The organism is Pseudoalteromonas carrageenovora IAM 12662 (assembly GCF_900239935.1).
Taxonomy (GTDB): domain Bacteria; phylum Pseudomonadota; class Gammaproteobacteria; order Enterobacterales; family Alteromonadaceae; genus Pseudoalteromonas; species Pseudoalteromonas carrageenovora.
Genome location: NZ_LT965928.1, coordinates 1,039,211 through 1,096,881 on the forward strand (window position 1 = coordinate 1,039,211; position 57,671 = coordinate 1,096,881).

Genomic DNA, 57,671 nt, shown 5'->3' on the forward strand with positions numbered 1-57,671 from the left:
TATTGGTTTAATTATTGATACAATAATGGTATTGAATAGGCAAAAGCAGGGTTTTGTTATGAAAGTGTCGTTTGAGCAACTTAAAAGTATGGTGGTGTTTGCACAAATAGTAGAGCAGGGTAGCTTAACAGCCGCAGCTAAACAGTTAGGCTTAACACGTGCTGTGGCAAGTTATCATTTAAAAAAACTCGAAACACAGTTAGAAGTAACATTGCTTAACCGCTCAACCCGCACAATGGCGCTAACCGAAGCCGGCATCGCTTATTACGAGCGCTGTAGAGTGATCACAGAGCAAGCCAATGCGGCTAATCAGCAAATAGAAAATATTAAAAGTGAACCGCAGGGCTTATTAAAAATTAGCTGCCCGGTTAATGTTGGTATGCAATTAATAGTGCCCGCGATTAATACGTTTAAACGCCAATACCCTAAAATTGACATAGACTTACAGCTAAGCGATGACGTGGTCGATATTATTAAAAATGGCTTTGATTTTGCCATACGTGGTGTTGCGTTAAGTGACTCTAACTTACAAGCGACTAAATTAACCACAATGAGCACTTGCATATGTGGCTCCCCAGATTATTTTGAATATTTTGGTAAGCCTAATACCCCACAGGCGTTAGTTGCTCATAAATGGGTGGTTTATCAATTGGGCAGTAAAACATTAACCCTTCAAAAAGAGGGCAAAAAACACGAGATTACAATGCAAGGCGGCTTAAGCACTAACAATGCGGCGGCTCGTACTGCATTTGTAGAGGCAGGGCACGGGCTTGGCCGTATTCCGCTTTATGACGCGTGGCCTAAAGTACAAGCTGGGCTGCTAGAAATAATACTTGATGACTATAAAAGTAAAGATATAGAGCTTTATGGTGTGTTTCCGCCAGGGGCAGCAGGCTCTAAAAAACTTAGGCTGTTTATTGATTACTTAAAAGCGTATTTTGTAAAACAGCACACCGCGTTGGGCATGCTGAAAAGCGTTTAAAAAGCTTTGTGTTAAAGCGTGCGGCTAAATAACGCAACAGCTTGCTGATACATAGTGATTGCAAGTGCTGCATCGTAGCGCTCGCCCTCATCACGCATAAACGCATGCTGCGCGTTTACTTCTTGCCATTGGTAGTTAATATCCGTAGCTACACATTGTTGATAAATTTTGCTACGGCCTTCCTTGGGTACATGTGGGTCTTGTTTACCCCAAATAAAGTGTATTTCGCCTTGAATATCGGCCATGCGTTCAAATGAGTTATTTCCCGCTTGAGCAGGCAAGGTATCACTATGAATATCGGTTGCGTATAAGCAAAATGCGGCTTTTATATGTGGGTTTAACGCGGCTCTGTAAGCTAAATGCCCACCAATACATACACCCATAGCCCCAAGCGTACCTGTACAGTAATCTTGCTGTTTTACAAAGTCGATAAGCGCTTGTGTGTCGCTATCGTGGTGTTCAAGTGGCTTTTCCCACTTATCGGCATTGCCTTTATCTTTACCTGCATCGTCGTACGCAAGTACAGTGCCGATAGGGTTTAGCTCATGAAATACCTCAGGAACTAACACCACAAAACCATGGCTTGCTAAAATAGCGGCGCTGCGAGCAATTGGTGCTGTTTGCTGAAAAATTTCTGAGTAAAAAATAATAGCGGGGTATTGGCCCTGTGCTTGCGGGCGGTAAACGGTGGTTCGCATTAAACCAGTGGGTGTGTTTAGGTCGGTATTATGGTGTTGGACTATCATAAAGCGCTCAGTTAAATAATTAATAAGGTTATGGTAACTGAGCGCAAAAAAATAAACGACTACTGATACTGGTTTTTTAAATGCTTGCTGGCATTTTATTACAACTAGCGTAATAACTTACCGTTGCTGGCCAATCAGAAAATATAGCCATAACGCCGACATCTTGTGCCAGTACATCAACAACTGTCATCATATCGCCATCGTTATCTATTACATCCGCTATTGATTGATAGTAATAACCACCGCCTTCGTTAAGTGGTCCTGAGCGCTCAAGGCTCCATGCTATAAGTTCAAGGCCTGCGGCTTTTGCATTAATAGCATATTGAGAAGGCACAATATCATTATTGTTATTGATACTTAACATCATCCAAATAGGGGGCGCTAAAATTTTAACGCCATCGGTAACCAGTTCTTCCATACTTGGCTGCCACGTATCTGGGTTACTTGGATCAAATCCCGCTTCGCTGTCGCGCCCATCTAAATAAACACTTTGATTAGCAAAGTCGGGGTTGTTATTTATCCAGTATTTAACATCATCAAGATTAAATGATTGCGGATAAACACGATTACTCGGTACATCTAATTGGGTGTATTCATCAAGCATTTTTTGAGCATATTGCTGCTGCGTCATGCCATCAAAAGGCATACTTACTTGCGGCGATTTAAGCTCCGGGGTCATTTTTACATCAAGCGCTTTAAACAATTCAATACTTTGCTTATGAGTCATTAAAGTACCGCTTGTGGCGTATAAATCTGTGCGCCAGCTGGGCGTGCCTTGCATGTATTCATCGACTGAAGTGGCTTGTGGATTAGCCCCATCCATTTTGCCTTCAAGCGTTAAAAACTCCGCTAAACTTATATCACTGGTACAACATTTAGCTGAAGCCGGCGTGCCACTTGCTGAGTCTGCGGGTGTAAAAGGGGCGCTACATTTAGCAGCAAGTTCAGGAATGGCTAAAATATTAGTAGTGGTGTGTAAATCACATTGTGAATGGCGACACACTAGCTCTTTGTCGCTTGTAAATGTAACATCGCACTCAATAACACCCGCGCCCATTCGCGCGGCGGCAGTATAAGATTCTTTAGTGTGCTCTGGGTATTGCATAGGGGCGCCGCGATGCCCAATAGAAAAGTCGGTTTTATAAAAGGGGCCGTCTTTACACGATTCTAATTTAGTTTTTAAATCGCTCTGTGCCATATCATTAATAAGGTAATCGGCGCGAGTCCCTAATTGAATGTCTGGCGTATCGCCTTTTGCCACTTCAACAATAACAGGGGTAGGCACTTCGACAACTTCGACGATAGTGTTGGTAAAAACAACGTCTTTTTCGACTACTTTTACATCGTCGTCGCAACCGCTTAGAAGCGTAAGTGCTAAAGAGCTCATTATTAGGGTGAGATGTTTCATGTTTGTTCCTTAACGTTATTTTCCTCAACCCTAACCAGATTTAATGACAAATTAGCTACATTGATGTGACGTTCTGTTTATTTGTACCTATTTGATTAATTATTAGTGCTGCCAACATAATAGCCCCACCAATAGATAACCTTATAATGTCTGCATCTTTATTCCAAATGAGTACGTTAACTATAATTCCGGCTGGGATCAGCAAGTTATTCATTACCGCTAATGCACCAACGTTTACTTTGGTTGCCCCTTTATTCCATAAAAAGTAACCAAGGCCCGATGCAATAACGCCTAAGTAAATAAGTATGCCCCATTGAGTAGAAGTGCTTGGTAATTTGTTGGAATTACCAAATAACGCATAACATATTGTAGCCACAATAAGTGCGCCTATAAAAAACCAGCCAAACACGGTTTTATCATCAAGTTTATTATTTGCCATTAAACGCTTGTAAGTAACTTGCCCGGTCGCAAAGCTAAGGTTAGCGCCTTGAACGAGTAACAACCCCATAATGAAGTTACTATTTAGGTTTTCCCAGCGAATAGCCACAGCACCTAGCACGGCTATTAAGGCGACTATAAAAAAGCGGGGGTTAAAGTGTTTGTTTAAGCCATCGTTTAAAAGTGTAATGTAAAGTGGCGTCATTACTGTAAATAGCAGTACTTCTGGCACGGTTAAATATAAAAACGAATGGTAGTAAAAGCTGTACATTACGCCTAGCTGCACCGCGCCTATTAGCATAAGTTTAAGTGCAACGGGTTTTGGGGTATTTTTGAGTTTTAAAAAAGGTAAAAAAATCAGTGTTGCCAACGCTATACGTATTAAAACGCTAAACCATGCGTCAACTTGGCCTGCTAAATACACACCAATTAAACTAAACGAAAACGCCCAAAGCAAAGTGACTGCAAATAAGTACTGCATAACCATCATCTGTTAAAAAATATTGAGTTAAGTTTATCTGTTATGCAGAGGGGTATAAACAATAAAAGCCCGCAAGCGGGCTTTTATAAAAAGTGAGCTTAATAAACTAAGTTATTTACTCAACTAAACCACGGCGCTTAAGTAGTGCGTCTGTAGTTGGTTTTTGGCCTCTAAACTCAATGTAGCTTTGCATTAAGTCGCGGCTATTACCTTTAGATAGGATTTCTTTACGGAAGTTGTCACCGTTTTCACGCGTTAAACCACCATTGTTTTCCATATGCGCAAATGCATCGGCTGCAAATACTTCAGTCCAAAGGTAGGCGTAGTAACCCGCAGAGTAACCACCGGCAAAAGTATGGCTAAAGTAGTTTGACTTATAACGCGGTGGTACAGGGTAGTAATCAATACCGTGTGCTTTTAGCGCATCGCTTTCAAACTTTTGTACATCGCTGATTTTTTTATCTGAACCAAACGAGTGCCATTCCATATCAAGTAAAGCAGCGGCTAAATATTCAGTGGTACCAAAACCTTGGTTGAATTTTTGCGAAGCGAGTACTTTATCAAGTAATGCTTTAGGAATTGGCTCACCTGTTTTGTAGTGCTTAGCGTAGTTAGCAAGTACTGTAGGCTCAATCATCCAATCTTCGTGTGCTTGTGATGGAAACTCAACAAAGTCACGGGCTGTAGCTGTACCCGCTAGGCTTGGGTATTTAACGTCTGAGAATAAACCGTGCGCCGCATGACCAAACTCATGGAACATAGTAGACACTTCATCGAAGGTCATTAGCGTTGGCTCGCCTGCCGCCGGTTTAGGAATGTTTTGTGCGTTGTAAATTACAGGTTTAGTGCCTTTTAAGCCACTTTGGCTAACGTATGCACTCATCCATGCACCGCCACGCTTACCTTCACGTGCATATGGGTCCATATAAAATAAACCAATTGCACTGCCGTCAGCGTTAAATACTTCGTAGGCTGTTACATCTTCGTGATAAACCGGCAAGTCTTTGCGCTCTTTAAATGTAATACCGTAAAGTTTATTCATCGCAAAGAATAAACCATCGTGAATTACAGAGTTCATTTCAAAGTATGGCTTAACTAGCGCAGGATCTAGGTCGTATTTTTCAGCACGTACTTTTTCTGCATAAAAAGCCCAATCCCATGGTTTAAGCTCAAAGCTTTCGCCCGAATCGTTAATCACTTTTTGAATTGAAGCGGCTTCAATTTTAGCTTTTTCAACTGCTTTTGGTGCTAGGTCATCTAAAATGCCGTACACGTTATCCGTTGTTTGAGCCATACGCGAAGTCATTACATACGATGCCCAATCTTTAAAGCCTAGTAGTTCTGCTTTTTGAGCACGTAAGTTTGTTTCTTCAATAATAATTGGACCGTTGGTCTCGGCTGCACGGTTAGCTGATGCAGTAAAAATTTGCTCACGCAAGTCACGGTTTTCAAGGCTTGATAAAATTGGCTGCTGTGTTGTGTTCACTAAAGTGATCATGTAGCCGTCTTTGCCTGCTTTTTTAGCTGCGGCTGCAAGGCCTGCAATTTCACCTTCAGAAAGGCCTGCAAGTTTTGATTTATCTGTAACTACAATTACATCTTCTTTAAACGATTTTAAAATGTTTTGAGAAAACGCAGTAGAAAGCTCTGCAAGTTGCGAGTTGATTTCACGCATTTTTGCTTTTTCAGCGTCATTTAACTTTGCGCCGGCTTTTACAAATTGCTTGTAGTAAAAATCTACAAGGCGTTGATCTTCAGCGTTAAGCGAGTCTTTGTTGTCGTAAATAGTTTGTACGCGCTTAAATAATGCACCATTTAAGTAAATGTCATCAGAGTGAGCAGATAAAACCGGCGCCATTTTTTTACTTATACGCTGGTATTCATCATCTGAAATTAAACCAGAAAGGTTATAAAATGCAGCCGATACACGGTTTAGTAGCTCGCCAGACATTTCCATTTCAACTAATGTATTTTTAAAAGTTGCAGGAGCTGGGTTGTTGGCAATAGCTTGTACTTGTGCAGTATGCTGAGCAATACCAGCGTCAAAGCCGGCTTCGTAGTCTTTTGTACCAAACTTATCAAATTCTGGTGCCATGTACTGCAATGGGCTTGGTTTGAATAAAACATTGTTTGCGTTCATGTCTTGCACTTGTGCTGCGCTCTCTTTTGCCATGTCTTGAGGTTCGTTAGAAGAACAAGCCGATAGGATTAGGGCACTAGCAATAGTAGTGGCGATCAGGGTTTTACGCATAATAACTCCATAAAAAGATTAGCCGAAATAGGCTTTGCGAGTCGAAAAACCTAGTTAACTTATCAAATTTGGGGGTTTATACAATAAAGTTTATCGGTATTAAGCGGGATTTGAACGCAAATTAGCTAATAATTAGTATTAAGGTAGGTAAAAGTAGCTCTAAAATTAAACGTAAGAGCTACTTAATTATACGATTATGTGTTTTGAATGCGGTTAATTATAACCAAGAACAAATTTTCTTTCTGAGCCAAAGCTATTAGATTGCTGTCCAAACTCTTTATTAATAGTTGCTAGAGTTTGCTCTTGTTCGGCTAGCAAGCACAAAACTTTATTTCGGTAATCTAGGCTGCTTTCAAACAATTTTAAATCTACCTGCGGCTGCAAAGTAGCGAGTCTTTGATTTAAGGTAAGTTGTGTCATATGTGATCTCCAGTGCTTGTACACTATTTATATAGCACTCGGTGCAATAAAGAGTTAATAAATTGTTCATAAAATTCATATTGAACTTATTAACTTGGCGTTTTAGCTATATTATGCCTTGCTAAGCTTAGCGAAAACTGAACCACACTTATTTTTAGTGAACAAATAACAAACAAAAAAGATATTGGGAACACTTATGACCCTCGAACAAATTAATCAATACTTAGCCTTTGTAATATTTACTTACAACGATGTGAATATTACGGTAGCAAAAGTAATTCAAGTGCCACTTATATTGTTTGCTATGTGGTTTGTAGTCACACGTATTGGCAAGCTTATTAAAAAAACATTACTCGCTAAAAAAATAAGCCAAGACGCAGTGCATTTGTTTACTCGTATTTACTTTATTTTAAGTATCGCTATTTTAATTTTTACATCGCTTGAAGTGCTCAGCATCCCGCTTACGGCATTTGCTTTTGTATCCGGTGCAATTGCTATTGGTGTAGGTTTTGGTGCACAAAACATTATTAATAACTTTATCAGCGGTTGGATACTAATGTGGGAGCGCCCAATTCGCATTGGTGACTTTTTAGAAGTGGGAAACGCAAAAGGCGTAGTTGAAACTATTAATACGCGCTCTACACGTATTCGCCGAAACGATGGTGTACATATGCTTATACCTAACTCTCAGCTTTTAGAAAACACAGTAACTAATTGGACACTAATAGATGGTAATGCACGCTCGTCGGTAAGCGTAGGTGTTGCCTATGGCTCAGATGTAGTGCTTGTTAAAAAACTCATTCAACAAGTGCTTGATGATCATGACGCTATTTTAGCTAATCCAAAGTCGTCGGTAATGTTTGATGACTTTGCCGATAGCTCTTTAGTGTTTAACGCCATTTTTTGGGTTTGTGCTGAGTCTGAAACCATGCTTAGAAAGGTACGCAGCGATATCCGCTTTAGCCTTTATGACGTATTTGAAAAGCACGATGTTGTAATTGCGTTTCCACAGCGTGATATTCATATAGACGGCGAAATTGCTTTTAAAAAGTCGTAGTTTTGATAAAAAAGTCGCCTGCGGGTGGCTTTTTTTATGAGTAATTATGATGTTTCTATTTTGGGTTAATATGTAAAGTAATCCATTTTTCCTACTTTACTTCGCGATCTTCAATAAAGGACATATGTCCTCATTATTAGGTTTTTACATCTAAAAACAGATAAAAACGCATGTTTTTGTAGTTAAATGTTGCAAAAAAGTTTCTAATTTTACACATATTTATGCAGTAATATTATTACACAATGGTATAATATTAACCGTTCGTTCAGCCTTATTACTCCGTTTTTGTACTCTCGGTGATGAGGTCCGCGCGCCATATAGCAAGACGCGAAAAATTGTACGAGCCCGCAATGAATACATTGCGCAACACAAAAAACCGTTGAACAAGAGTGCATACAAAAGGTTAATACCCGACATGAAATCATTAAAAAAAACTGCAATAGCGACCATTATTAATGCTGCTCTATTATCTGCTGCTGGCACATCCGTTTCGGCTTTCGCTGCTGAAGAAGATACCGCTAAAAAAAGCAATCAACTAGAAGTTATCCAAGTTACCGCTCGTAAACGTGTAGAAAATGCTCAAGAAGTACCTGTAGCAGTATCTGCATTACAAGGTGATAACTTAGATGCATACAGCTCAGCAGGTATGGATATTCGCTTTATGAGTGCGAAAATTCCAAGTCTTTCAATCGAATCTTCGTTTGGACGTTCTTTCCCTCGTTTTTATGTTCGTGGTCTGGGTAATACCGATTTCGATTTGAATGCTTCACAACCAGTTTCATTAGTTGTTGATGAAGTAGTTCAAGAAAATGCTATTTTAAAAGGTTTCCCGGTATTTGATGTAGAACGCGTAGAAGTATTACGTGGTCCTCAAGGTACATTGTTTGGCCGTAACACGCCGGCTGGCCTAGTTAAATTTGATACTGCTAAACCTAGTCAAGAATTTGAAGGTTACGGTGCTGTCTCTTACGGTAGTCGTGGCGCTGTAGATACAGAAGGTGCTGTAGGTGGCGCATTAACAGATCGTTTATCTGCACGTGTTTCATTACTGTGGCAAGACAAAGACGATTACATCGATAACCAAGCGCCTGGTTTTGAAGCTAAAGATGAACAGGGCGGCTACACAGAAAAAGCAGCGCGTATTCAGTTTTTATACGAAGGCGATGACTTTACTGCACTACTAAACTATCACACACGTGATTTAGACGGCTCACCAATTGCGTTTCGTGCAAACGTTATTGAAGCCGGTTCAAATGACTTAGTAGACAACTACGAACACGATGTTGTTTATCAAGATGCTGCTTCACGTTCAACACAACAAGTAGAATCTGAAGGCGCAAGCTTAAAGCTTGAGTGGGATATTAGCGATGAGTACACGCTAACTTCTATTTCAGGTTGGGAAAGTGCAGAAATTTACTCTCGTGCAGATATTGACGGTGGTTACGGCGGCTATACAATAGATGATGTTGCAGTTGATATGGGGCCTGGTGTTATTCCTTTTTCTTCAGAAAGTGCTGATGGGATCCCAGATCACGATCAGTTAACTCAAGAGTTACGCCTTGCAAGTAACTTTAGTGGTGATTTTAACTACCAAGTTGGTCTTTTTTACTTTGATGAAGAGCTAACAATTGAAAACTTTAGTTATGACACGGCGAACAATGGTGCTTTAAATGGCTACGTTCAGCAGCAGCAAGATACAACTGCATGGGCTATTTTCGGCTCTGTAGATTATGTTTTTTCAGATAAGCTAAAAGTAACTGCGGGTCTGCGTTACTCTGATGATGAAAAAGATTTCTCGGCAGACCGTACACTCAGTCCACTTAGCGTATTTGGCGTTGGTCCTTTATTCATAGAAAAAGAAGTTAGCGACAGCCATGTAAGCTGGGACTTATCTGCAAACTACAAAGTAAACGAAGATGTAAACTGGTATAGCCGTGTTGCAAATACATTCCGTGCACCTAGCTTACAGGGTCGTATTTTGTTTGGTGATGACGTAACAACTGCTGATTCAGAAACAGTGACTTCATTTGAAACAGGTATTAAGTCAGATGTACTTGACGGTCAAGGCCGTGTAAATGCAACTGTATTTTACTACACAATGGATGACCAACAGCTTACAGCTGTAGGTGGTGGTGCTAACTTTAACCGCTTAGTTAATGCTGATAAAACTACAGGTTATGGTTTTGAGCTAGATACTGAGTGGGTATTAAGCGATGAGTTTAATGCAACATTCAACTTAAGCTACAACAAAACTGAAATTAAAGATAATGATTTAGCTGTGGCTGTTTGTGCACAATGTACAGTTAATGACCCTATTAACAGTGCAGGCTTAGCGGTACTTGATGGTAACAGCTTACCGCATGCTCCAGAGTGGATTTCTAACTTTACGCTTCGTTACAACAAAGAGCTTGCTGAAGGTAATTTCTTTGCATTAGGTGATATTTCTTACCGTAGCGAAATTAACATGTTCTTATATGAGTCTGTTGAGTTTGAAGGTAAAGCATTAACCGAAGTAGGTTTACGCGCAGGTTATGAGTGGGCTGAAGGTGACTACGAGTACCAAGTATCTGCTTTTGTTCGTAACTTATTTGATGAGCAGCAAGTAATCGGCGCAGTAGATTTCAATAACAATACGGGTATTGTTAATGAAGAGCGTTACATTGGTGCAGAATTTAAAGTTAACTTTTTCTAAAATTAACTTAAATTAATTTTAAAAGCCTGCCTTGTGCAGGCTTTTATGTTTTTATAAAGCTGGTAAAGTAGCGTTAATTAATTTAAAGAGATAAAAAAATGGCTGGATTTTGGAATTATCGTGTAATTTTTTGTGAAGCAACGAAAGACGAAGCAGCACAATATCAAATACACGAAGTAGAATATAACCTAAACGGTAAAGTGACCAACTGGTCTGAGACAGGTGCGGCTCCTTTTGGTACAACGCTTGATGAGTTAAAAGATGATTCTATGCGTTTAAACACAGCGTTTGAAAAGCCTGTACTTAAAGTTGTTCGCAAAACTCGTGGTTACGAGCTAGTTGATATTGAAACCGGTGAAGAAGCATTTGCTGAGCCTCCAGCAGGCTTAACATAGTAATACACAAAAGGCGCCTAGGCGCCTTTTTTAACGCTAAAATTTAAGGAGTGAGAATGAGCTTAAACGCAGTATTATTTGATATGGATGGCACATTAGTAGATTCAGAAAGCATGCACTTTGTGTGCTGGAGTCAATTATTAGCGCCTTACAACATACGTTATAGTGAGGATGAGTTTTGCCAGCGATTTTCAGGGCGACCAACGCTTGAGGCCGCTATTGATATCAAAAATGAAAACAACTTATCAGTAAGTGCACAGTTTTTAGCAGACGAAAAGTACCGTTTATTTGGTGAGTACGTAAAAAGTAATTTACCTCCTATTATGCCTTTTGCTGAGTAAACACTGAAAGCCGTTAAAAAAAGCGGTTTAAAAATGGCATTGGTTACAGGCAGTGCGCGCAGCGAAGCCATGCCTATATTAAAAGGGCTGGGCTTTTATGAGCTATTTGATACTGTGGTTACTAAAGATGATGTAACTAACCCAAAGCCAGCAGGGGATCCTTACCTTTTAGCGCTTAAACATATTGATGTAGCGCCAGAGCATGCGATTGCTGTTGAAGATACCTTTACCGGTGTATGCGCTGCAAATAATGCACACGTTCATGTTGTTGCGATTGCAAATCACCATACGGTTGATCATGACTTTAGCAAAGCGACTTATCGCATGAAAAATTTAGGTGAGTTTTGGCAGTGGGTGCAATCTCAACTATAGTTTAAGCCTTATTTACTTTGCAGGGATGCAGTAATGGCTTTTATAAAGTACCTTTTAATTTTATTAAGTGTTGTGTTTACACACGCTATTTATGCGCTTCAGCCAGATGTGCTTTTAGCAAAAGTATATGACGAGTCTAAACATGGCAATATTGAAAATTACTTAGTCAGTGAAAAATTTGACGGTGTAAGAGCAATATGGACCGGTGATAAGTTTGTAACTCGCAAAGGAAATGCTATTAATGCACCTAGTTGGTTTACTGAAGCATTGCCACAGGTTTGGCTTGATGGAGAACTTTGGATAAAGCGTAATAATTTTGCACGTGTAAGCGGTATCGTAAGAACCAAAATACCTAATAACCACGACTGGCAGAGCGTTGCGTATCAAGTATTTGATATGCCAGATCCGAGCATTCCTTTTAGCACTCGCTATCAAAATTACAGTCAATTAGTTGAGAAGCTTAATTTACCTCATATTAAAGCGGTTAAACAACATAGCTTTAATAGTCTTCAATCATTAACTAGCTATTTTAAAGGCTTAACCACACAAGGTGCAGAAGGGGTTATGCTTCATCTTGCAAGTGCTAAGTATAAAAGCGGACGCTCTGATGCACTATTAAAGTTAAAGCCTTACCTAGACGCTGAGGCTGTTGTAATTGAGCATTTACCTGGTAAAGGAAAGTATCAAGGTATGCTTGGCGCTATAAAAGTAAAAACATCAGACGGACAAGAATTTAAAATAGGTACTGGTTTTAGCGACGTGCAGCGTAAAAGTCCGCCTTTAATAGGCAGTACAGTGACGTACCGATACCATGGCCTAACAAAAAATGGTTTACCACGCTTTGCGAGCTTTTTAAGAGTTAGAGAGCCTTTATAGCGTTTATAATTATTATAAAGTGTGCTAAATTGCGCGGCCTTTTTGGTAATGTGTGGTGAAGTATGTTTGTAGGTTTTGATTACGGTAGTTCTAATTGTGCTATGGGTGTTATGGACGAAGGTCAGGTTCAATTAGTACCGTTAGAGCAAGGAAAACATTACTTACCTTCTACGCTTTACACTCATCACAGCGCTTTGGTTGTTGATTTTGTTGCTAAGCACATACATGGTACAGCCCATGAGCACGACTTTTTAACGCAGCGCCAAGCATTATTAAATACACTACCTCGTATTAAATCAGATCTTGATTTACAACCTTCGGACGAAACGCTTTTTATTGGCCGTGAAGCCATTAGTGAGTATGTACAGTTTCCTGAGGAAGGCTATTTTGTTAAGTCCCCTAAGTCATTTTTTGGCGCAACGGGCCTCAAACAAGGTCAAATTAATTTTTTTGAAGACATTGCAACCGCAATGATTTTAAAAATTAAACAGCGTGCAGAGCTCTCTTTAGGTAAAACGCTTACTCAAACTGTTATTGGGCGTCCTGTTAACTTTCAGGCCGTTGGCGGTGAGCAATCGAACCAGCAAGCTGTTGGTATTTTAGATCGAGCAGCAAAACGCGCAGGCTTTAAAGATGTTGAGTTTTTATATGAGCCACTGGCTGCTGGAATCGATTACGAAAGTGATTTGAACCAAGATCAAAAGGTATTAGTTATTGATATAGGCGGCGGTACAAGCGATTGCTCGTTTGTACAAATGGGGCCTAGTTTTAGAGGTAAGAGTGAGCGCGATAGCGACTTTTTAGCCCACAGTGGTAAACGCGTTGGCGGAAACGATTTAGATATAGCGCTGAGCTTTCATGGCTTAATGCCATTACTTGGTTTAGGGAGTACGTTTAAATCGGGCCTCCCTTTGCCTAATCAACCATTTTGGCAAGCGTGTAAAATTAATGATGTAAATTTACAGAGCCAATTTTATAGCGAAAATCATTACCGAGAATTAAGCGCCCAATTACGTGATGTAAGTGCACCAGCGCTCTATAAACGTTTAATGCATTTACAGCAAAACAAGCAGGGGCATCAACTTGTACAGCAAGGTGAGGCGGCTAAAATTGCGCTTTCGTCTGCAGATGCTTTTGATTGTGATCTAAGCTTTTTAGATAGTGGCCTTAATAAAAATTTATCGGTCAGCGATTTAGCAGTTGCTGTAGAAAGTAGTATTAGCCAAATAGTAACTTTAGCAAAACAAGCAATTACTGATGCAGCAACAACACCAGATGTTATTTACTTAACAGGTGGCAGCGCACAATCGCCCTTAATTAAAGCGGCGCTAAGTGAACACTTAGGTGATATAAAAATGGTGAACGGGGATCACTTTGGTAGTGTTACAGCCGGCCTAACTAAATGGGCCAGCATGCTTTATAAGTAGCTTAAAAGAGTATTTAAAGACTGATTTGTCGGGTTGCGAGGTATTTTTCGTAATCTGGCAATGTACGCTCAAGTTCAGTATCCATTAGTGGTGAACTTAATAGCATATCTGCACTTACTTCATTACACGCCACCGGAATATTCCAGACAGCCGCTAAACGTAGCAGTGCCTTGACATCTGGGTCATGTGGTTGCGATGCCAACGGATCCCAAAAAAACACTAATACATGAATTTCATGCTCAGCGATTTTTGCACCTAACTGTTGATCCCCACCCATTGGGCCACTTAATAGCTGAATTACATCAAGCCCGGTGGTTTTTTCAATCAAATGTCCTGTAGTACCTGTGCCATAAAGAGTGTGTTTGCTAAGAGCGTTTTTGTGCTTTTCGCACCATAGTTTTAATGCGGCTTTTTTACCGTCATGGGCAACTAAGGCAATATTTTTATTTGCTGGTAACGACTGTGTTTTTTGTTCCATGCTGCATCTTATTATTAGTTAAGCAATACTAATTATTTGTAATTAATATAATAAATTTATGGCAAGCGCAATAAACACTATACCGGAGACTCTATCAATCCAAAGCTGACTGTTTGGGTGATTCCTAAAAAACTGGGCAATTTTATCGCCAAAATAAATATACGTGCAGTCAATCGGAAAAGCAAAAATAGGATAGAGCAAACCAAAAAAAGCGAGCTGAAAAGTAGCTGATGATAAAGTTGGATCTACAAATTGGGGTATAAACGCAATAAAAAACAATGCAACTTTAGGGTTTAACACTTCGGTCATCATGGCCTGAAACATCACGTTAGATTTTTTACTTGTACTAATGTGTGGTTTTTCTTTGCCAGCGCAGTCGGTTGTGGAAGTAGTGCGCTTTAATGTGTCCTTGATCATCATAAACCCTAAATAACATAAGTAAGCAGCACCAGCATATTGCACCGCGCTATAGGCCGTGGCTGAGGCTTTTAACACTGCGCTTAAACCAATCACGGCAAAAAAGGTATGTACAACCCCACCTAAAGCAAAGCCAAAAGCACTTTGCATACCGGCCGCTCTGCCATTGGCAAAAGTTTGTGCCATCAAAAATGCATTTGATGGCCCAGGTGCGACAGCCATTAAAAAGCTAGCCAATAAAAAAGAAACTATAAAATCGGGATTAATCATGTTTTAGCAGGGTGTAACGTATGGGCTTTTTACTCATTAAAATAAGCCATAGCGGTGCTAGCAGCAATAAATGAAATGCAATGAGCCAAGGTGTACTTAACCCTAAGTATTGAGTTAAAAATACCAGCATACTTGCTCCACTCATTTGCATTGCTCCAAGTAATGCAGACGCTGTACCAGCTTGCTTAGGAAAGCTTGAAAGTGCCATACCTGCTGCTGAGCCCAAACTTAACGCAAAACCTAAAGCTGAAATTAAAATGGGTAACATAAGAGCAAAAGCTGTTTCTATATGGCTTAAGGCAAGCATTAAAATACCAGAAAAAACCAATAGGCTTACCCCTAAACGCAAAGCCCGTTGGCTATTACGTTTTATGTACATTGGGGTGATAAAACTTGCCACTATGCTCAGTACCGCATTTAAAGTAAACCAAAAAGTAAAGTCGGCAACGGTGCCACCTAAATAAGTAATGATCCAGCCCGGGGCGAGTGTTACATAAACCAATATGGCTGACATAGCGACCATGCACAGTAAACTATTGAACAAAAACACGGGCGTTTTGATAATAGGTTTAAAACGACGTAAATCTAAAATATGACCTTGGTAATGGCTATCGGCAGGGCGCGTCTCTCTAAAAAACAGTAAAGTAACGAGTAAACCTACAATGGCAAAAGCAGTTAAAAACATAAAGTTCATTCGCCAACCAAATTGCACGGTTAGCCACGCACCTAAAATAGGGGCCATAGCGGGTATAAAGCATACAATACCATTTAAATAGGTGATCATTTGCCCGCTGCGTTCGCTGCCATATTTATCGCGTACAATAGCGAATGCAACAACAAATGTGGCACACGCCCCTAAGCCCTGTAGCGCACGTGCCACCATTAAAATTTCAAACGAAGGAGCAAAATAGGCGAGTAATGCCGAGCCCGCATATAGGCTAACCCCAACTATGGCGACAGGTTTTCGGCCAAATTTATCAGCAAGTGGACCTGCAATTAGCTGTCCTAAACCCACGGTTAACATAAAAATAGCGACGGTTTGTTGTACTTGTTGCTCTGATACAGCAAATTGCTCTGCGATAGTAGGAAAGGCAGGTAGGTAAATATCGATTGCCATTGGGCAAAAAATAACGAGTAGCGCTAAAATGAGCAGTAATACTAAATTGGGTTTAGCTGGGCGTGTTTGCATTGAGTCTCCTTTTGCTGGGTATTTTAGGTGTCCACCCATAAAAAAGAAAGGGCTTATGACCCCTGCATACGTCGTCATTCGTGTTTTTTACTTAATTAGCTACAAATAGACGCTTCAATTATCTTTTTTAAACTGGTCTGATGTGTTAATTTTGGAAAATATATAAATGTTTGGAAATAATAATGAGTAATAAATCCGCACTTTTAAAAACATGGCAAAAATTTAAAAGCCTGCCATGTGGGAATTGGTTGTTTAGTAAAGCGGTATGCTTTAAGGCGCCTTATTTTGGCTCAATGAAACCGTACATACTTGATTTAAAAGAGGGGCACTGTAGCGCTGTAGTCAAAAACCGTCGCAGCGTACACAATCATATTGGTACTATTCACGCTATTGCACAGTGTAACTTAGCTGAATTGTGTGCAGGCGTAATGGTTGATGCAACTGTACCTGTAAAAACTCATCGCTGGATCCCAAAAGGGATGACCGTTCAATATTTAGCGAAAGTAGATACTGATGTGACAGCAATTGCGGAGATTGATTTACCGCATGTGTGGGTAGATAAAGAAGATTTAATTGTGCCGGTTAAGCTTTACAATACCCGCAATGAACTGGTGTTCACTGCAGATATTACAATGTATATTACTGAAAAAAAGTAGCTCCAAACTCTACTTAGTTTTGTCTGCGGCTTGTTTATTAACAAACGACAAGTCGCTATCGCTATCATCAAGTAATGCCTTTACTTCTTTTGCAGGTTTTGAATCATTACTAATTAATTCGGGCTCTTCTTTTTCAAACCGCTGCTTTAAGCTGCCCTCAATAATAGCGCCAGCGTCAATGCTTAGCGTATCGTGAAATACATCACCGTGAACGTGAGCACTACTTTGAATTTTAACTTCGCTTGCGTTAAGTGAGCCAATAATTTTACCTTTGACAATGACACTTTTAGCTTCAACTATGCCTTCAACAATCCCTGTTGAACCAATAACTAAATGTTCAGCTTTAATATCGCCGTCAATACGGCCATCTAGCTGAACTTCACCTTGGCTTGTTAAAGTGCCCGTTAAGCGCACGTCTTCAGATATAATTGAAGGTGTATGGTTAACTCTTTTTAAGCTAGTGTTATTTGTGTTTTGCTTTTTTTTACCGAACAAGAGAAAGCGCCTTTGTTATTTTTAGAGGATTGACGTGCTTGCCATCAATTAGTACTTCATAGTGTAAGTGCGTGCTTGTACTTCTGCCAGTGCTACCCATTAAACCAATAACATCATTTTTGGCAATGGTTTGGCCTTTTTTAACTTTAATTTTATTTAAGTGCCCAAAGCGAGTCACTAAGCCATTTTTGTGCTCAAGCTCTATAAAGTTACCATAACCGCCGTTTCGGCCAGCACGAAGGACTACAGCGTCCGCAGGAGCAAATATTTTTGTTTTGTGCCAACCTGCTAAATCAACCCCTTTATGAAATGCTCGGCGGCTGTTCATTGGATCTTTACGAAGTCCAAAATTACTTGAGATGTAGTATTTAGCGGCATCTAAAGGTAATGAGTTTGGTAACTCAGTTAAAAAGTTCTCTAGGTTATTTAATAATAATAGCTTATCGGCAATCGCTAAAAATTGCGTAGGAATTTTAGCTTCATCAAATAAATCCAGTGGACCACCTTGTGCAGCTGTTATTGCACTTAATGTTAAATGTTGCTCTAAAGCAGACTCAAGCCCTACGCCTTTAAGCATGGCTAAAATAGCACTGTGGCGTTTATCTATTTCGCTATCAAGTAGCGCAAAATTGTTTTCGTAATGTTGTGTTAATTGCTGAGCACGTGCTGCAAACGTAATAGGAGTTATTAAATTTGCATGCTTATTTTTTTGTTCTTCATCAATTAAAGGCTCATGAAACTCACCTTTATCATCGTTAATTGGCGACTGAAGCTCATCTTCAATTTTAATTGTTTCTTTACTAATTGAAGCGGGGAGCGATTCAATCATGCTTTGCAGTAGCGCTTGTTTTTGCTCAAGCACTGCGAGTTGTTCTAATTGTTTTGCATGTAAGGCTTGCTGCTCACTGGCTTTTTGCTGCCAAAGAGTTTGTTTGCTTAATTGATTTTTTTCTATATTAGAAATTTGGTTCGTTTGCGTATAAACACGAAAACTTGAAATGCTAACCCAGGCAATAGTCGCTAAAAGTAGAATTACTACGAAAAGTTGTAACCAAGAGGCTAAAACAATGTGCTTAACTTCGCCGTTTTGGCGAATAAGCAGCTGTCTAGCTGGGAATAATTTTTTATAAAAAGACTTTATAGATACTGGCATGGCATATAAATACTGGCTATTAACCGAATTAATGTATCAATCTGAGCTTAAAAAGCCAGAAAAAAATTGTAACTGTTCAAAATTTAATAAAAAAGGGCTGCTTATGCAACCCTTATAAAGTTTAATTTTTTAACGTTTTAATTATTTTGCAGCTAAAACAGTGCTTTCTACAGAGCCGAAACCAATTCGTGCAAAACCTGATTTTTCACACCAGCCGCGCATAATCACGTTATCGCCATCTTCTAAAAAGCTGCGTTGCTCGCCATTACTGAGTGTTATTTTTTCTTTACCACCACGAGAGAGCTCTAATAAAGAGCCCGCTTCTTCATGCGTTGGGCCTGACTGAGTACCAGAGCCCAGCATATCACCTGGCATAAAGTTACAACCATTTACTGTGTGGTGCGTTACCATTTGTGCCACTGTCCAGTAAGAGTGCTTAAAGCTAGAGGTTGATACGCGGGTAGGTGAGTGACCTTCACTGCGCATTTTTTCAGTCTGAATTTTAACATCCATTTGAATGTCAAATGCACCTTGCTCGCGGTTAGCTGCAGATTCTAGATACTCCATAGGTTGCGGATCGTTTTCATCACGTGTCCAGCTTGTTCTATAAGGGGCTAGTGCTTCAGTGGTTACAATCCAAGGAGATACGGTTGAGGCAAAGTTTTTTGCTAAAAATGGGCCCAGAGGTTGGTATTCCCATGCTTGTAAATCACGTGCTGACCAATCGTTAAATACACAAAAACCAAATACATGATTCTCAGCATTCTCGATGGCGATAGCATCACCAAGTGCATTACCTTTGCCTAAGTAAATACCAAGTTCTAGCTCATAATCTAGGCGCTTACATGGGCCAAAAGAAGGGACATCTGCATCAGGCGCTTTTGTTTGCCCTTGAGGGCGATGAAATGTTTGCCCTGATACATCAATAGATGAAGAGCGACCATGGTAGCCAATTGGTACCCATTTATAGTTAGGCAGTAATGGGTTGTCAGGGCGGAATAAGCTACCAACGGCTGTTGCATGGTAAATTGAGGTGTAAAAGTCGGTGTAATCACCAATGCGACACGGGAGTGAAAACTCTATATCAGCTTGGGTTATTAATGTACTTTCAATTTCTTTTTGTTGTTGTGCGCCTTCGCGAAGTGCTTTTGAAAGTGCTAAACGCAGTGCAGACCAATATTGTTGGCCAAGCCCCATAAACGTATTTAATGTAGATTCGCTTGCTGCATCAAGCGCTGTTTTAGCATCACCGGTAAAAATGTTTAAGTGGCTTAATTTTACTAAATCGATAACTTGGTCGCCAATTGCCACACCGCCGCGAAAGGCCTCATCAGTGCCTTTGGTGCGAAACTCTGCAAAAGGTAAATTTTGAATCGGAAAATCACACTCTGCATTATTTGCAGAGCTTACCCAGCTCGTTAAATTAATATCATGGGTTTCGTTAATAAGGCTCATTACATTTCCTTTTTATTTTTACTGTATGGCGACAAGGTATGGTTTATTTAATCATACTAGTGCTTGGCACAATACTTTTTAAATTTAAAACGACAAAAAGCAGCGAAAATCGCTGCTTTTAATTTACTCAAAAAAGTTATAAAACGCCGCGGCGCTCTTGATCGCGTTCAATTGATTCAAACAGCGCTTGGAAGTTACCTTCGCCAAAGCCGCCATCGTCAACACGTTGGATCATTTCAATGAAAATTGGCCCAAATAAATTCTTAGAAAATATTTGTAATAAGTAGCAATTTTCACTTTGGCTATCGACTAATATTTGGTGCTCACGAATTTTTTCTTTGTCTTCTGCAACCCAAGGTACACGGTCAAAAATAGTGTCGTAGTATTCAGGAATAATATCTAAAGTAGCAATGGTCGATTTATCAAGCTTATCAAGTGAGCTAACTAAATCATCAGTTAAAAACGCTAAATGCTGAACACCAGGGCCGTTGTATTCGCCTAGATACTCATCAATCTGGTTATTGTCGTTGCCTTTACCTTCATTAATTGGAATAGAGAAGGTGCCGCAAGGTGACTTAAGTGCATACGAAATAAGCGCTGTTTTTTGACCTTTAATGTCAAAATAACGGACTTCTGTAAAACCAAAAACATCTTTATAAAAGTTAGCCCATGTTTCCATTGTGCCTTTATAAACGTTGTTAGTTAAATGGTCGATACGCATAAACCCTTTATCATCAACGATGTTTGCTGTAGCTAAATCTTCAAAGTCGCTTTGGTAAATAGTGCCTTTATCCCCAAACTGCTCAATAAAGTAAATTAGACTGTCGCCAATACCGTAAATGGCAGGATAGGGTAAATCTTTGTGTGTTGAATCGGTTGCAGGTTTTGCACCACGAGCTACCGCTGTTTCAAATGCGTGCTGCGCGTCGTTAACGCGCCAGCCCATAGAACAGATTGCCGGACCATGACTTTTAGCAAATTCTGCTGAAAAGCCATCACGTTCATTGTTTAGTAAAAAGTGAATGTCGTTTTGGTTGTAGTAGACAATATCTTTGCCTTTGAATTTTTTCAATTTTGAAAAACCAAAATCAGTAAACACTTTATCCATGTAGTCTGCGTCAGGTGTTGCGTATTCAGTAAACTCAATACCAACTAAACCTAGTGGATTATTTGCTTCACTCATTTTTTATTACTCCTGCAATAAATATTGCTACTGCGATTATGTGTTGTTGTCGTATTGAGCTAGATAATCAACCAGATTTTAGGTTTGGGGAAGAGGGGGTCAATATTTAGTAAATAACCGAACTGTAAATTAAATAAGACGTTTACTAAAATGTTCGTTTTTTACATTACGGTTTGAAATGCTAGAGGCAAAATTAACTGCGACTAACAGTGTGACTTATATTTAATTCATTGTTTTATATGAATAAAAAAGAGGTTTTTAAATGATTAAAACCTCTTTTAGTGATTATTATTTATGACGTTTTTTGTAATTAATTATTTACAGCTTGTGTACCACTGTTAAAAAACTTGTTACGTTGCTCCAACCATGCGTTAGGTTTTATCTCAGGGGCTGCTTGATAGTGACGTTCAATAGTTTGATTTAACACACGTGTCGCAGGTTCAAAAGTAAGTTTCGATTGCGCGTTGCCCATGCTTTTAATTTCATCTCGGGTCATTGCACGTCCGGCATATAAAAGCGCATTTAAATAACCGGGTTCTGTTTCAAAGTTATTGTCTGTAAATAATAAAACGGCTGAGTTTAATGCCCATGTGCTATCAATTTCACCATCTTCCTTTACGCCAGCTAACTCGCCGTCTATATAAACCTCAAACACGCCATTACTTGGTGCGGTATAAAATACAAATGCAACACGATGCCAATTTTGCGGTTGTGTATCACCAAAATAGCCGCTGTCGCTGGTTGATTTACCGTAGCCGCCACTTGGGTCGATAAACATATCGGCATCATCAGTTAGGTAGTCTAGGGTATTTGCCTGCATAACCGCGCGGTAAATATCTCTCCCTTCTTCTGGCCAATATAAGTCCATTACTAAGGTGTAGTCTGACACCATACCTTCACTTGCATAATCGCCATTAGCGGGTGTATTTAATGTAATTAATAACCCTTCAGTGGGAGCATGCCTTGAAAACGCCATAACACCTGAGCTTGCGTCACTTAAATCTGAAATACCAAGTGCTTGAGTTGTATTATATTGTGTTTCTTCAGGACCCCAGTTTGTTTGTTCTGGATCAAAGTAGCTCAATACTGAAGGGCCATAATCTGCAGTTAAAGGGTTATTTGCATCGTCAAAATTCCACACCGTGATGTTGTTCTGTTCATTACATGAAAATAATTGATTATCGGTATCTAGGTATAAGCATTGGCTTGTTCTAAAGCGCGCGTATTGATCTAGTAACCACCATGCTTCGTCAATTGCTTCTACGTTTGAAAACGTTACACCGTTAAAAAATAATTCAGGATTAAGCGCAGCACCTTTAAATAAAGCGACCTGGTATGTGCTTGAGGCTTGTATATCATCAGGCTTTAGTAAAAACCAATCTGGTTGACTGGTAAACATGGTGTTTAAATCGCTGCCTGTAACCGTTACGCTGTATAGCGCATTAAACCCAGGCGTATTTGAAGGCTGCCTTTCTACATAATAGGCTTTATGAAAGTCTTCTTGTGTTAATGTACCCGGTGTCCAGCGGGTTTGCACAAGTTCAGGATTTAAAAGTGCCGCAGTGATATTGCTCGAGTGAGCAGCTGCTAAAGCGGTTATTTCTGCAAGCTCTAAACTACCAGGATAGTTTTCAGAAATAGCAATTTCTGTATCTGCATCAGGGGCATAACGGCCCATAATTTCATCAATTGCCAGTTTAGTCGGCTCATCAAGTTCTGTCACGCTGTCGGTTTCAATTGTGCTGTAGCTAATTGTAGGCGACGTTTTATCTTGAGTGTTAAAGGTAAGTGTTACGTCTGTAATACCTTTTGCATAAAAATCTGGCTGTATAACAACGCTCCCATTCTCGAGCGTAGTATAACTTTCACCGCCGTGGGTATGTCCGCCTAAAACTAAATCTATACCGGTAACATCGGTTGCCATATCAATATCTAGGCCTTCACCTAAATGGCTTAGCATTACCATATAATCAACGTCGTCTTGGTATTGGCTTACTATACTTTGTGCTATTTGTTGCCACTGCCAGCTCATTTTAAACTGTTTGATAAAATCAGGAATTGGCTCATCGTCTATAGGTTCATCTAGCTCGCTCCATGGTACTGAGGTCATACCAAATACGCCCAAGGTAACACAACCTACTTGCACTTTAGCAAAGCCTACCGCAGCAAAGTCTTGTAACTGTTCGCCCTCATAGCGGGTATTGCTAGCAAGTACAATGGCGCTGTCATCTTGTGAGTAGCTCAGTAATTTTTCTGGCCCCCATGCGTAGTCATGATTACCTACAACACGCAAGTCGAACTGCATTGCTTTTATCGCTTCTTCAGTTGCGCTACCTTGTGATAGTTGCTCGGCAACAGTGCCTTTTTCGTAGTCATCACCCCCGTTGGTAAAAAGGGTGTGCGGCGTTTGCGCTAACGCTTGGTTGTAGTAGGCTTTTATGCGGCTAAAATACTGCTCCTCATAACCAAATCGTGCGTGTAAATCGGCAACATGAATAAATCTTACTGACTGCTCAGTCGCGTTAATATCACAAGTTGGGCCAATATCGCCAAAGGCTTCGTTGCGCTGCATAATAATGGCATATGTGCCAAGCGTGGTTACTTGAGCGCTTACAAATCCATCTTCAACGTAAGAGTTTTCAATAACTGTCCATGAATCGCCCGATTGACTAGCAATAAATAGCTGTCCGCCTAGCTGGTAATCATCTGGTATTTGTATGGTAATTGTTATTGGGTTACTAAAAGAAACTGTACTTGGAGTGAGTACATGTATATCAGAGATAATATTTAGCAGTGCATTAGCATCATCTAAAACGGTTTTTTCGTAGGTAAGTTCAGTGCTTTGCGATACTGCATTGGCAGGTACTGTGAGTAAAAAGCTTCCTTCATCAAGGCTTACATTTAGGCCTGCACTTGCAGATACAGTTAATTCGCTTGGCTCTGGCTCGACTGGATCGTTAGGATTAGTTGTAACTTGATCATCTGAACCACCACAGGCAGATAATAAAAGAATAAATAAAGTCAAAAATGTGGTGCGAGATAAAGTTAACAAGCGCATGTACTGCTTCCCTGAATCTAGTTAAAAATTAATCAGGAGATAATACCAGTTAACACCGCTGTGACATAGAAAATTGAGGAAATTTCCCCCATAGGAGCTATGGGGGAGGTTTTATTAATATTTATTTGAATTGCAGATAAATATTAAGCGATTTTTTCTTCTAAGCCTTGTTTTTCCCATACTTTAGCTTTAAAGCTCATAAGTACTAAAACAATACCAACACCAATGCTAAATAATGCAATTTGTAGGTATAGGTTAGGAATTTCATCAACGTTATTCGGATCAAAATTACCAGCAAGTAAGCCTGCGATAATGTTACCAATAGAATAAGTTAATACAAACACACCCATCATTTGGCCTGTGTAGCGCTTAGGTGATAGTTTACTTACAGCACTTAATGCTACAGGGCTTAAACAAAGCTCACCCACAGCATGTAAAAAGTAAGTAGTAACAAGCCAGTAAGGCGCAACCTTTAAACCTTCAGCAGCGTACTGAGCCGCCATAAACATAACTAAAAAGCCTGATGCCATGATAATTAAACCAAGAGCACATTTAACGCTGTAGCTAGGTGAAACTAAGCTTTTAGATAAGTTAATCCAAAGCGCTGCAAAAAATGGCGATAGAGCAATAATAAACAACGAGTTTAACGACTGGAACCACGTTGTTGGAATTTCAAAAGTACCAATAAGGCGGTCAGTATAATCACGGGCAAATAAGTTTAGTGATGAACCCGCTTGCTCAAAGCCAGACCAAAAACAGGCTGAGGCAATACATACTAAAAATAGTGCCCACATTCTTTGTTTTTCTGCGGCAGTTAATTTACCTTTAAAGTAGATAAGGCCAAAATAAACAAAAAAGATCACAGTAAATACTACAGCAGTATAACCTGCAACTACTGTCGGATTAATAATGATAACGCCAGTCATTGCAGCAATAGTTACTGCAGCAGCTGCAACTATAAATAAGAAAATACCGCCCCAAGCGCGTGAAGCACCTTTTGGACCTAATGGATTTGCAGGTAAAGCGCTGTGTTCAGGTAAATTATTAAGTGTACGCTTGTACTGTATTAAACCAATAGCCATACCTACAGCTGCCGCGCCAAATGCCCAGTGCCAGCCTACGTTTTCCATAAAGTAACCACATACGTAGTAACCAATTAAAGAACCTAAGTTAATACCCATGTAGTAAATAGCGTAACCGCCATCACGGCGCTCATCAGCATCGCTGTATAATTGGCCTACCATTGCACTGATATTTGGTTTAAGTAAACCAGTACCTGTTGCTACAAATATTAAACCAATAAAAAATGAATAATCATGTGGGATAGCCAAAATAATATGACCAATCATAATGATTATACCGCCATACCACACTGCTTTTTGGCCACCGAATAATCTATCGGCAAGCCAACCACCAGGTAAACCTAAAAAGTATACCGCGCCTGTGTATAAGCCGTAAATTGCAGCAGCTGATGCAACGGTAAAGGCAAGGCCTTCTTCTTGTAAGCTTGCTGTCATGAACAATACGAGCATAGCTCGCATACCGTAATAACTCATTCGTTCCCACATTTCAGTGAAGAACAATGTTGAAAGTCCTTTAGGGTGGCCAAACCAGCCACTATCTGGAGCTGAACTCATATTTACTTCCTAACTTTAAGTATTGTTTTGATGGCCTTATAATTTTTTGCTTTAGCTATTTTAGGATTTGTACGTACTAAAATGCTCGACCATCAGTATATTATTTGTAGCTAAGATAATGATTTGCTATATGGTAGTAACACCACAAGGTAAGAGACACACCCTTATCCTAGTTACAATTGCGCTCAAGTATACATATACCTTAGTGCGAGGGGAAGCATTCGCGATGTATCACCGCCTACCGCGTTAAAAGTCAGCGTAAGGAATAATCGGCGTGCCCGGAAACTCTAATGTACCGTATACAGGGTTAAAATAGTAACGGATATACAGCTGGCCAAAGTTCGGCTCGTAAAAGTCAGAGCGGTCAATGGCTAAGTAACCACCAAAAAACCAATGTGGTGTTACACGGTACTCAAAGCTACCTTCTATATTATACGAGACCCCTGAGCTGTCATCACTTGCAAACACAGGGTCAACGCCAGTAGTCAGCTCTCTCTCGTAAGCTTGTAATTGAAGGTCGGGATCGTTAGGGAAAAAGTCAATCGCTTGAGTTTTGGTTTGTGAATACGATACACCGGTTTTTAAGCGATAAACAAAATCATCACCCCACCGCGCGTCATAACTTAAAGGAACTGATAAGCCTACATAGTTTTGAGGGCTATAATAACCGCCATGACCCCAAGTTTCTTCACTTAAATTATACTGATAAGCCCAATGTAGTAGGCTTGCACCCACAGTAAACTCACGCTCTTGGTTACTAATAACACGGTAGTATGTACCACCCATTACCCTATAGCGTTGGTTATCTTTAACATTTTGACCTTTGTATAAGGTAAAGTCAGCACTTGACCAAAACCCCCAATTGCCGCCTAAGTCGTGTGAAAGATTAGCAGTAAGGCCAGTAGAGCGAACTCCGCCCCAAACTTCACCGGTGTTTATATCTTCAAGGCCCGCATAAGAAAGTACTGAACTTGTTACAGGGCGCTTTTCAAGTTCTAGGCTATAACCAAAGTCACCAAAACTATCTGCATAATTTACACCCCATACAATATCTTCAATTAAGAAACCAAGTGGGGTAGTGCCTACATCTACGCGCCAATTTTCATTTTGCCAGCCAATACCTACATCTACACCGCTTTCCTCTGGTGTGACTTCATCTATTGCACAGGTAAAAATACACAGTGCACCTTGCCCGTAGCGGCTGCCTGCAAACTGTTCATCAAAACGTGTGGTTTGTGCGCTAATACTGGTAGGGTCTATTTTAATAAACCCTTGGCCTTGCCAAAGCGGAAAGTAAGCTTCAATAGGTACTGAGCCAGCGCCAAGTGTAGCGTCACTTTCAGTACTTGTTTGGCCGCTAAAGTTTACGCCTATCGCTATATATGCTTGATTTTTGTTTTGCTCGTTTATTAGTTCGCGTTTAGCGCCATTTATATACCAAGGGTCGTTTTCATCTATTTTTAAAAGGGACCCATATAGCTCTTTATCGCTTAGAGTTCGATCAGGTGAAAGCGTTTGCGAATACCAAGTTTGAGCTTGCTCTGATTCATTAAAGTTACTAGCTACCTGTGCGCCCAAATAACGAAGCTCTTGATCGTTAGGGGATTTATTAATAAGTTGCTTAGCTAAAAAAAGCGCATCGCCTGAATAATTAAACTCATTGAGTGACGACATTATTTGGCGCTGTAAGTAATCTTCTTGCGATGTAGTTTGTACTATTGCTTGCTTAGTTACTTCTTTTGCTTGAAAGTCATTGCCAAGCTCTCTGTAAGCACTTGCAACTGCAAGTAATGCTTGAGGTTCAATAACTTGATTATTTTTAACTTTTTGTTGGTATAGAATAACAGCTGCTTCGCGTTGCTCTAGTGCTAGGTTTGCATTAATAAGTGCAGTAGTAGTCGCAGGGGTATTTTTATACTTTTGGTCAAGCTGGTTAAGCTTCGCAATTAAATCGCTGCCACTGTAATACTGGTTAATATAGCTATTTTGTAATTGGACATATTGTGTTTTTTCGTCTTCAGAGGCGCTCTCTGGTAAAACGTAATTTTCAAACCACTGTTTAGTTTTTTTCTCGTCGCCTTGCTCTAAAAGCCACTCACCGAAAAGCGTATGCCAATATGATGAAAGCGTAGGCTCGGCGATTAATGCTTTATCGATAAGTTGTAGGGCGTGTTTTTTCTCATCAATAGCGTACCAGCTACGTGATAACTCGGCTTGCATCGCAGGCGTTAAATTTTGCGCTTCTAAGTTACTTAAGTGATAAATTGCCGTAGCTTTATTTTTAGTGTCTAAATGGCGCTCACTTTGAGTTAAAGACTGACTAAGTTGAAGTTGTTGCTCAAGTGCAATGATCTCTTCATCCCTAGCTTTAAAAGGAATGTATTGTAAGGTTTTAATTGCGCCTTGATAATCATCTATAGAGCGTAAAAAAAGCGCGTGGCTATATCGAATTTGCGAGTTTAGCGGAAATTGCCACAGCACATTATTAAACAAAGCGCGGGCCTTTTCAGTTAGGCCTTTTTGCTGATAAATAAACGCCAAATCGTAATAGAGCCAAGGTTGTTGTGGTGCTATTTCAATGGCGTCTTTTAATACTTTTTCAGCCTGCTCTAAATCCCCAGCTTGAGCTAAAGTGGTCGCTTTTGAGCGGTATTGGCTGCTTAAAGATACTGAGTATGAGTCTTTAATTTGATTTTTCTGAGCATAGGATAAACTGTTATAAAACGAGGTAAGAGCTCGATCGTTTTGATCAAGTTCTGCTATTGCAAGTAAACCAATTAGCGCACTACTATTGAGTGGATCGCTTTTTAAAACGCTTTGATAGGTCAGTGCTGCTTGTGAATACTGACCTTGAGCAAATTGTAATAAGCCTTTGTTATAAAGAACGATATCTGAGTCTTGCTCTAAAGAATCAGCTAAATCTAGCTTTAGTTTTGCAGTTTTATACTCTTCATTATTAATTGCATCTTTAGCTTGGCGTATATATAGCCAAAACTTTGCAGTTTTTGCTAAACCTTTTAATGTCTCACGTTCAGCAAAGTCTGCTGTATATTTTTGCGCGTTAGTAAAGTATCTGTATGACTTAGTATTATCACCAAGCCTTAGGTATAAAATTCCAAGGCTACGCATAATAGCTCCATCTTTAGGGCGGCCTTTTAACGCGCTTAAAAGTAGAGGCTCAGCAGAGGTTAGTTTATTCTTTTCAAGTAACTTGTCGCCTCTTACCCATAGTTGATAAGCAGGATCTGCAAGGAGTGTTTGACGCGCTTTTAAATCTTTTTTGAAGTCCTGATATTGAAGCTCCCCTTTACTGCTAAAAGGGTAAATAGAAAAATACTTTTTAAACTGACTATCGGTTTGTCTATTTATTGGCATGCTAGCTAATGCGCTAAGCCAAATTTCTTCTACTTCGTTACTAAACGATGATGTAGAGCCGTATCGACCTAATAGCTCTATTGCAACTTGGTCATTCGGGTCTTTTCTAAGTAGATGCCTTGCATAAGCTATTTCTACTAAACCTATATTAGAGTAGCTTTTTAATAACTTTTCATAACCCTTTTTAACACTTGCCCATTGCTCGCTGTCTTGTCCATACCAACTTAAGTGCTCTAGCTCGTAATTAAGCGTAGGGTAGGTGTTTTTAAAAATTTTATTGTATATTTCGCGAGCCTGTTCGTAACGCCCTGCTCGAGAAAGTAGCCTAGCTTGTTGAATTAAAGATTTATCTTTACTCTCAATACGAGAAAGTATTTTAAGCTTTTCAACACAAGGGGCTTGCTTTGTGAGTCCGTTATCTATTTTGCTTAGCAGCTGGTTGGCTTTTGCAGATTCGCCGTTAGCAAAATCATAACGTGCAACAGCACATTGTGTTTCAATGCGAGCAGGCGCGATAGCTACGAGCTTGCGTAAGCTATCTTCAACAAGCTTTTTGTTTTGCTGTGCCTCGCCAATGCTTATTTGGCTTAACAACCAATCAACAGACTGTGTATCAATATCGTTGACTGTATTAGCACTTAATCCAGAGCTAAGCGCTAATGTGCATGCTAGGGCAAACCTTAACGGCATTCAGTGCTCCATGCTGGTTGTAGCGTCCCATCTGCTGTTATTGAAAAACGATTGTTAAATGTACTAGTACCAAATAAGTTAAGTACACTGTCGTAATAACGTGTTTGAGTAAATGATTTATCGACCATCAGCTTTTGTTGAATAGCCATCACTAAGGAGTCATCGCTGCTTGTAGCAAGTAAAGGCATAAGTGCTGAGCTAAAGCCAAGTGGGCCTCTTTTTTCAGATTTCCCTGATTTAGCAAAAGTATTTAAAGGCACGTAACCACGCTCATTAATAGTTTCAATGAAAGGTTTAAATTGTGCTAATAGCTCTTTTTTATAAGGCGCGTTGTTTGCCATCATGCTAGCCCATAAATACACTCTAATTGCATTATAGCTACCTAAGTCAGTTGTTTTTTTATCATAGTAAAAGCCATTATTGGCATCATACATTACCCAATCAGGGCTAACGCCTTGTTTAGCAGTATCTAAAATTAGCTTGGCAGAGCCCTCATGTAGCTGGTGCCAAGGAGAATGTGGGTATAATTTTTTAAACTGCTGGTAAATAAATAAAGGAGAGTAACTGGGATTTAGTTTAAAGCGCTCATTATCAAATTCAAAACCTGATGGAGCGGGTAATAGTGATAAACCTAGACCTGAAATATACGCTGTTTCTTCACGCATTATACGCTGTGCAACCACTGAAGCTAAAATACTGTAGCGACGGTCATCCCAAAGCATAGCCGCTTGCGATAGGCTGTAGGCAATCCACAAATCAGAGTCGGAAGCAGGGTTTGAATCTAAAATTCCGGTCTCATTATCGTTATTAATTCCCCATTGCCATGCAGGTAAGCGCGTACTTAAATCGCCTTCAGATAAATGCTCTTGAGTCCAATCCAGGACTAAGTCAAACGTTGCTTTATCGTTGGCAATTACAGCAAAAAATAACGCGTAAGATTGCCCTTCAGAAGTCGTTATGTTTTTCTCGCTACCTAAGTCTATAACTCGCCCATCTTGGCTTATAAAGTTATTTTTAAATGTTTGCCATGCGCCCCATGGCTTACATTGTTCTATTTGCGCGCTGGCATTAAAGGTTATTAATGCAATCACAGTTAAAAATATAGTAATGAGTGATTTCATTATTTATCTCCTTCAGCTAAGCGTTTATAGGTAAGCGCTTGTAGTAATCGCCATATAATAAATGAGATCAATAGCAGCGTTAAAATTGAGAGCAGTGCAAGTACAAATGGATGATCTGATAAGTGGAACCAAATTAAGGTATGCACTGGAATATGACCAACAAAGTACTGCTCGTCAGTCTTAATGCTTTTGATCCCTTGTGAGTTAATAACTGCTGCACTGCCTTTTATTTGGGCAAGAGTTTGTGAATTCATTAGTGCATTATTTAACAAGCCAAATCCATTATGAGAAGTCGCGCTTAGCGAAACAATCGAACGCTCAGAATCAAACGGAGATTGAAAGCCTGTTATTACGGCCATATCGCCGCTACTTTTTATGCTCACTTGTACTTTTTCAGATTCGTTCTCATCATAGGCACCGTTGTAAATAGCTTGTTTAATAGCACGTTGATTGCCATTTAATAAGATATTAGTTTGTGCATTTTCATCAAGTTCGTTAGCAACGCTGCTTGCTTTAGCAATCACTAAAATATCTTTATCATCTAAGTCAGCATTTTGATTTAAGTGTGCAACACTCATTCTATGCGTTGGGTAACCTGTAATTGCACCAAAATGGCCTGTTAAATTAAGCAGTACCGAAATTACTTCTGGAGTCGGTTTCTCGTCAATAAGTACGAGGGTTTGTTGTAAATCAGCGTATTTAGTAAATGGAAAGCCGCTGTTAGCAAATACATTTAAATCCGGTAATGCAATGTAGTGATCAAACCCGCTCACATCAATATTAGAGTTTCCATCTATTACGCCAAATTCTCCACCAGGAGGAGCAATGGCACATTCACCTTTTTTAAGCACGGCAAATCTAAAGTCAAAGTTAAGTTCGTTTCGGTTAGCGAGCTTAATGCCATCTAAAGAAAAATCTTCAGCACTTTGAGTTGTATCTGTATTGGCTATTAATGGCAGTAATGTTTTGGTTGTTGTGAGCGATGAATCGTCTTTTTCTAATAAAAAGCCATTAATAAACTCTTGGTTTATTAGCATATTTAAGCGCGAGTCTAAAGTTTCACTTTCAGGTGTATTACGGTATTGCAACGTAATAGGAATGCCTTTTTCACGCCACGTAAATAAATCGGGCGCAAAACGAATATTTAATTTAATCGGGCCATTATTTAGGCCTTGTGCTTGTAATTGAGTTGGGTAGTCAGTTAATTCATCAAAGTGAACTGGGCGGTCACCTCGAAGCCAGCGCGGAGCATCGTATGCTTTACGCAGGGGCAGTTTGTTTATTGCTTCTATACTTGCGCTTCTGCCGGTCATTATTTTGTGCCCAAACACAAGGCCTGTTACTGCTGTTTTTAAATCTTCTTCGTCACGGCCAAGTATTAACAACATTTTGTTATATCTATGTATAGGGCTTGAGATAAGTTCTATGGTTGGCTTTTCGACATCAGGGTAATCTTTTAAAAAATCAGGTTTAGAATCGTTAGTAATAAATACGATGCTATGCTGCTGTGGTGCTTTATTTAACACTACCGGAAAGTTCGCGCCTCGCCAATCTGCTTGTGCACCAAACCAGCTAGATAATGTAGCAGCTGCTTCAATGGCTTTAGTTCCAGGTGTTGTTGCAAATATAAAGGGTAAATTTAATTTGCTGTAGTCTTTAGCATCAAAAAATGGTTCTGGTAAATATTCAAGACGGCTATCAATTGCTAATTGTTTTTGATCAAGCGTGATATTACTCGACTTGTTTATTTCAGTCCAAATAGAGCGGCTAAAGTAGTCTTGGCATCGTAAATCATAATAACCAACAAGCTCAAAGCGAACCTGATTGAAGTCTTGAACGTATTTTGCGTTAAGGCTTAAGCTGTGGTTAACCGTATTCTTAACAACACTTAACTTATCGTTTATTGGTAAAACGGTAACTAGATTATCGTTAAAATAAACTTTTAAATGCGACACATTAGCGATTAATGAAGGCGAGTTAGTGTATGAAAAATTAAGCTTTAAATTTGTGCTTAATTTATCAATTCTATTTGTAAAATCGACGCGTGAATTATTATTTATTCCATCTAGCTTGTAGCCATTAAAACCTAATGCCTCAAAATCTAAACGTAGGCTTGAAACCTGCGCACTCTCGGGATATCCATTTATAAACATAGATTTATCATGCATCGGCTCTATAGCAAGAGCCTGATAAGCACTACTAATGAGTAACAATGTCAGAAATGTATTAAGCAGCTTTTTAATCATAATTATTATGCACTATCGGTTTTTTTGGAGTGAATGAGTTTACGTAAATGACAATATTAGTCATAAACTTAATGATAGGTTGTAACGGCCTTGGAGCATGAAATAATAAATTACTAAAGCCCCTCAAACTTGTTTTTTGTACTTCTTTAAAGCTATACGACGGACGATCATGTCTAAAATTGTTTTGCCAATCTAGCCATGCATCCGCTCTTGAGAATGTGCATTGAATAAAGGCACGTTGCTTTTCAAGCGATAAATCTTTAATTGTTAAACCTATTTGTTTTTTACGGGTATTACATACGTGGGTTGTAAACGAAAACTGTTTATTACCGCGGCTCATTAAGAGCTCTATTTTATCGTTAACACGACATAAGTGTGCATGCTCAGTTTCAATACCCACACCATTATCGGAGTAATCTGTAATTTTAACTTTTAAGGTATGCCCATTAGCTAATCGAATACCCGCCGGAAAATTAGCTTTAATACGATGTGATTGCCTTACTTGTCGTGCCTCGGCTGCTACAGCAACGGCAGCGCCTAAAATAACAATATTATAAATAGCCCAGCCCATACTTATTACAAGTACGCCTATTTGGCTCGGATCGCCCAGAACGAGTCTTAAAATACCTACAAGTATACCAAGTAAGTTTATCATTAAGAGGATCAAATAAGGTTTAGAGATACCCCAATCGTAATGCTCTTCATCGTTTAGGCCGCCTTTTTCAGTAACATTAAACTTACCTTTATTTGGGTTGAAAAGTGCCACGGTAGTTGGTTTTAAAATATACCAAGCAAGTACAGATTCGTAGACTTCTCCCCAAAATGAGTATCTATATTTGCCTTGAATACGCGAATTGGTTGCTTTTATTTGGATAAGTGTTGGCACAACATAAATGAATATGGCTAAAAATGGAGCGTAAATAATATATGCATTAAAATATATAAGTGCCAGTGGTGCCGTTAAAAAAACAATACGAGGAATACCAGAGAGGAAATGCAGCATTGCGTTTATGTAGCACAGACGCTGAGGAACACTTAAGCCTTTACCCATTAATGGGTTATCGAGTCTAAAAATTTGTGCCATACCTCGCGCCCAACGGATCCGTTGGCCAATATGAGCTGAAAGGCTATCTGTAGCAAGACCCGCAGCTTGTGGAATGTTTATATAAGCCGTTTTATATCCAGCGCGCTGCATACGAAGTGCTGTATGTGCATCTTCTGTTACCGTTTCAAAAGCAAAACCCCCTATATCTTCAAGCGCTTCTCGTTTTAATACCGCACAAGAACCACAAAAGAAAGTGGCATCCCACATGTCGTTACCGTCTTGGATAAGTCCATAAAATAGCATGTTTTCATTTGGGATTTGGCTATGGTTATTAAGGTTTCGCTCAAATGGATCAGCAGAGAAAAAGTGGTGCGGTGTTTGTACTAGACATACTTTACTGTCTTTTAAAAATTGCCCCATAGTCATTTGTAAAAATGAGCGAGCAGGGACGTGGTCACAATCAAAAATAGCAATATATTCGCCATCGGTATAGCGCATTGCACTATTCATGTTACCGGCTTTGGCATGGTTATTATCTGGTCGAGTTAAATAGCCTACGCCGACTTCTTTGGCAAATTCGCCAAATTCAGGGCGTTTACCATCATCAAGTATGTAAACGTTTAATTTATCTGCAGGCCAGTCAATACTTAATGCCGCAAGAGTAGTTGGTTTTACAACACTTAAAGGCTCATTGTAAGTGGGTATGTAAACATCAACCGTAGGCCATAAATCTGTATTTTTAGGTAAAGGAATAGGTTTACGTTCAAGCGGATTTATAGTTTGAAAAAAGCCTAAAATAAGCACCAGCCACGCATAGGTTTCTGCAAGTAATAAACCAGCACCTAAAGCAAGTGCTACAGGGTCATCCCAATTTAAGGTCTCAGTATAACGCCACCATAAATAGCGAGAAGAAGTTGTTACAGAGAGAGTGATCATGACAATGGTAGCCATTTGACCTTTTACGCGCTTAAGGGCATATGCAACTAGTAATATAAAGCTGATAAAAACGGCCTGCGCTTCTAGGCTAAATGGAATAGTGATAAAAATGGCTAATAAAAATAAAATAAATGCGAGCATCAAATATTTTATGAGTTTATTTTGCCAAATACGCGCTTCAGACATTGCTTTAAATGCGCTTTTTTTAGGAGCTTTTTTATTTTTTGAAAGTAAGCGTCTAATTAGTTTACCTAGCTTTAAATCGAACCAGCGCAGTTGCCTTAAAATATAGCTAACTCGGTCGTAAAAGTAGTCTGTTGCAGTTTCCTTTATAGAGTACGAGCTTGCTTTGGGCTTATTTTTAAAAAATATTAAAAACAGGCTTTGAATAATAAAGCGTATTATATTTGAGTAAATATAGGTCCTGTAAGGCAATCTCAAGTGCGGGTAGTAACTGTAAAGTACCAATTCAAAATCAAGTTTATGTTTTTTGATATTTATAAACAGTGAACTGAATAAAGTAATGAAAGGCATTAGAAAAGCCTCAATTACATTTACTTTATGTTGGTTAAAGTAGCTGTGAAATTTAAATAAAATATAACGTACAAGCTTATCGGTAAATAAAATACTCAACAGTATGTATAAGGTACTGTGTATGGGACGTTTATAAAATAAAGTAAAGCTCATTGTTATAAAGCCGCTTTACTAACAAGCCAACCAGCGAGTGTTTCAAAATCATCATTGGCAATACTGTACGGCGCACAGTTAAGTGCAACATTTCTATAAGCAGTTGATTCTTTAATAACCTCATCGCTGTTAATAAAAAATGGTGCCATAAGAGGGAGAGTTGATTGCCAAAGTGAAAATAAGTCAAACTCGAGTACAGAAGCTGAATTATAACGATTAACTAAAAAATAATGCTTCCAGTTAGACTCTGAGCTTTTTAGTTTTTGTAGTCGCTTGTAAATTAGACTGTGGCAAATAGCATCGCAATTTATAAGCTCAATAACTATATCATTCGGTTTTAGAGGAAAACGCTCTAAATAAATATAAGAAGGGCAATCGAACAAGAACCAAGTATTTTGAGGACAATCCAACTTTTCGCAATTGTTAATTGTGCTGATAATTTCGTTTTGGTCAGCTTTATTATCACCAAAAGGTAAAAATATGACTCCGTCACTATCTTGATGAAAGTGTACAAGTGCATCTTCAAAGTTGCCTTCGTTACTCCACCCCTTAGTTGACTTCCAAGGTAGACCAAATTGTAAACCCAAATCACTTTTTGCATCTAGGTCTATAGCAATAACATTTGCATCAGATTTTTTTAATACGCACGCAAGGTTAGCAACAACAGAAGTGCTACCCAACCCACCTTTGATACCTTTAACAAAAACTCTTTGCAACGTTACATTACTCGCTATTATTTGAACTTATTAATGTGTTTAGATCGCTATTTATTTCTTTTAATAAAGCATATTTATTGATTGTTTGGGTGTTTTTTTGTTTATTTACAATCTCTATGTAATCTTCGCTTTTGCCACCAAAGCGGCGCGCTAAGTTTTCTATGTCACTAGATGTTAACGTTTGTGAGTCTTTATAAGCTAAACTGCGCATCATAACCTTTATATAATATTTTAATTATTTTTATTAAAAGTGGACAATATTTGGCTATTATATATAGAATAGCGGGTAAAACTAGTAAAAAAGTATTTTTTTATAGGGCGTTTTAAGTGCATAACTTTAACATAACGGGATTAGAGCCTGCAGCAAAAGAGTTAAAATCGGCTTCAAGTTATGCTGTTTTGGCCCCTTTAGACAATTTTGTGATTGAACTGGCGTTACATTCAATTAACCCTAGCTTGGTTAATGATATATTTATAGTTTCTCAAGAAATTGAATCATTTTTTGACTCTTCCTTTTCTCAAGCGTTAAACTCAGCATATGAAAAAAATAGAGTTCATCCCTTTTCACTTTCCTCAAGCACGCAACAATATAATGCTCAGCATATTAATAAAAATATAATAAAAGAGATCAGTGCTTATAAGCGTCTAAACAAGGCACTTGTATTAATTCATTTTAATACTGCACAAATTAATAGTGTTGATGATATTAGTTTGAAAGTAATAATGAGGGATTATTATACGTTTGCGCAAAAAACGGGCGTTACATTATTATTTTTAATATCGGGTCCTGATGTAGCTAATTATCGTTTTTTATTTAGGCGCTTAAATAAATATCTAGATGGATTGATGTTTGTTGATAACGACTCCGCAGTGCGTGTACTCGAATATGACTACTGGCGTCACAGTCGAGGAATATTAGCGAGTGAACAGTTTCAATTATCGATAGATAATCATCAATTGATAGTACAAGAAGCTTTAAATAACAAAAATAAAACACTTCAAGAGTCTGGTTTTACTGATGAGGATGAGGTGTGGCTAGTTCAAAATGTAGTGCCAGAGGGGACTAAGTTACCAGCTCATTATAAAAGCCTAAAAGATAACAATGAGCTATTTGATAAAGGCCCAAAAGTAGAAGCAGCGACATTAATTTTTTCAGTAACACGTTATACCGATTTGTCGCTATTAGGTAAGCAGTGTTTCGAATTAAGAAAAAACTGTGGACGTTGGTTAAAGTTAGTTATTCAAAACGTTGATGGTGTTATTCGCCATCAAGATGAGTGTTTACTTTTAACATTGGGTGTAAACCTTATTTTGTATAGCTCAACAGAACCATCTAGGTTGTTGTCACAAGTGCAATCAATACAAGGTTTTCAATATACAAGACCATTACCTCCATCGGTCGAGCATGTACTTAAGTACACAGAAAACACGTTTTCTAAGGGTTATTTACCTTTTAATGAGTTTACAAAGCAAGTAGAAGTTCACAGTGATTCTGCCGTAAACCTCGGTGTTAGCGGGGTGTTGGTTAAATTAGAGCTTTTACCAAGAATAGATCCAATCCATCCCCTACATTTATTTCATATTAAGCGTGAAGGAGACGTGTTTAGTATCGCAGAAAACACAGTGTACTTATATTTACATGCCTGTAGAGAGAATGATGTTAATAATGCAATAAAGCATTTATTTAAATTAACAACGAGTGATTTTTTTGCGCAACAAAATGTAATATCAGATCATTTTTACATTCAACAAGAGTGTAAGCAGCTTAGGCGTTTTTATACGGGTAAGAAGCTTGTAGATTTCTCTAAACAATTGTCAGAGAATGAGAGTTATAAATTTGAACCTGATATGCCAGAAAGCATTATTGATGATTTAGAAGCGCCTGAGCTCATTAATAAAGGTCGAGCCGATGCAAAGCCTTTTACAATGAAATTAAAGGGTAATGTATGAGTGTTAATCAACTTTTTTTAACCGCTTTTCTTGCGATGATATTAGGTGTTGTACTGTGTATGTTTGGTACGTACTTATTAACCCGTGTAAAACAATATTATTATAAGCTTACTTTTAAACATGAAGTACTAGAGCCTTATACACCAAATAAAACAAAAAAGGATAAGCAGTGAAATTGTCAGGCTTAGGGGTGTGGAACCTTTATTTTTTAGTTAAATTCGCGCTCTATTATTATGGTGCCATTGATTTTAACGTGCTCACTAATGCCGCTTTTGCAGCCATGTTAGCTATTGAATTCAAAAAGCCATTAATAGAAAAAGCAAAACATTCATTAGGTGGTGTACTCGCGGTTGTACTACTTTATCAGGACTCTTGGCTTCCACCAATCAACCGATTAACTAAACAAGCGGGAAATGTTCAAGATTTTAGCTTTGGTTATTTTATTGAGTTACTTACTCGTGTTGTGAATGTTGATATGTTGTTGGCTTTGTTTGTAATAAGTGTGTGCTTTTGGTATACATCACAGTGGATACGTTTTACTACAGTAACGGTTGTAGGACTTTTAGTGATGGGCTGGCAAAGTGGCGATTCTCAATCACACCTTGTGAGTAATACACCAAACTCTGCCGCAGTGGCACAAACTCAAAGTTCTACACAAGCACAAGTAATTACTGAAGCTATACAATCTCCAGATCAAAAACTGGCTGACTTTTATCAACAACAAACTTTATTAACGAGTAACTTTCCAAGCCAGGTGAGTGGTGAGTTGTTTGATGTAATTATATTGAATGTTTGCTCAATGGCAGTTGCGGATTTAAAAGCTATTGGCGTAGATATAACAGACATGTATAAAGATTTTGATGTGGTATTTTCTGATTTTAACTCAGCGACCTCATACAGTGGTCCTGCTGCAATTAGATTACTACGCGCAAGTTGCGGACAAACAAGCCAAACAGCATTATTTAAAGACGCACCAGAGCAATGTTACTTGTTTAAAAACTTAGAAAAACTAGGGTATCAAAACAATGTTGTAATGAACCATGACGGTCATTTTGATGAGTTTAAAGGCTTGATTAATAAGTACGGCGGCTTAAATAGTACACCGTTTAATATAGACTCTATGCCAGTTGCTCAATATGGTTTTGATGACAGTCCAATTTATTCTGATGGTGCAGTACTAAATGGTTGGTTAGACACTCAAGCAAAAGACTGTAAACCTTGTGCTATGTATTACAACACAACAAGTTTACATGATGGCAATCAACTAGCTAATCGAGCTCGTATGAACAGCCAACAGAGTTACCCTATAAGACATAAAAACTTGTTTAGTGATATCAATACGTTTGTAAAAAATCTTGAGAGCCGTGGTCGTAATGTAATGCTAATGATAGTGCCAGAGCACGGCGCAGCACTAAAGGGTGATAAAGTGCAATTTGCCGGTTTGCGTGAAATACCGAGCCCTTCTATTGTCTCGGTGCCTGTTGCTATTAAGTTTATAGGCCCTGACGTACAAAACTACTCACAAATTGTTGTCGATGATTCAACCAGTTATTTTGCATTATCACAGCTTGTTAGTAAGGCACTACAAAGCGATGTTTTTGGCGGGAAAAACAGTGTTGCTAACTTACTTGAAAACCTACCTAAAGCCCCTAAAGTTGCTGAAAATGCCGATACAATTATGATGTATGTAAATCAGCGTCCATACATACAATTAGATGGCGGTGACTGGACAGCGTACCCTCAAGGTAATTAATATCGTGCTCACTTAAACACTACTTTTAAAAGGCAGTATTGTTTGAGTGAGCGGATTTTAGTAATACCTCTTTGTCCAAAAATGTTTACATTAAGCTACCTTCTCACAGCGACTTAGCGTATTATTCGACTAATATAGTTTTTCCTTCTTTGAGGATGTATGCGTCTAGATATTCACTGTGCTGATCGAATTGGTATTGCCCAAGAAATCCTTAATATATTAGTTAACTACAGCGTTGATTTAAAAGGGATTGAAGTCGATTCTGTTAATTGCCGTATGTACGTGAGCTTTCCTGAAATTGAATTTGAACAATTTCAAAAAATCATGCCTTCGATACGTTTAATAGATGGTGTTCATGATGTGCGTACGACTGCATTTTTGCCCTCAGAACGTGAGCACAACGAACTAAATACATTACTGCGTGCATTACCCGATGGTGTTATATCAATTGATGCTAAAGGTTGGGTACGTTTATGTAACGACGCCGCATGTAAAGACTTACAACTTATCGAAAAAGAAGTTATCGGGGCAAACATTAATAACTTGCTCAAAGGGTTTAACTTTACGCGCTGGTTAGAAGGCAAAGAGGTGCTTGGTCAAACCACACGCGTTGAAGTTGCTGGTGAAGACTTTATTGCCGACATTTTACCTATCGCAGTGCCGCAAGGTGGCGAAGGTGATGTACTTGCTGGTGCAGTTATTAATATTAAATCGCAAAGCCGACTAGGGCAGCAAGTAAGTGCCTTTAGGCGCTACGGACAAGAAAGCTTTGCAACTATTCACAATTTTAGTACCGCGATGCGTCGAGTTGTGCGTGAAGCACGTAAAATGGCGCAATTAGAAGCTCCCATTTTAATTACTGGCGAAACAGGTACGGGTAAAGAGTTACTCGCTCGAGCTTGCCACTATGCATCAAATCGTTCTGTTAAGCCTTTTATTGCGCTTTCTTGTGCGTCACTTCCTGATGATGTTGCTGAGTCTGAATTATTTGGCTACGCCGGATATGAAGAAAACACAGCGCCTAAACGTGGCGTATTAGAACAAGCTGATGGTGGTACTGTGTTTTTAGATGAAGTTGGCGAAATGTCGACTCAATTACAAACTAAGTTACTGCGCTTTTTGCAAGATGGCACGTTTAGAAAAGTTGGCGATGAAAACGAAGTTAAAGTAAATGTACGCATTATTGCAGCGACTCAAAAAGACTTACCAGCAATGGTTCAAGAGGGCGTCTTTAGGGAAGACTTATATTATCGCATCAATGTGTTAACCCTTGAAATAGCGCCACTCAGAGACCGAAAAGCTGATGTTGGGCCGCTGGCTGAGCACTTTATTCAAAAGTACGCACAGCAAAATGGTCATGCAATTCCATTGCTTTCACAAGAGTGTTTAAGCTTTTTACAGCAATATCCTTGGCCTGGGAATGTACGCCAGCTTGAAAATGCAATTTACCGTGCAGTATCATTGTTGGATGACAGTGAGCTACGTGTAGAGCATTTACAATTGCCTACTTTTACTCATGACCTAGGGTATTTAGAATCAGACTTTGAAGGCTCCTTAGATCAAGCAGTAAAACGCTTTGAAGCTACTTTACTTCGTAAGCTTTATCCTGCTTATCCAAGTTCACGACAGTTGGCCAAGCGTTTAGGCTTAAGCCATACCGCAGTGGCAAATAAATTGCGTGATTACGGTATTAACCGTAAAACCGTAAAGGTGTAATAATAAGTTTCATGGGCACTAGTTTTTAGTGCCCATATTTTTAGTAACCCCATCTATAGCTATTGTTTCTATACCGCCTTCATTAAAGTTCATCACTATACTTGCGTTGTTACGGGTAAAAAAGTAACTACGACCATTGAGTTCAATAACATAGTCACCTTTTACCGGATCGCTAAACTGCTGCTTTTTTAATATAACGTTATGATCGCCAATGTGCCATTCAAACTCTTTAATAAAGCCGTTGTTAAACTCCTGTACCCATACTTGGCTATCATCTTTAGCAAGTGTGATTGCAACAGAGTAAGAGCTAGGAATTTGCTCCATATTGTAACTTTTTGAGCCTATACTGAATTTTTCAGCTTGTTGCTGCCATTTAAATCCAAATTCAAATTCTTTAACTACGCCAGTTGGGTAAGTTACAGTTCCTTTGCCTGGTAACGAAAAATCGGCAAGCGCACTATAGCTAGGTGCTAACAACACAATCCCAGCAATAACATTAATATTTAATTTCATGATTTTACTTTTTATTATAATAATGATTTAAGATTAAATTAGAAAATTCGTGTTAGCAAGTGGCTGTGCTACACTCGTGTAAAATTAACTGGTAAGACCTTTGTTGTGAACCTATATATTCGACTTTTATTATTATTTTTTAAAATTAAACGCAATCAGCATTATCAAGATTTACTCGATACAGTAGATATTGATTACAAAGCGTTGCCTACTGATTGCGATATTAATATGCATCTAACAAATTCTCGCTATCTTGCGATGATGGATTTATCTCGTACGTGGATGATCGAAAGAATTGGCTTATTAAAACAAGTAATGAAACGTCGTTGGTTTCCTATAGTAAATGCCACAGCTATTACTTATATTCGTGATATTAAGCCTATGCAGCGCTATACAATAAGCACTAAATTAGTGGGCTGGGATCATAAATATTTTTACATAGAGCAAAAGTTTCATTCAGAGCGTGGCTTACATGCTGTTGCATATGTACGAGGTGTGTTTAAAAATAAAAAAGGTATTGTAAGTATTGAAGAAATGCTTGAAGTAGCTGGTTTTGAAGGCCAAACTCCTATTTTACCAAGCGAAGTTATGCACTGGAAAGAAATGCTAGAGCAGAAAAAAATAACTAACTTACCTAAGTAGCTCTAACTCATATAGGCGCTTAGCGCCTATTTATGCTTTTACGTTTAACTTACCTTGAAAGTCTTGCCATCCAGGTGGAAATTGCCCTCTTAACACATACGAAAAAGCAATTAACTCGGCAATCACATAATAGAGCTCTTTGGGTATTTCTTCACCAAGTTTTAAGTGTGAGAGTGTTTTAGCGAGCGCCTCATCTTGGTGGATCATAATCCCTTTTTGCTTAGCCGCTGCTATTATTTCATCTGCTAATTCACCAAAACCTTTTACACTGACTGTAGGTGAGTTGCCTGCTTCGTATAAAAGGCCGATGGCTGATTTATCGTTAGATGCATTGCTCATAATTAAACCTTAATGTTAATAATGGCGTGAGATTTATAAAAATCGCTGTGTTTAGCATCGCCTCTTTTTAAATTTAGTTCACCTACTTGTAAGCCGTGCTTAGCCAGTTTTGAACGTAGGTTATCTAAATGCGGGTGAGCAATAGCACTTACCTCTTGGCTTGAGGCGAGTAGCTGGCAATCAAGTGCTTTATCCATTAACTCTGCCGTTATTTGTAGTTGCCCAAGTTGCGCGTAATCAAAATTTAGCCTTACAAACCATACATTTTTATCTTCTAATTTATCTGCACTTGGTTTTTTATATTGCCCTAGGGTTATTTCGGTTTGCCCAGCTTCTGGTGGCAGTTTCATAGGAAACAAAAACTGCGCTAGCGGGTTTGTATCAGTTTGTTGATTAGGAGTAAGCGCACTAACTTGAGTAAGCGTGTTTTTTACTTGTACTATTTCGCTTGCCAATGCTTGTACTTGAGCTTGTTGTAATTGCTCAAGTATTTTGGGGCCAGTATTACCTGTTTTAAATGTAGGGATGAGTACTTGCAGTAGGGCATCTAAACCAGTTTGATTATTAAAGGTCAAAGGCGTGACTGATTGGCTAATAATAGGGGCAGCTAAAATACTAACAGCCACTTGCTCAAGCCCTTTACTAAAGCTACTTTGCAATGATTCGCTTGAAAGCAATGTTGGCTGTATGGTTGCTAATATCTCACGTTGAACAGTCGCAGGATTTATATTGCTACTCGATACCATTCTATTAAATGCCTGATTAACTAGGCGAGTTAGATCAGGAGTGTTCTGTGTGGCTTTATGTGCTATTTCTGCAATTTGGCTACTTAGCAAAGGTTTATCAGTCACTATATTTGGCGCTGTTACTGGTAAGCTTAATAATTTACTGAAAAGCTTAGCTTCAATAGGCTGTAACATTTGGCTTCGTGAAGGCATTTCTCCGGGTAAAAATTGTTTAACGCTCGCTTGAGTTGACTGTGACATTGATGGTTTTTGGTTATCAGCCACAGCAGCGGTTAGCTGACTTTGCAAGCCTTGTAATGTTTTAGGCTGCAGTTCAGGGATTTTTGTAATTAATGGTGCGGCCTTTTGCTCAACAGCAATTTTTTCATCAACGGGTTTAGTTATTGCGGGTGTGTGAACTGTGTTTTGTTGTGGCGTATTTAAAGGTGTTTGACTTGGTTGAACAGTGTGTGAAGAGGATTGCCAAACATTTACCCTTGCTTTAACTAATTGTGTTAACTGCATTAAAGCAGGTAGTTGATTAAAGTGTTTTTGTAGTGGTGGTGCTTCCAGGTTTTTAACTTTATTTAGTGTGTTATCTATATGGTCAGTAATATTTATTTGCGTTATTAAAGGTTTACCTAGTTGCTTTAAATCTTGAGTTGATGTGGTTTGGTTTTGCTCAGTGGTATTAGCACTCAATGAGTGTTTTGAACTGTCAGTAAAAGGTCTGCTTTCAAAATATTTAACAGCGTCGTTAATGCGGGTTTTAAAATCACTAAAGCTTGTTTGTAGCCACGACTTTATAGGGCTGTTCGTGCCAACTAAAGGGCTTAGCGTATTGTTTAAAGCCTCAGATGGTAAAGCGCTTGGTTGAGCACTCACAATGTTGTTAAACGCCTTAGTAAATGAGTTATTAAGGGTTACTTGCATTGTATTTATTTGTGTTTTTATTAAAACTTTGTCGGCTTGATTGGACAAGCCTACTTTTAAAGGGGTGTTCGGCAATTCGCTCACTTGTTTGTTATTTAAAGGTATTGTGAATGAGCCTTGTTTTTGTGGATGCGTTAAAATAGCAAGTTTGGGTGTTGTTTTTAGCTCCGCACTTGGTAATAAAGCTGTTAGTAGTTTAGCTAATTTTGTTTGCGTTAAGGGCTGTGAATGCACGGTATCTGCAAATCGATTTACAGCATTAAGTTGAGCGCCTTTATTATTTGTACTCACGATTACTTTTAAAGGTTGCTCCGATGAAAGTATTTGCGCCACGTCTTTATTTATAGCAATACTGGCATTGAGTTTTTCAATAACTAGCTTAGGTGAAGGCGAAAGCACTATTTGTGCTGGCATAGGTTTGCTTTCTACCTCGGTGCCTGTATTTATGTAATTAAGTAAACGCTGTAATTGCGCAGGCTGGTTTAATGACACTGTTGTATTATTTGGCGTTATAGTGAGTTGTTTACCATCGAGGCTTAATTGAATATTTGCACTTGCTATTTTTTGGGTACTTGGTGCTTCACTTGAGGTGCCCAATCTAATTGTTTGCCAATGTTTATCTACAAATACATCAAGCGTGATTGAGCCTTTACTAAATTGAATGTTTTTGGCCGCAATAACCTCATCTGGTAATTGTGTTAATTCATTAGTGTGCTTGTTGGTCGTTTGATTGTTAACCAATGAATTAGATAATGTTATTTGCGTTGGTGTATTCATTATTTTAAATCAAGTTTTCGTTAATCGATTATAAAGCAATATTCGTATTACCCTATCATTATGGTAGACTAACGCCTAATTTTTGGCATAGAGAATCGTCATCTTGTTACACATTAAGTCCGTCACCTGCATCAAGCAAGATCGTTGTTTGTTTGCGGATCTTAATTTTAGCCTTAATAGCGGTCAAATCATGCAATTAGCGGGTCCTAATGGGGCTGGTAAAACATCGTTATTGCGTATTGTCGCGGGTTTTTCTGTGCCTGACGAAGGCGCTGTTTTATTCAATCAGCAGCCAATTAATAAGTACTATGAAGAGTATGCACAAGAGCTGCTATTCATCGGTCATAAAACTGGGGTTAATACGCAGCTCACCGCAATTGAAAATGTACAATATTGGTTGCAAATTAATGGCTATCAAGACACTCCCGATTTATACCCTATTTTAGCAAAGCTTGGCTTGGTTGGCCTTGAAGACGTGCCGGTAAGAATGCTCTCTGCAGGGCAGCAAAGGCGCGTGGCGCTGGTGCGGTTATGGCTAAGTGATTGCAAACTTTGGGTATTAGATGAGCCATTTACCGCCCTTGATAAAAGCGGCGTAGCTTACTTGCAGCAACGCTTTGGTGAGCATTTAAAAACCGGTGGCGCTATTTTATTAACGACCCATCAAGACTTAACCACTCACTTTGATAACTTGCAAACGGTTACGTTGGAGTATCGTCACTAATGACTCGTCAACACTCTTACTGGCAGCTATTTAGCGCGGTGTTTAGTAAAGATGTAAAGCTTGCATTTCGCCAGCGTGCTGAAATAGTTAATCCTATTTTATTCTTTTTGATTGTTATTTCGTTATTTCCGTTAGCAATTGGGCCTGAGCCCGGTCTACTTGCGAGAATGGCGCCCGGTATTATCTGGGTTGCAGCGCTACTTTCTACCATGCTTGGGCTCGATAAGTTATTTAGAGATGACTATAACGATGGCTCATTAGAGCAGTTAATTGCCTCTTCTTACCCGCTATCTTTATCAGTTTTAGGCAAAGTGGCTGCGCATTGGGTTGTAACAGGGCTACCTCTTGTATTAATGACTCCGCTTTTTGCCTTATTACTAAATTTAGAAAGCCAATCATTACTGGCAACCGTATTAACATTATTATTAGGTACGCCATTATTAAGCTTTATAGGCGCAATAGGTGCGGGCCTGACTGTAGGATTACAAAAGGGCGGCATTTTAATGAGTTTACTGGTATTGCCTTTGTATATTCCTGTTTTAATTTTTGCAACGTCTGCTATCGACACCAGCTCTATGTCGCTGGATTATAGTGGGCAGCTTGCCATCCTTGGTGCCATGTTAGTTATTGCTATTATAAGTGCGCCAATTGCCATATCGTCAGCTTTAAAAGTGAGTGTAAGTTAATGTGGAAGTGGTTACATCCCTATGCTAAAGCGGAGCGTGCATATCAGCTATGCAATACGTTACTGCCTTATTTTGCCGTCGTTACGGTTATTACTATGATTGTTGGTTGGGTTTGGGGGTTAGGTTTTGCCCCTGCCGATTACCAACAAAAAGATAGTTACCGTATTATTTTTATTCATGTGCCTTCAGCTATTTTATCCATGGGCGCGTATTCCTCAATGGCGATAGCCGCAATTGTTGCACTTGTTTGGCAGTTACGTAATGCAGAACTTGCAGTAATTGCTATTGCGCCAGTAGGGGCGTGTATAACTGCCATTGCACTTATAACCGGTGCCGCATGGGGTAAACCTATGTGGGGAGCATGGTGGGTATGGGATGCACGTTTAACTTCAGAGCTTATTTTATTGTTTTTATATTTGGGAGTGCTTTCGCTTTACCATGCTTTTGAAGATAAAAAATCAGCTGGCCGTGCGGCTTCAATTTTAGCAATTGTAGGGGTTATTAATTTACCTATTATTCATTACTCAGTAGAGTGGTGGAATACGCTACACCAAGGTGCAACTATTACAAAACTCGACACAAAAGCAATTGACCCTAGTATGTTTTGGCCACTCATGGTGAATATTTTAGCGTTTGCAGCATTTGTAGGTACTGTGACTTTAATTCGTCTTAAAAATGAAATTTTACAACGTGAAAAGCATCGCCCTTGGGTGCGAGCGTTGTTAAATAAGGGGTAGTTATGCAGTTTGACTCTTTTTCAGATTTTATTGCTATGGGAGGCTATGGATTTTATGTATGGCTTTCTTTTGGTGCATGCGCACTTATTTTACTCGGTATTTTATTAAACTCTCTTAGAGATACTAAACGTATTATGGCCTCTGTAGAGCAACAAATAATACGCGAAGAAAGAATTAAAAAAGCTAAGCAGGAACAAACATCATGAACCCACGACGTAAAAAACGCCTATTAGTGATTATTGCCGTACTGTTTGGTATAGGTACTTCTATTGGTCTTGTGTTGTATGCACTACAAGAAAACATAAACTTGTTTTACACACCAAGTGAATTAATTGACGGTAAAGGCCCAAATAAAGAAAAACCACACATAGGTCAAAAGTTAAGAATTGGCGGTATGGTCGTGCCTGGCACTGTTGAGCGAAACGAGCAAAGTTTACAAGTAAGCTTTAAGCTCATTGATACAGGCCCATTAGTAACTGTTCGCTATCAGGGTATTTTGCCAGACTTATTTCGCGAAGGGCAAGGGATTGTAGCGCAAGGAGTTTTAGTTGAACCTAATGTAATTGAGGCCTTTGAGGTGCTTGCAAAGCATGATGAAGAATACATGCCAGCAGAAGTTGCTGAAGCAGTAAAAGGCATCAAGCACGAAAAACCAAAATACAACCTAGATAGCGGTAATTAATATGATCCCAGAACTTGGTTATTTTTCTTTAACGCTTGCCATGGTGCTTAGCGTTTTACTGTGTATTTTTCCGCTTTGGGGCGCGCATACCGGTAATCTTCGTTTAATGCGTGCAGCCCCTTCATTAGCTGTTGGGCAATTTGCTTTTGTACTACTTTCGTTTGCAGCGCTTATTTATGCCAGTTTAACGGATGATTTTACCGTATCGTATGTGGCGTATCATTCTAGTAGTACATTACCTTGGTATTATAAAGTTACCTCTACTTGGGGGGGCCATGAAGGCGCCATTTTATTGTGGCTAGTTATGCAAGCAGGGTGGACTGCAGCGGTAGCTGTGCGCTCTAAATCGCTGCCATGGGTATTACGTGCGCGTGTATTGGGTGTGCTTGGATTTTTAGGTGTAGGTTTTATGATGTACACCTTATTACTTTCAAGTCCTTTTGAGCGTTTATTACCTTATTTTCCAGTTGAGGGGCGCGACTTAAACCCGCTACTTCAGGACCCTGGGATGATTATTCATCCACCATTGCTGTACATGGGTTATGTTGGGCTATCGGTTGCTTTTTCTTTTGCTATTGCCGCACTTTTAACAGGCAAGCTTGATAATACATGGGCTAAATGGTCACGCCCATGGACAATGACCGCTTGGGGTTTCTTAGGGTTAGGTCTTACTATTGGCAGTTGGTGGGCTTATTCAGAGCTTGGCTGGGGCGGCTGGTGGTTTTGGGATCCAGTAGAAAATGCAGCGCTAATGCCTTGGCTTGTAGCCACTGCATTACTGCACTCTCTGAGCGTAACCGAAAAACGCGGTATTTTTAAATCGTGGACGGTATTATTGGCTATAGCTGGTTTTTCATTAAGCTTGTTAGGCACCTTTATTGTGCGCTCGGGCATTATTGTATCGGTGCATGCGTTTGCTACCGATCCTGATAGGGGCTTATTTATACTCGCCTTTTTAGGTGTGGTTGTCGGTGGCGGCTTAGCTTTGTATGCACTGCGTGTATCGCAGGTATACAGCGAAGGTCGATACAAGTTTGTATCGCGCGAAGTGGCGTTGTGGCTCAATAATATATTTTTAGTGGTTGCTACATTAATTGTTATGTTAGGTACGCTATTACCTATGGTCCATAAAGAAATGGGCTTAGGTAGCATTTCTATTGGCGAACCGTTTTTTAATAAAATGTTTGCCATTTTATTAGTGCCTTTTGCAATTTTAATGGGCATAGGGCCATTTTTACGCTGGAAGCAAAATAAATGGGCTTTTTTGCAAAACAAAATTTTAATGGGTGTATTAGTAAGTGTAGTAATAACCTGCACTTGGTTATTCTCAAGTTACGAGATCGTAAAGCCACTTACATTATTAGCGACAACGCTTGCAGTTTGGGTTGCTTTATCAACAGGGATTGATATTTACACCAAAGCAGCTGTGCATGGCACCTTAATAGAAGGTTTAAAACGCTTTACTGTAAGTTATTGGGCTATGGTGCTTGGGCACATTGGTATTGCATTTATTATTGCTGGTGTATCACTTACGTCTGCTTATTCAGTTGAACGCGATGTATCAATGAAACCAGGTGACACAGCTCAGCTTAACGAATATGAATATCGCTTTGATGGCGTTAAGACTATTAGAGGGCCAAATTACAGTGGTCATGCAGGCGTTGTATCAGTTCTTAAAAATAATGAGCTAGTAACACGTTTACACGCTGAAAAACGCAAATATGACATCGGAATGCAATTTATGACCGAGGCTGCAATAGATGCTGGTTTTAAACGTGATTTATATTTAGCGTTAGGTGAGCAGCTTAGTGGCGATGCATGGTCACTTAGAATTTACCATAAACCATTTGTTCGCTGGATTTGGATTGGTGGTGTACTAATGTCATTCGCAGGGTTTATGATTTTATTTGATAAACGCTATCGTACATCAGCTAAAACAGCGCGTAAGGCTGAATCGGAGAGTGCTTTATGAATCGTAAACTTTTAGCTATTGCACCGCTTTTAGTGTTTGCTTTTGTATGTGTATTTTTATACCAAGGGTTATTTGCAAACCCGCGAGAGATTCAAACTGGGCGACTAGGCCAAGATATGCCAGCGTTTAACCTGCCTGATTTAATGCAAGACGACAAACGCTGGACTAACGAGTCGTTAAAAGGCGAGGTGTATTTACTTAATGTGTGGGGCACATGGTGCCCAACATGTTTGGTAGAGCTTGGCTATTTAACTAAGTTACGTGAGCAAGGCGTTAAAATTATTGGCCTTTATTATGTACAAGGTTACGATGCTGACTTTGATGGCCCATTTGATATGCAGGCTTTGCGCACAGATGTAACAGATATGCTTGGTCGCGCGGGTGATCCGTATCAATTTAATATTTTAGACTTGCACCGAACGCTTTCGCTTGATTTAGGCGTGTCGGGTGCGCCAGAAACATTTTTAGTTGATAAAAATGGCAAGATACTACTGCATCATACGGGCGATATAAATCCTCGGGTATGGCGCGCTAAATTTGCACCCGTTATGCAGGAGCTAAATTAATGAGATTTTTTCTATTAAGCCTTAGTTTTTTTATAAGCATGGCCGCAAACGCTGAACTTGATCGTTATCAGTTTGATAATAATGAGCAAGCAGTGCGTTTTGAAGAATTAACTAAAGAGCTTCGCTGCCCTAAATGCCAAAATCAGAATATTGCTGATTCGGATGCTGTTGTTGCTAAAGATTTACGCGATAAAGTTTTGGTACTTGTAAAAGAGGGCAAAACAAAAGACGAAGTAATTGACTACATGATTGATAGGTACGGCTACTTTGTTCACTACGATCCTCCTGTTACACCGGCTACGCTCGTGCTTTGGGTGTTACCAGTACTCATAGTGATTATTGGTTTTGGCTTTATTGTAATTCGTCAGCGTAAAGCGTCTGTAAAGCAAACGTGGAGCAGTAGCGATGAAGCATTGCTTGCAAAGCTAATCGCTGATAACAAACGTCAGGAGCAAAGTTAATGATTTTAATGTGGGCGTGTTTTGCTTTACTCACACTAATTGCTATCGCATTCGTGGCGTTACCTTTTTTACAAAAAGAGCGAGTGCAAACTATTACGCACAACGCTAATGCTGAGCTTATCAGTATATATGAGCAGCGTTTAGTTGAATTACAAACCGATTTAGATAACCAACGTATAGATTTAAAAAATCATAATGAATCGGTTATTGAGTTAAAACGCCGTTTGCTTAACGAGTTATCACCTGAAAAATCGTTAAACAGCAAAGGTAATAACCGTATATTTGCATTAACGGGTGCTGCTTTTGTTATTGCTTTGACCGGTGTGTTTTATACATTTACCGGAAGTGAGCAACAAATTTCTGCATGGCATGATGCAATGGACAATCTTGCTGATTACGGTGAACGTGCTGTTATGCAAAAAGGAGAGCCACTTAGTCAAAATGAGCTACAAGCATTTGCTTTAGCACTTAGAACAAAGCTTAGCCAAACAGGCGATGATGAAGTTGCTTGGATGTTATTAGGCCGCGTTGCTATGTCACTTAATGAGTTTGATATGGCGCAGCAGTCGTTTGATAAAGCACTGCAAATGAACCCTGATAACATGCAAGTGTTAATAAGCTTCAGCCAAGTTTTATTGCTTGAGGGCAGCGAAGCTAACATGACCCGTGCAGCGGGTATGCTTTCAAAGGTATTAAAAGTTGAGCCTACTAATTTAGATGCAATATCGTTATTAGCGTTAATAGCTTATGAGCGAAAAGATTGGCCTCAAGCTAAAGCTGCGTTTGAAGTGCTTCTTGCCAGTATGCAAAAAAATGATACACGTTATGAAATGATAGCAGGACGTATCGCTGATATCGAAGAGCAAATGCAAGCAGAAGGCTCTGTTTTACCCGTTACAACACAAAGTGTTATTAATGTAACAGTAAAACTGACAGATGAGCTTAAACAACAACAACCAGAAAGTGGTATTTTATTTGTGTTTGCAAAAGCAGCGCAGGGCTCACCCATGCCGCTGGCTGTTGTAAAGCTTAAAGAGTATAGCTTTCCAATGAGCGTGCAATTAACAGATGCGAATGCAATGGTTGCTGGGTTAAACTTATCAAGTGCACAAGATATCGTTATATCTGCGCGAATATCTAAAGATGAATCGGTTATGCCAAGTTCGGGTGAGCTAGAAGGGCATTCAGATAAACTAACACGTAAAAATGTAAGTGACTACACACTTACAGTTGATACATTAATACCTTAAGGACATTAGATGTTAAAGCATAGTTTTACTTTTTTGTGTTTACTGATACTTGCAGGGTGTGCGCAAGTACCAGAAAATAAAGTGGATGAACGAGATCCACTACAAAATATTAACCGTCCATTGTACGACTTTAATATGGATGTACTTGATGCCTATATTCTACGTCCTGTCGCTGTAGGGTACGTTGAAGTAACGCCTGTCCCGGTTAGGAATTCAATAGTGAACTTCACTGATAATATTTCTGCACCAGTGGACATGATTAACGCTGGCCTTCAAGGTAAACCAGGCAATGCAAGTGTGAGCCTCGCCCGCTTTTTAGTGAATTCAACTGTAGGTATATTTGGTATATTTGATGTAGCTAGTTCATTAGGTTTGAATCATGTAGATGAAGATTTTGGACAAACGTTAGGTGTGTGGGGCGTAGGAGACGGCGCCTATTTAATGCTGCCTGCAATGGGACCAACAACTGCACGTAACTTAACAGGTGACGTAGTTGATAACTTTGTTTTACCGGAAGTCGCGCTTACTACACCACAAACTATTTTAGTGTTTGTATTAAAAGCTGTAGAAGCTAGAGCGTCACTTATCCCTCAAGAAGGCTTATTAAATGATTCACTTGATCCGTACCTTTTTGTAAAAGATATTTATTTTCAGCGTCAAATTTATGAACTATATGACGGTAACCCGCCGATTAAAGAAGAACCTGAAGACTTTGATGAAGACTTCTTAGAAAGTCTATAAGCGTAATTATGGCTTAAGTGTTTAGCTAACTATAACAAAAATGCCAGCAAATATGCTGGCAAATATGCTGGCATTTTTAGTTTCAAATTACAGGTTATTATTCGTTAACCATTAACTGCATTTGCTCACTTACCCAACCTAGGGCTTCGTGATAGGCGTCGGGTACTTTATCACCAAGGTTAAGCTCTTTAGTAAGCGCATTAGCTGCTTCCCAATTTGCTTGCTCATAATATTTAACAAGATTTAAATATTTAGCTAGTAACCCTTCATCTTCCAATAATGCCGCTTTAATATCGTTAGAAAGGGGAAGTTTTTTCATTACGCTTTCCATGCTTTCATCTAATATGGCGTCCATTAGCGACATCATGCCGGTTAAAAAAGCCATACCGGTATCTTTAAATTGACCATGAGATATTGCAAGTAGCTCACCAAAGCGAGCACGAGTAAGTGATAACCTAATTAGCTCTACAGGTTTATCGGCAGACACCTGTGCGGCAAACAGTAGTGATAATAACTTTTTAATTTCGTTAGCGCCTAAAACAATAAGCGCTTGTTTAATAGTGCTTATCTCTGCGCGTCGGGCGAATGCTGCTGAGTTAGAATAACGAAGTAACTTGTACGATAGGTTTACGTCTCTCTCAAAAACATCTGTAATTTTTTTAAGATCCATATCAACGTTAGAAGTTTCGTATAAAAGCTCAGCTAAGGCCATCTCTGAAGGTGGCAGCGCTTTACTTTGCACCATTTCAGGCTTTGAAAAAAAGAACCCTTGAAAGTAGTCAAAGCCTAGATCTAATGCTTGCTCATATATGTCGTATGTTTCAACTTTTTCGGCAAGTAACTTAATATGTGGATACGGTTTTAAATCGTTAATTATGGTTTTTATTGTATCTACATCGCACGATAAAAAGTCTATTTTAATAATATCTATAAACGGATAGAAATGACGCCAAACTGGCTGATGAATGTAATCATCTAATGCAATCGTATAGCCTTTATCTTTTAAGTCTTTAACAATCGCTAATAAGCGTTTGCCGGGCTGTATGGTTTCAAGTATTTCTACTACAACATCATCTTTACCTAGCATGCTAGGGTAACCTTTTAGCAGGGTTTCTAAGGTAAAGTTAATATAAGCCGGCTTGTTATCGGTTAAATCTTCTAGACCAAAGTTAAATTGGCTACCTTCAATTAATCGAGTTGTTGCTTCATCTCCGTCTATGTTTGGGAATACGTTATCAACGCCATCACGAAATAAAAGCTCATAACCAATGAGTTCTTTTTCTCGATTTAAGATAGGTTGGCGCGCGGCGTAAAAATACATAAACAGTTCCGTTGAAATTATAATTATAAGTATTGTAATAATATATGGCAAAAGATTCAAAATAGCATTACTAATATTAGTGGGATTAAGAAGTTATCATTAATAAATAGAGGTTTTATTTACCTATTTTAATTTGTTTTTGTTATTTTGTTGTAAAAACATGCAATATGAATATTTTTAAATCAAGAAAATGTAACTAGTTGGAGATCTACTTAAAAGGCATGATATAGTCATCGAGAATGGTTTTTACCCCAATAGTGTCTTAACTATAAAACTTTAAGAGTCATTATTCGGATTAAAAGCCTGTTATTTAATTATTGTGCGGAGGCTAATTTGGAAACAGGAATGATTATTTCACTAGCGTTATACTTTATTGTAATGTTAGGTATCGGACTATATGCATATAAACAATCTACAAGTGATGTCTCTGGTTATATGTTAGGTGGACGAAGTCTTTCACCAAGTGTTGCGGCGCTATCAGCTGGTGCGTCAGACATGAGTGGTTGGATTTTAATGGGTCTACCTGGCGCGATGTTTGTTACTGGCTTTAGCAGTACCTGGATTGCTATAGGGCTTGTAATTGGCGCTTGGCTTAACTATCTGTTAGTTGCACCTAGATTGCGTGTATACACAGAAAAAGCTAACGACTCTATCACCATCCCGGATTGCTTCTCAAACCGTTTTAACGACAAATCTAACTTGCTACGTGTTGTATCTGCCGTGGTAATTATTGTTTTCTTTACTCTTTATACTTCGTCAGGTGTTGTGGCCGGCGGTAAATTATTTGAAAGTTCATTTGGTTTAAGTTACGAGATGGGCCTCTATATCACAACAGGTGTTGTGGTTTTGTACACTTTATTTGGCGGCTTCTTAGCTGTGAGCTTAACTGACTTTGTGCAAGGTTGTATCATGTTTGTTGCACTTATTTTAGTGCCAACGGTTGCATACTCTTTATTAGAACAACCACTTGAGTCTACCTTACACAGCGTAAATCCAGATATGCTTAACTGGATAGGCGCGGGCTCTGCATTAGGTATTATTTCGGCAATGGCTTGGGGTTTAGGCTACTTTGGTCAGCCACATATTATTGTTCGCTTTATGTCTGTGCGCAGCGTTAAAGATATGCCAACAGCACGCCGTATTGGTATGACGTGGATGATAGTTGCCGCTATCGGAGCTGTAGGCACTGGTTTATTTGGTGCAGCTTATACATACGAAAATAACATTGTGGTTGATGATCCTGAGACAATTTTCTTAATTCTTTCAGAGCTTTTATTCCACCCATTAATTGCTGGCTTTTTACTAGCTGCAATTTTAGCTGCAATTATGAGTACAATTTCTTCACAATTACTGGTTAGTTCAAGCTCTTTAACTGAGGATTTTTACAAAACATTTCTGCGCAAAGAAGCAAGTGATACAGAGCTTGTAACTGTTGGTCGTATTAGTGTTGCAGCTGTTGCTATGTGTGCAATTTACCTTGCATATGACAGGGATAGCTCAATCTTAAGCTTAGTAAGTAACGCGTGGGCGGGCTTTGGTGCTGCATTTGGTCCACTTGTGTTATTTAGCCTGTACTGGAAGCGTATGAACTTTGAAGGTGCGCTAGCGGGTATGTTAGTAGGTGCCGGAACAGTATTGGTTTGGATATATTCTCCATTTACTATTGATGGACAAAGCTTGAGCAGCTACATGTACGAAATTGTACCTGGCTTTATTTTAGCAAGTATTGCGATTGTTGTTGTTAGCTTAGCGACCAAAGAGCCAGAGCAAAACATCACCGCTTTATTTGATGAAGTTGAAAAAGAGCTTTAATAATTAGCTAATTTATTTAGTTTTTTATAAGAAACGAAAGGCCAGAGGTGCAAACTTCTGGCCTTTTTAATATTCAAAATTTGCTAATATCAACCTGCGAAATACTTATACTAATTTACTCAATTAATTCCAATCCACAATAATATTTAGTCAATCTGAAAGATTAAATCTGGCGCTAATTACGTTAAAAATCTCTGATATACGACTGCATGGATGCAGGAAGTAGAATAATTCATGAGCAATTGCCTGGAGCGACTAAATAACACCTTTGCATGCCGACAGCTGCGTTAATTTACTTACAATAGAGCATTGTTGGGTATTAAACTTATTTTCTTTGACTGAAAACGCTTGCTTGAGAGTAATAAATTCAATGGTTGAGTGTTTTAAAATGTTAGTAAATCTCTTCACTAGAGTTTAAGTTGTACAGAGCTTTAAATTTTACTTTATTGTAGTTAAACTGCTGCCTTATTTTTGAGCTATTAAATAAGGGGGGATAGCTTTGCTATTTGCTTTAATAAGCTGTTTATTTATTGCTGTGATGTATTTTGAAGCTATTAAAAAAGGCATGCCAGTAAAACGCTGGTTATTGTTAGGTGGGACCTTAGGACCTGTAGCGTGGTGTCTGTTTAACCTACATTATCGTAGAGCTTTACTGCGCAATATAGGCTTTAGTGCGTG

General features: G+C 39.1%; 46 protein-coding genes and 2 pseudogenes. 24 read left to right on the forward strand and 24 right to left on the reverse strand.

The genetic code is table 11. The features are described 5' to 3' along the window. Positions 1-58 precede the first annotated feature (58 nt). Positions 59-982, forward strand: coding sequence for a LysR family transcriptional regulator (locus ALFOR1_RS04755; RefSeq protein ID WP_104642225.1), 924 nt, complete (start codon positions 59-61; stop codon positions 980-982). A gap of 11 nt (positions 983-993) precedes the next feature. On the opposite strand, the gene ALFOR1_RS04760 is transcribed toward ALFOR1_RS04755, so the two are convergent. The 5 genes from ALFOR1_RS04760 to ALFOR1_RS04780 form a co-directional block, all read right to left on the reverse strand. Further along, entirely contained in the window at positions 994-1,728 is a 735-nt protein-coding gene (locus ALFOR1_RS04760) for a dienelactone hydrolase family protein (protein WP_104642226.1), read from the reverse strand. 76 nt (positions 1,729-1,804) lie between these two features. Further along, positions 1,805-3,136: a glycerophosphodiester phosphodiesterase family protein gene (locus tag ALFOR1_RS04765; RefSeq protein ID WP_104642227.1), complete on the reverse strand. Its 1,332-nt coding sequence runs from the start codon at positions 3,134-3,136 to the stop codon at positions 1,805-1,807. A 55-nt stretch (positions 3,137-3,191) separates the two neighbouring features. Beyond that, positions 3,192-4,055, reverse strand: a complete 864-nt coding sequence (locus ALFOR1_RS04770) for a carboxylate/amino acid/amine transporter (RefSeq protein ID WP_173827041.1) — start codon at positions 4,053-4,055, stop codon at positions 3,192-3,194. 115 nt (positions 4,056-4,170) lie between these two features. Continuing rightward, on the reverse strand, positions 4,171-6,306 hold the full coding sequence (locus ALFOR1_RS04775; RefSeq protein WP_104642228.1) for a M3 family metallopeptidase: 2,136 nt from the start codon (positions 6,304-6,306) through the stop codon (positions 4,171-4,173). Positions 6,307-6,519: 213 nt separating this feature from the next. Beyond that, positions 6,520-6,726: a hypothetical protein gene (locus tag ALFOR1_RS04780; protein ID WP_058547334.1), complete on the reverse strand. Its 207-nt coding sequence runs from the start codon at positions 6,724-6,726 to the stop codon at positions 6,520-6,522. Between the two features lie 196 nt (positions 6,727-6,922). Between ALFOR1_RS04780 and ALFOR1_RS04785 the strand changes: the two genes are divergently transcribed. From ALFOR1_RS04785 to yegD, 6 genes and pseudogenes are all read left to right on the forward strand, one after another. Then, entirely contained in the window at positions 6,923-7,783 is an 861-nt protein-coding gene (locus tag ALFOR1_RS04785) for a mechanosensitive ion channel family protein (protein ID WP_058547335.1), read from the forward strand. Positions 7,784-8,198: 415 nt separating this feature from the next. Next, entirely contained in the window at positions 8,199-10,475 is a 2,277-nt protein-coding gene (locus ALFOR1_RS04790; protein ID WP_104642229.1) for a TonB-dependent receptor, read from the forward strand. Between the two features lie 98 nt (positions 10,476-10,573). Then, entirely contained in the window at positions 10,574-10,870 is a 297-nt protein-coding gene (locus ALFOR1_RS04795; RefSeq protein ID WP_104642230.1) for a hypothetical protein, read from the forward strand. 56 nt (positions 10,871-10,926) lie between these two features. Continuing rightward, positions 10,927-11,583 (forward strand): annotated as a pseudogene (locus tag ALFOR1_RS04800) (HAD family hydrolase). A 33-nt stretch (positions 11,584-11,616) separates the two neighbouring features. After that, entirely contained in the window at positions 11,617-12,459 is an 843-nt protein-coding gene (locus tag ALFOR1_RS04805; protein ID WP_104642231.1) for a DNA ligase, read from the forward strand. A gap of 62 nt (positions 12,460-12,521) precedes the next feature. Next, a complete protein-coding gene (gene yegD / locus ALFOR1_RS04810; protein WP_104642232.1) occupies positions 12,522-13,886 on the forward strand; it encodes a molecular chaperone in 1,365 nt (454 codons plus the stop codon). Positions 13,887-13,899: 13 nt separating this feature from the next. Here yegD and ALFOR1_RS04815 read toward each other — a convergent pair whose 3' ends face one another. From ALFOR1_RS04815 to ALFOR1_RS04825, 3 genes and pseudogenes are all read right to left on the reverse strand, one after another. Then, on the reverse strand, positions 13,900-14,364 hold the full coding sequence (locus ALFOR1_RS04815; RefSeq protein ID WP_058547341.1) for a methylglyoxal synthase: 465 nt from the start codon (positions 14,362-14,364) through the stop codon (positions 13,900-13,902). 42 nt (positions 14,365-14,406) lie between these two features. Further along, positions 14,407-15,051: a LysE family translocator gene (locus ALFOR1_RS04820; RefSeq protein WP_104642233.1), complete on the reverse strand. Its 645-nt coding sequence runs from the start codon at positions 15,049-15,051 to the stop codon at positions 14,407-14,409. Continuing rightward, positions 15,048-16,240, reverse strand: a pseudogene (locus ALFOR1_RS04825) (multidrug effflux MFS transporter). Before ALFOR1_RS04825 ends, ALFOR1_RS04820 begins: the two are co-directional and overlap by 4 nt. 182 nt (positions 16,241-16,422) lie before the next feature. On the opposite strand from ALFOR1_RS04825, the gene ALFOR1_RS04830 reads away from it, so the two are divergent. Continuing rightward, positions 16,423-16,896: a hotdog fold domain-containing protein gene (locus ALFOR1_RS04830; RefSeq protein WP_104642235.1), complete on the forward strand. Its 474-nt coding sequence runs from the start codon at positions 16,423-16,425 to the stop codon at positions 16,894-16,896. A gap of 9 nt (positions 16,897-16,905) precedes the next feature. On the opposite strand, the gene ALFOR1_RS04835 is transcribed toward ALFOR1_RS04830, so the two are convergent. The 12 genes from ALFOR1_RS04835 to bcsR all read right to left on the reverse strand — a co-directional run bounded on the left by ALFOR1_RS04835 (position 16,906) and on the right by bcsR (position 36,904). Then, positions 16,906-17,391, reverse strand: a complete 486-nt coding sequence (locus tag ALFOR1_RS04835) for a bactofilin family protein (RefSeq protein WP_058547345.1) — start codon at positions 17,389-17,391, stop codon at positions 16,906-16,908. Continuing rightward, positions 17,381-18,544, reverse strand: coding sequence for a M23 family metallopeptidase (locus ALFOR1_RS04840; RefSeq protein WP_104642236.1), 1,164 nt, complete (start codon positions 18,542-18,544; stop codon positions 17,381-17,383). The genes ALFOR1_RS04835 and ALFOR1_RS04840 overlap by 11 nt, the downstream gene beginning before the upstream one ends. A 141-nt stretch (positions 18,545-18,685) precedes the next feature. Continuing rightward, entirely contained in the window at positions 18,686-19,999 is a 1,314-nt protein-coding gene (fahA, locus tag ALFOR1_RS04845; protein ID WP_104642237.1) for a fumarylacetoacetase, read from the reverse strand. Between the two features lie 136 nt (positions 20,000-20,135). Next, entirely contained in the window at positions 20,136-21,182 is a 1,047-nt protein-coding gene (hppD, locus tag ALFOR1_RS04850) for a 4-hydroxyphenylpyruvate dioxygenase (RefSeq protein WP_058547348.1), read from the reverse strand. A 310-nt stretch (positions 21,183-21,492) separates the two neighbouring features. Next, positions 21,493-24,240, reverse strand: a complete 2,748-nt coding sequence (locus ALFOR1_RS04855; RefSeq protein WP_104642238.1) for a metallophosphoesterase — start codon at positions 24,238-24,240, stop codon at positions 21,493-21,495. A 143-nt stretch (positions 24,241-24,383) separates the two neighbouring features. After that, positions 24,384-25,877 (reverse strand): peptide MFS transporter, encoded by a 1,494-nt coding sequence (locus ALFOR1_RS04860; protein WP_104642239.1) that lies wholly within the window; start codon positions 25,875-25,877, stop codon positions 24,384-24,386. Positions 25,878-26,123: 246 nt separating this feature from the next. Next, positions 26,124-29,942: a cellulose synthase subunit BcsC-related outer membrane protein gene (locus ALFOR1_RS04865; protein ID WP_104642240.1), complete on the reverse strand. Its 3,819-nt coding sequence runs from the start codon at positions 29,940-29,942 to the stop codon at positions 26,124-26,126. Next, positions 29,933-31,063 carry a cellulose synthase complex periplasmic endoglucanase BcsZ gene (gene bcsZ / locus ALFOR1_RS04870; protein WP_104642241.1) on the reverse strand — a complete coding sequence of 377 codons (1,131 nt, stop codon included), beginning with the start codon at positions 31,061-31,063 and terminating at the stop codon, positions 29,933-29,935. Before bcsZ ends, ALFOR1_RS04865 begins: the two co-directional genes overlap by 10 nt. Then, the gene (bcsB, locus tag ALFOR1_RS04875; RefSeq protein ID WP_104642242.1) at positions 31,063-33,309 is read right to left on the reverse strand and encodes a cellulose biosynthesis cyclic di-GMP-binding regulatory protein BcsB; all 2,247 of its coding nucleotides are present in this window, start codon (positions 33,307-33,309) and stop codon (positions 31,063-31,065) included. The genes bcsZ and bcsB overlap by 1 nt, the downstream gene beginning before the upstream one ends. Continuing rightward, on the reverse strand, positions 33,302-35,977 hold the full coding sequence (bcsA, locus tag ALFOR1_RS04880; protein WP_058547354.1) for a UDP-forming cellulose synthase catalytic subunit: 2,676 nt from the start codon (positions 35,975-35,977) through the stop codon (positions 33,302-33,304). Before bcsA ends, bcsB begins: the two co-directional genes overlap by 8 nt. Before the next feature lie 2 nt (positions 35,978-35,979). Further along, complete coding sequence (gene bcsQ / locus ALFOR1_RS04885; RefSeq protein ID WP_104642243.1) at positions 35,980-36,693, reverse strand: cellulose biosynthesis protein BcsQ; 714 nt, start codon at positions 36,691-36,693, stop codon at positions 35,980-35,982. A 7-nt stretch (positions 36,694-36,700) separates the two neighbouring features. Then, entirely contained in the window at positions 36,701-36,904 is a 204-nt protein-coding gene (gene bcsR / locus ALFOR1_RS04890; protein ID WP_104642244.1) for a BcsR/BcsP family cellulose biosynthesis protein, read from the reverse strand. A 116-nt stretch (positions 36,905-37,020) separates the two neighbouring features. On the opposite strand from bcsR, the gene bcsE reads away from it, so the two are divergent. From bcsE to tyrR, 4 genes are all read left to right on the forward strand, one after another. Beyond that, entirely contained in the window at positions 37,021-38,643 is a 1,623-nt protein-coding gene (gene bcsE / locus ALFOR1_RS04895) for a cellulose biosynthesis protein BcsE (protein WP_104642245.1), read from the forward strand. Continuing rightward, complete coding sequence (locus ALFOR1_RS04900) at positions 38,640-38,816, forward strand: hypothetical protein (RefSeq protein ID WP_165491310.1); 177 nt, start codon at positions 38,640-38,642, stop codon at positions 38,814-38,816. The genes bcsE and ALFOR1_RS04900 overlap by 4 nt, the downstream gene beginning before the upstream one ends. Continuing rightward, complete coding sequence (gene bcsG, locus ALFOR1_RS04905; RefSeq protein WP_104642246.1) at positions 38,813-40,396, forward strand: cellulose biosynthesis protein BcsG; 1,584 nt, start codon at positions 38,813-38,815, stop codon at positions 40,394-40,396. Before ALFOR1_RS04900 ends, bcsG begins: the two co-directional genes overlap by 4 nt. A 159-nt stretch (positions 40,397-40,555) precedes the next feature. Next, positions 40,556-42,112 (forward strand): transcriptional regulator TyrR, encoded by a 1,557-nt coding sequence (tyrR, locus tag ALFOR1_RS04910; RefSeq protein WP_104642247.1) that lies wholly within the window; start codon positions 40,556-40,558, stop codon positions 42,110-42,112. 18 nt (positions 42,113-42,130) lie between these two features. On the opposite strand, the gene ALFOR1_RS04915 is transcribed toward tyrR, so the two are convergent. Next, on the reverse strand, positions 42,131-42,625 hold the full coding sequence (locus ALFOR1_RS04915; RefSeq protein WP_104642248.1) for a hypothetical protein: 495 nt from the start codon (positions 42,623-42,625) through the stop codon (positions 42,131-42,133). 105 nt (positions 42,626-42,730) lie between these two features. Here ALFOR1_RS04915 and ALFOR1_RS04920 point away from each other — a divergent pair, with 105 nt between their 5' ends. After that, a complete protein-coding gene (locus ALFOR1_RS04920; protein ID WP_104642249.1) occupies positions 42,731-43,267 on the forward strand; it encodes a thioesterase family protein in 537 nt (178 codons plus the stop codon). Between the two features lie 30 nt (positions 43,268-43,297). Here the strand turns inward: ALFOR1_RS04920 and ALFOR1_RS04925 are convergent, their stop codons facing one another. Continuing rightward, complete coding sequence (locus tag ALFOR1_RS04925) at positions 43,298-43,606, reverse strand: EscU/YscU/HrcU family type III secretion system export apparatus switch protein (protein ID WP_058547362.1); 309 nt, start codon at positions 43,604-43,606, stop codon at positions 43,298-43,300. A 2-nt stretch (positions 43,607-43,608) separates the two neighbouring features. Next, positions 43,609-46,041 carry a flagellar hook-length control protein FliK gene (gene fliK / locus ALFOR1_RS04930; protein ID WP_104642250.1) on the reverse strand — a complete coding sequence of 811 codons (2,433 nt, stop codon included), beginning with the start codon at positions 46,039-46,041 and terminating at the stop codon, positions 43,609-43,611. 103 nt (positions 46,042-46,144) lie between these two features. On the opposite strand from fliK, the gene ccmA reads away from it, so the two are divergent. Genes ccmA through ALFOR1_RS04980 form a run of 10 tightly spaced genes read left to right on the forward strand, consistent with a single transcriptional unit; the run spans position 46,145 to position 53,860 of the window. Next, a complete protein-coding gene (gene ccmA / locus ALFOR1_RS04935) occupies positions 46,145-46,765 on the forward strand; it encodes a cytochrome c biogenesis heme-transporting ATPase CcmA (RefSeq protein ID WP_104642251.1) in 621 nt (206 codons plus the stop codon). Further along, complete coding sequence (gene ccmB / locus ALFOR1_RS04940; RefSeq protein WP_104642252.1) at positions 46,765-47,451, forward strand: heme exporter protein CcmB; 687 nt, start codon at positions 46,765-46,767, stop codon at positions 47,449-47,451. The genes ccmA and ccmB overlap by 1 nt, the downstream gene beginning before the upstream one ends. Then, positions 47,451-48,188, forward strand: coding sequence for a heme ABC transporter permease (locus ALFOR1_RS04945; protein ID WP_058547366.1), 738 nt, complete (start codon positions 47,451-47,453; stop codon positions 48,186-48,188). Before ccmB ends, ALFOR1_RS04945 begins: the two co-directional genes overlap by 1 nt. Positions 48,189-48,190: 2 nt before the next feature. After that, positions 48,191-48,394 carry a heme exporter protein CcmD gene (ccmD, locus tag ALFOR1_RS04950; protein WP_104642253.1) on the forward strand — a complete coding sequence of 68 codons (204 nt, stop codon included), beginning with the start codon at positions 48,191-48,193 and terminating at the stop codon, positions 48,392-48,394. After that, positions 48,391-48,870, forward strand: coding sequence for a cytochrome c maturation protein CcmE (ccmE, locus tag ALFOR1_RS04955; protein ID WP_104642254.1), 480 nt, complete (start codon positions 48,391-48,393; stop codon positions 48,868-48,870). The genes ccmD and ccmE overlap by 4 nt, the downstream gene beginning before the upstream one ends. Before the next feature lies 1 nt (position 48,871). Next, complete coding sequence (locus ALFOR1_RS04960; RefSeq protein ID WP_104642255.1) at positions 48,872-50,842, forward strand: heme lyase CcmF/NrfE family subunit; 1,971 nt, start codon at positions 48,872-48,874, stop codon at positions 50,840-50,842. Then, positions 50,839-51,408, forward strand: a complete 570-nt coding sequence (locus ALFOR1_RS04965; protein ID WP_058547370.1) for a redoxin family protein — start codon at positions 50,839-50,841, stop codon at positions 51,406-51,408. Before ALFOR1_RS04960 ends, ALFOR1_RS04965 begins: the two co-directional genes overlap by 4 nt. Further along, positions 51,408-51,869 (forward strand): cytochrome c-type biogenesis protein, encoded by a 462-nt coding sequence (locus tag ALFOR1_RS04970; protein WP_058547371.1) that lies wholly within the window; start codon positions 51,408-51,410, stop codon positions 51,867-51,869. The genes ALFOR1_RS04965 and ALFOR1_RS04970 overlap by 1 nt, the downstream gene beginning before the upstream one ends. Next, complete coding sequence (ccmI, locus tag ALFOR1_RS04975; protein ID WP_104642256.1) at positions 51,869-53,119, forward strand: c-type cytochrome biogenesis protein CcmI; 1,251 nt, start codon at positions 51,869-51,871, stop codon at positions 53,117-53,119. The genes ALFOR1_RS04970 and ccmI overlap by 1 nt, the downstream gene beginning before the upstream one ends. A gap of 9 nt (positions 53,120-53,128) precedes the next feature. Further along, entirely contained in the window at positions 53,129-53,860 is a 732-nt protein-coding gene (locus ALFOR1_RS04980) for an MlaA family lipoprotein (RefSeq protein WP_058547373.1), read from the forward strand. Positions 53,861-53,957: 97 nt separating this feature from the next. Here ALFOR1_RS04980 and ALFOR1_RS04985 read toward each other — a convergent pair whose 3' ends face one another. Continuing rightward, positions 53,958-55,181, reverse strand: a complete 1,224-nt coding sequence (locus ALFOR1_RS04985) for an EAL and HDOD domain-containing protein (RefSeq protein ID WP_058547374.1) — start codon at positions 55,179-55,181, stop codon at positions 53,958-53,960. Between the two features lie 333 nt (positions 55,182-55,514). Here ALFOR1_RS04985 and putP point away from each other — a divergent pair, with 333 nt between their 5' ends. Then, positions 55,515-56,993 (forward strand): sodium/proline symporter PutP, encoded by a 1,479-nt coding sequence (gene putP / locus ALFOR1_RS04990; protein ID WP_104642257.1) that lies wholly within the window; start codon positions 55,515-55,517, stop codon positions 56,991-56,993. The last annotated feature ends 678 nt before the right edge of the window (positions 56,994-57,671 follow it).

Bases quoted from the DNA above. Each gene is read 5' to 3' on its own strand.
- ALFOR1_RS04900 (WP_165491310.1), top strand. From the start codon at position 38,640: ATGAGTGTTAATCAACTTTTTTTAACCGCTTTTCTTGCGATGATATTA.
- ALFOR1_RS04755 (WP_104642225.1), top strand. From the start codon at position 59: ATGAAAGTGTCGTTTGAGCAACTTAAAAGTATGGTGGTGTTTGCACAA.
- ALFOR1_RS04985 (WP_058547374.1), bottom strand. From the start codon at position 55,181: ATGTATTTTTACGCCGCGCGCCAACCTATCTTAAATCGAGAAAAAGAA.
- ALFOR1_RS04790 (WP_104642229.1), top strand. From the start codon at position 8,199: ATGAAATCATTAAAAAAAACTGCAATAGCGACCATTATTAATGCTGCT.
- ccmE (WP_104642254.1), top strand. From the start codon at position 48,391: ATGAACCCACGACGTAAAAAACGCCTATTAGTGATTATTGCCGTACTG.
- tyrR (WP_104642247.1), top strand. From the start codon at position 40,556: ATGCGTCTAGATATTCACTGTGCTGATCGAATTGGTATTGCCCAAGAA.
- yegD (WP_104642232.1), top strand. From the start codon at position 12,522: ATGTTTGTAGGTTTTGATTACGGTAGTTCTAATTGTGCTATGGGTGTT.
- ALFOR1_RS04760 (WP_104642226.1), bottom strand. From the start codon at position 1,728: ATGATAGTCCAACACCATAATACCGACCTAAACACACCCACTGGTTTA.
- fahA (WP_104642237.1), bottom strand. From the start codon at position 19,999: ATGAGCCTTATTAACGAAACCCATGATATTAATTTAACGAGCTGGGTA.
- ALFOR1_RS04780 (WP_058547334.1), bottom strand. From the start codon at position 6,726: ATGACACAACTTACCTTAAATCAAAGACTCGCTACTTTGCAGCCGCAG.
- ALFOR1_RS04865 (WP_104642240.1), bottom strand. From the start codon at position 29,942: ATGCCGTTAAGGTTTGCCCTAGCATGCACATTAGCGCTTAGCTCTGGA.
- ccmB (WP_104642252.1), top strand. From the start codon at position 46,765: ATGACTCGTCAACACTCTTACTGGCAGCTATTTAGCGCGGTGTTTAGT.
- ALFOR1_RS04970 (WP_058547371.1), top strand. From the start codon at position 51,408: ATGAGATTTTTTCTATTAAGCCTTAGTTTTTTTATAAGCATGGCCGCA.
- ALFOR1_RS04960 (WP_104642255.1), top strand. From the start codon at position 48,872: ATGATCCCAGAACTTGGTTATTTTTCTTTAACGCTTGCCATGGTGCTT.
- ALFOR1_RS04945 (WP_058547366.1), top strand. From the start codon at position 47,451: ATGTGGAAGTGGTTACATCCCTATGCTAAAGCGGAGCGTGCATATCAG.
- ALFOR1_RS04770 (WP_173827041.1), bottom strand. From the start codon at position 4,055: ATGCAGTACTTATTTGCAGTCACTTTGCTTTGGGCGTTTTCGTTTAGT.
- ALFOR1_RS04795 (WP_104642230.1), top strand. From the start codon at position 10,574: ATGGCTGGATTTTGGAATTATCGTGTAATTTTTTGTGAAGCAACGAAA.
- ALFOR1_RS04805 (WP_104642231.1), top strand. From the start codon at position 11,617: ATGGCTTTTATAAAGTACCTTTTAATTTTATTAAGTGTTGTGTTTACA.
- ALFOR1_RS04775 (WP_104642228.1), bottom strand. From the start codon at position 6,306: ATGCGTAAAACCCTGATCGCCACTACTATTGCTAGTGCCCTAATCCTA.
- ALFOR1_RS04980 (WP_058547373.1), top strand. From the start codon at position 53,129: ATGTTAAAGCATAGTTTTACTTTTTTGTGTTTACTGATACTTGCAGGG.
- ALFOR1_RS04820 (WP_104642233.1), bottom strand. From the start codon at position 15,051: ATGATTAATCCCGATTTTATAGTTTCTTTTTTATTGGCTAGCTTTTTA.
- ALFOR1_RS04965 (WP_058547370.1), top strand. From the start codon at position 50,839: ATGAATCGTAAACTTTTAGCTATTGCACCGCTTTTAGTGTTTGCTTTT.
- bcsZ (WP_104642241.1), bottom strand. From the start codon at position 31,063: ATGAAATCACTCATTACTATATTTTTAACTGTGATTGCATTAATAACC.
- bcsR (WP_104642244.1), bottom strand. From the start codon at position 36,904: ATGCGCAGTTTAGCTTATAAAGACTCACAAACGTTAACATCTAGTGAC.
- ALFOR1_RS04765 (WP_104642227.1), bottom strand. From the start codon at position 3,136: ATGAAACATCTCACCCTAATAATGAGCTCTTTAGCACTTACGCTTCTA.
- ccmI (WP_104642256.1), top strand. From the start codon at position 51,869: ATGATTTTAATGTGGGCGTGTTTTGCTTTACTCACACTAATTGCTATC.
- ALFOR1_RS04830 (WP_104642235.1), top strand. From the start codon at position 16,423: ATGAGTAATAAATCCGCACTTTTAAAAACATGGCAAAAATTTAAAAGC.
- bcsB (WP_104642242.1), bottom strand. From the start codon at position 33,309: ATGATTAAAAAGCTGCTTAATACATTTCTGACATTGTTACTCATTAGT.
- ALFOR1_RS04840 (WP_104642236.1), bottom strand. From the start codon at position 18,544: ATGCCAGTATCTATAAAGTCTTTTTATAAAAAATTATTCCCAGCTAGA.
- ALFOR1_RS04855 (WP_104642238.1), bottom strand. From the start codon at position 24,240: ATGCGCTTGTTAACTTTATCTCGCACCACATTTTTGACTTTATTTATT.
- ALFOR1_RS04915 (WP_104642248.1), bottom strand. From the start codon at position 42,625: ATGAAATTAAATATTAATGTTATTGCTGGGATTGTGTTGTTAGCACCT.
- ccmD (WP_104642253.1), top strand. From the start codon at position 48,191: ATGCAGTTTGACTCTTTTTCAGATTTTATTGCTATGGGAGGCTATGGA.
- ALFOR1_RS04860 (WP_104642239.1), bottom strand. From the start codon at position 25,877: ATGAGTTCAGCTCCAGATAGTGGCTGGTTTGGCCACCCTAAAGGACTT.
- ALFOR1_RS04785 (WP_058547335.1), top strand. From the start codon at position 6,923: ATGACCCTCGAACAAATTAATCAATACTTAGCCTTTGTAATATTTACT.
- ALFOR1_RS04815 (WP_058547341.1), bottom strand. From the start codon at position 14,364: ATGGAACAAAAAACACAGTCGTTACCAGCAAATAAAAATATTGCCTTA.
- bcsA (WP_058547354.1), bottom strand. From the start codon at position 35,977: ATGAGCTTTACTTTATTTTATAAACGTCCCATACACAGTACCTTATAC.
- ALFOR1_RS04925 (WP_058547362.1), bottom strand. From the start codon at position 43,606: ATGAGCAATGCATCTAACGATAAATCAGCCATCGGCCTTTTATACGAA.
- hppD (WP_058547348.1), bottom strand. From the start codon at position 21,182: ATGAGTGAAGCAAATAATCCACTAGGTTTAGTTGGTATTGAGTTTACT.
- fliK (WP_104642250.1), bottom strand. From the start codon at position 46,041: ATGAATACACCAACGCAAATAACATTATCTAATTCATTGGTTAACAAT.